The organism is Pseudomonas quebecensis (genome assembly GCF_026410085.1).
GTDB lineage: Bacteria > Pseudomonadota > Gammaproteobacteria > Pseudomonadales > Pseudomonadaceae > Aquipseudomonas > Aquipseudomonas quebecensis.
On sequence record NZ_CP112866.1, the window covers coordinates 4,773,778 to 4,831,448 of the forward strand.

A 57,671-nucleotide genomic window follows, 5' to 3' on the forward strand; every position below is an offset into this window, starting at 1 on the left:
CGGCCTGCGCCTGAATATCCCGATCTATAGCGGCGGCCTGACCAGCTCGCAGGTGCGCGAATCCTATTCGCGCCTGGGCCAGACCGAACAGCAACGCGAGGGCCTGCGCCGCCAGGTGGTGGAAAACACCCGCAACCTGCACCGTGCGGTAAACACCGATGTTGAGCAGGTACAGGCACGCCGCCAGTCGATCATCTCCAACCAGAGCGCGGTGGAAGCTACGGAAATCGGCTATCAGGTGGGCACCCGCAACATCGTCGACGTGCTCGACGCCCAGCGCCAGCTCTATGCTTCGGTGCGTAACTACAACAACAGCCGCTACGACTACATTCTCGACAACCTGCGCTTGAAGCAGGCCGCGGGCACGCTGAACCCAGGGGATTTACAGGACCTGGCGCGCTACCTCAAGGCTGACTACAACCCGGACCGCGACTTCCTGCCACCCGACCTGGCCAAAGCCGCCGCCGAACAGCTCAAGGCCCGCCCGAATAATTAATCACGCTGCTAAATCATGTGTGAGGGGCTTGATCATGTGGGAGGGGGCTTGCCCCTATGCCGGTCAGTTAAGGAGGAACACTGTAACTGTGGTGAGCGGGCTTGCCCCGCGTTGGGCTGCGCAGCAGCCCCAATAGGAGCGTCGCAGTATGCCAGGCAGCTCCGGGACTATGTTTTGGGGCTGCTTCGCAGCCCAACGCGGGGCAAGCCCGCTCGCCACAGGTTACTGGTTGCCCGTTCCGTCTCTTAACTGACTGGCATTGGGGCTTGCCCCCGTTAGCGCAAGACAGCCAACACTAGTTGATCTGGCAGATCGCCATCAAGGGCAAGCCTCCTTCTCACGTTAAATCGCGATCAATCGGCCCAGACCATCGAGCAGTCGCTCAAGCGCGCCCTGGTTGGCCTGCATCACCTTGAGCCCCGCCTGCGCCATCTTGCGCGCATCCTGCGGCAGTTCGAATAACTGTCGCACGGCTTCGGCCAACCCTTGGGCGTCATCCACTTCGCGTAACGCCCCGGCTTCGCGCATCATTGCGGTAATTTCGAGAAAGTTGAATACGTGCGGCCCCATGATCACCGGCAAGGCCAAGGCTGCCGGTTCCAATGGGTTATGACCGCCGGTCGCTACCAGGCTGCCGCCGACGAAGGCGCTGTCCGCCAGGGCATACAGAAACAACAGCTCGCCCATGGTGTCGCCCAGCAGCACCGAGGTCTGCGCCGTGACGGGCTCGCCGCTGGAGCGCCGAACCGTGGTAAAGCCTTGCTGCCGGCACAGATCGAACATCGGCCCGAAGCGTTCCTGATGGCGCGGCACCAGAATCAGCAACGCATTGGGGTAGCTGTCGAGAAGTTGGCGATGGGCCGCCAGCACCACTTCATCTTCGCCGGCGTGGGTGCTGGCGGCGATCCACACCGGCCGTTCAGTGGCGCCCCATTGCGCACGCAGCGCGGCGGCGCGGGCCGATAATTGCGGGTCGACGGTCAGGTCGAACTTGATCGAACCGGTCACCTCGACGGTTTCAGGGCGTGCGCCCAGGCTCAGGAAGCGCTGGGCTTCGGTCTGCGTTTGCACGGCCAACAGGCTCATCTGCGACAGCATCGGCGCGGTTAACTTGGCGAAGCGCCCATAACCTTTGGCCGAGCGCGCCGACAGCCGCGCATTGGCCAGCGCCACCGGAATGCCGCGCCGGGCACAGGCGTGGATATGGTTGGGCCACAGCTCGGTCTCCATGATCACTGCCAGTTTCGGCTGCACGCGATCCAGAAAGCGCTTGGCCGCGCAGGGTAAGTCATACGGCAAATAGCAGTGCTGGATGCGCGGCTCGTTGGCGAACAGGGCCTGGATCCGCTCGGAACCGGTGGGCGTCATGCAGGTGATCGTGATCGGCAGGTGTGGATAACGCGCCAGCAACCCACGGACCATCGGCGCGGCCGCGATGCTTTCGCCCACCGAGACGGCATGCACCCAGATCCCGCCCGGCTGCAACGTCGGCAAGCCATAGGAGAACCGTTCGCCCACGCGCTGGGCGTAAGCCGGCGCCTTGCGCGCGCGCAGCCACAGACGTAAGGCCACCAACGGCAGCGCCAGGTAAAACAGACAGGTGTAGAGAGTTCTATTCATGGCGGCGGAGTTTATCCACTTTTTCAGTCAATCGCCCGCAGACACTCGGCAAAACGCTCAGCGAGAAATCGCGCGGCAGGCCCCAGGGGCTCATCGCGCCGCCAGACCAACTCGACCACCAGCGCCGGTGGGGTCCATTCGCTGTCGAGTTCGACCATCAGGTTCTGGTAGGCGGGGTATTGCACCACGTGCCGAGGCAGCCAGGCCCAGCCCAGGCCACGGATCAGCCATTCGGCCAGCACGTAGAAGCTGTCGGCCCGCCAGACCTGCGGGCTGGCGGCTTCGCTGCCGGGATAGACACTGGTCTGGGTCGACATCAATAACTGGCGATATTGCGCCAGACCCTGGCAATCCACGCGGTTCTGCGCCGCCAGCGGATGCCGGCGCCCGCAGACCGTAACCATCTCCACACTGCCCACCACCCGACGCTCCAATGCTTCGGGAATTTGGTCGTGATAGAACAGCATGCCCAGGTCAGCCCTGCGCTCCACCAATTTGCGCGCGACATCGCCTTGGGCGGCGCTGGAAAGCTGCACTTCCAGATTGGGAAATTTCCCCGCCAGGGCGTCCAGGCTGTCGAGCACCGGCTGATACAGCATCGCCTCGTCCTGAGCCAGGCGCAGACAGGCTTCTTCGCCACGCATCAATGACAGGGCGCGTCCGCTGAGGCGTTCACACTGGCGCAAGACTTCGCGCGCCTCTTCGAGCAACACAGCGCCGGCTTCGGTCAGGCGCGGCTGGCGACCGCTGCTGCGTTCGAACAGGCTCACGCCCAAGTCAGCCTCCAGCATTGCAATGCCGTTGCTGACCGCCGACTGTGCCTTGCGCTGCCCGCGTGCCACCGCCGAAAACGAGCGCTGCTCGGCCACGCTGACAAACAGACGCATCTGCTCCAGATCCCATTGAACGCTCATACGCGACCTATCTCTTATACGGATAGGTAATGACTTTACCCCATCCAGGCAGCGGCTAAAATGCCGGCCTGATTGACCCGCCCTACGCCGAGGATTTCCCCTATGAACGCTGCCTATTGCTACCTGGCCATCGCCATCTGCTCGGAGGTGATCGCCACTGTTTCCATGAAAGCTATCAAGGGCTGGAGCACCCCGATCCCACTGCTGCTGGTGATCGTCGGCTACGGCGTAGCGTTCTGGATGCTCACCCTGGTGGTGCGCACAGTGCCGGTGGGCGTGGCCTATGCCGTGTGGGCCGGGATGGGGATCGTGATGGTCAGCGTTGCGGCACTGTTTATCTACGGGCAGAAGCTCGACCTGCCGGCGATGCTGGGCATGGGCTTGATTGTGCTGGGAGTGGTGGTGATTCAGTTGTTCTCCAAAACCGCAGGGCATTGAGCCGCGGCCAACGTGTCGCACTGATAACGGGGCACTGCGCGCTATACTACGCGCCCATTTCCAACGCAGAGGTCCCGCGCGCATGCCTATTTCCACCGACGTTCTGATTGTCGGCGCCGGGGTTGCCGGCCTCTGGCTCAACGCGCGCCTGCGCGGCCAGGGATTCGCCACGGTGCTGGTGGAGAGCGCCACCCTCGGTGGCGGACAAAGCGTCAAGTCCCAGGGGATCATTCACGGCGGCGCCAAGTATGCGTTGCACGGCGCCCTCACCGGCGCCTCCGAAGCCATCGCCGACATGCCGCGCCGCTGGCGCGAAGCTCTGGCCGGCGACGGCGAGCTGGACCTGTCCGGCGTGCGCGTGCTGTCCCAGGCCCACTACCTGTGGTCCCCCGGCACACTCGCCGGCAACCTCACCAGTTTCTTCGCCAGCAAGGCCGTACGTGGCCGGGTGGATCAGGTCAAGGGCGACGAGTTGCCGCCGGCTTTGCAAGACAAACGCTTCAAGGGCAAGGTCTACCGCCTGGCCGAACTGGTAGTGGACGTACCCAGCGTCATCGAGCGCCTCGCGCAGCTGGCCGGTGACAGCCTGCTCGCCGGGCAGCACATTGAACCGCTGCTGGACGGCGACAGCCTGGTGGGCTTGAAAGTGGACGGCCGCGAGATTCGCGCCCAACGCATCGTGTTGAGCGCCGGCGCCGGCACCGCAGACTTGCTCAGCGCCCTGGGCCTGAGCCAGCCGGCCATGCAGAAGCGGGCGCTGCACATGATCCTCGCCAAAGGCCCCGGCCTGAAGCCGCTGTACGCTCACTGCCTGGGCGGTGGCACCAAGCCGCGCCTGACCATCACCACGCACCCGGCCGCCAATGGCGAATGGGTCTGGTACATGGGCGGCGACATCGCCGAAGCCGATGGCGTGGCGCGCACACCAGAGGCACAGATCGCCACCGCGCAGCAAGAGCTGGCACACCTGCTGCCCTGGATCGACATGAGCCAGACCCGCTGGGCCACCCTGCGTGTCGATCGCGCCGAGCCCCTGCAGTCGGGCCTGAGCCGCCCCGACAACGCCTTCCTCGCCGAGCAGGGCCGCCTGCTGGTGGGCTGGCCAACCAAACTGGCCCTGGCGCCGGACTTCGCCGATCGCGTGCTGCACAGCCTGGAACGCGACGGCATTCAGCCTGGCGCCACGCAACCGCTGCCGGAACTGCCCAAGCCCGCCCTCGGCGTGCCCGTCTGGGAGACCCTGTTGCCATGAGCCTGCCTACCCTGCACGACCTGCATCGCCCGCTGGGCAGCACCGGCCTGCTCGTCTCGCCGCTGGGCCTGGGCACCGTCAAGCTGGGTCGCGACCAAGGGGTGAAATACCCCAATGGTTTCCAGATCCCCGCCGACGACGAGGCGCGCATGCTGCTGCGCCAGGCCCGGGAATTGGGCATCAACCTGATCGACACCGCACCAGCCTACGGCATGAGCGAAGAACGCCTGGGGCCGTTGTTGCGCGGCCAGCGTCAGGAGTGGGTGATCGTCAGCAAGGTGGGCGAAGAATTCGAGTCGGGCGTGTCGCGTCACGATTTCAGCGCCGCCCATACACGCCTGTCGATAGAACGTAGTTTGAAACGACTTGAAACGGATTTTATCGACCTGGTTTTGGTGCATTCGGACGGCAACGACTTGCACATCCTCAACGACTGCGAGGTGTACCAGACGCTGGCGCAGCTCAAGCACGAGGGCAAGATTCGCGGTTTCGGCTTCTCCGGCAAAACCGTCGAAGGCGGCGTGCAGGCTCTGGAACAGGGGGACTGCGCGATGGTTACCTACAATCTGAACGAACAGGCCGAGAAAGCCGTCATTGATTATGCGGCGGCCCACGGCAAAGGCATCCTGGTCAAAAAGGCCCTGGCCAGTGGTCACGTGTGCCTGGCGCCAGGAATGGATCCAATTCGCGCCAGTTTCACCTTGTTGTTTGCGCAACCGGGCGTCGCCAGTGCTATTGTCGGGACCATCAACCCGCTGCACCTGGCCCATAACGTGGCGACCGCTGCCCAGGTCATTCGTCAACTCTGATGCCGCCGACGCGGCGACGCCGTCGCAAGAAGGAGCCGACATGCCGCGCACGCTCATAAGAAAAAACCCCAGCAACTTCAAGACACTGCCGCTTCACGTCGAAGCCACACCCGAAGGTCTGAGCTACCAGAGCGTCGGCATGCCGCTCAACTTCGCCCAGACGCTGCAACGGCGCAAACCGGTGGAAGTGCCGGATGCCGAGCGCTTCGCCGTGGAGCTGGCCAACCTCGGGGTGTCGGTGCGCCTGACCCTCCATTGGCAAAACCGTGAGTACTGGGTGCTGGTGCGCCAACGTCGCCAGGACCGTGGCGACGTGGTGCTCAAGCTGATTTCCGGCTACGTCCCCGCCCACGAATTGAACCTGCCGCTGCACACCGCCATTCAGGAAATCGCCGAGGAATGCCTGCTGGAGACCCCCGAAGGCTGGCTCGGCGGGCGCTTCAACGAGACGTGGCTGCCGGCGCCCTACTCCACCGCCCTGCATTACCGCGAAGCCCTGCCGTTTCGCCTCAGCCCGCTGTCCGGCGCCGCGCGCCCGGTACGCTGCGCGACCACTCAGTTGATCGAGCGGCCGCGAGCCTACGTGCATTTGCCGACGGCCTCGCTGCAATTGATTTACGACCTGCGCCTGGAAGTCCCGAAGGAAGCCAAGTCCTTGAGCCTGTTCCACGTGGACGAGCGTCTGGAAGGCGACCAGTTGGTGGCACGCCTGGATCGCCAGCGCCCGGACCTGTACCTGATGCCGCTCAAGGACGGCCAGCCACTGGCCGAGTTGTATACGGTCAAGAAGGATCAGCTGTACCCGGCGAGCACACGGGGCCTGTACCTGGCGGAAAGCTTCGCCCAGCAGGAAGGCTGGGTGGTGCGTGAAGAGCGGATTCGCTGGAAGGATTGGCTGCGCCAACAGGGGCTGGCTGAGCCTGAGAAAGAATCGAAATTGAAGCGCTTGACCGGCCGAGCGCGGCAGATGCTGCGCAAGATCGTGCCGAAGAAGAAACGAGCCACCTGAACCAGGCGTGAGCCCTGGCAAGCAGGCCTGACAGCGATCAGGCCCGCTTACCAGCGTTACTCATTGTTGCGGATTTTTTCAACAATCGCCGTGGTCGAGCTGTTTTCGACCAGGCCCAGCACTTTGACCGTGCCACCGTAGGCGCTGACGATATCGGCACCTACCACCTGGTCGACCGAGTAGTCTCCGCCTTTGACCAGCACATCCGGCTTGACCTGGGCCAACAGGTTTTCCGGGGTCCCCTCGGGAAAGCTGATCACCCAGTCCACCGCGCCCAGACCCGCCAGGACCGCCATGCGCCGGTCGACGCTGTTGATCGGGCGGCCTGGGCCTTTGAGGCGGCTGACCGAGGCATCGTCGTTGACCGCGACGATCAAGCGATCGCCTTGGGCGCGCGCCTGCTCCAGGTAAGTCACGTGGCCGGCATGCAGGATGTCGAAGCAACCGTTGGTGAACACGATGCTCTCGTTATGGGCACGGGCATCGTCAATCGCCAGCAGCAATTGCTCAAGGCTCAGCACACCACGTTCCGAGCCTTCGGAACGCTGGATGGCGCGGCGCAACTCAGGCGCACTGATCGCAGCGGTACCCAATTTGCCGACTACGATGCCCGCCGCCAGGTTGGCCAGTGCCACCGCGTGCGGCAGCTCTTCGCCGGCAGCAATGGAGGCGGCCAATGTGGAAATCACGGTATCGCCTGCGCCGGTGACATCGAACACTTCACGGGCCCGCGCCGGCAGGTGCATGGCCGGGTGGCCGGGGCGCAATAGCGTCATGCCGTGCTCGCCACGGGTGACCAGCAAGGCCCCCAGGTCCAGGTCAGCCATCAGCGCCGCACCTTTGCTGACCAGTTCGTGCTCATCGGCGCAACCGCCGACGATGGTTTCGAACTCGCTGAGGTTCGGCGTGATCAGGCTGGCGCCCCGGTAAATCGAGAAGTCCTTGCCCTTGGGATCGGCCAGCACCGGAATGCCCCTGGCCTTCGCGGCCTGGATCAGCATCTGATGGTTCTTCAATGCACCTTTGCCGTAGTCGGACAGCACCAGCACCTTGATGCCTTCAAGCAACTCGTCGACCTGGTCGCTGAGAGCCAGTGCATCGGTGGCGAAGGGTTCTTCGAAATCGATCCGCAGCAATTGCTGATGACGACTCATCACTCGCAATTTGACGATGGTGGGCTGATGGGCGATGCGCTGAAACAACGCGCGCACGCCGGCGCCGCGCAGGCTGTTGGCCAGGCTGTCGGCGGCTTCGTCGTCGCCGGTCACGCCGACCAGGGAGGCCGGCGCGCCGAGCGCGGCGATATTGAGGGCGACGTTGGCAGCGCCGCCCGGGCGGTCTTCGATTTGCTCGACCTTGACGACCGGCACCGGCGCCTCAGGGGAAATCCGTGAGGTACCACCATGCCAGTAACGGTCGAGCATGACATCGCCGACCACCAAGACGGGGGCTTGATCGAATCGCGGCATGGACAACTTCATGGAGCAACCCACATACAAAATGAACAGGGGCGCGATATTAGCACAGGGTTACAGGAGGTTTGCGGGAGGGTTTTGCAATGTGGGAGCCGGTCGCCGGCTCCCACACAAGGTTCAGGTAATGTCGGCGGCAATCGGTGCATCCAGGCCCATGGCATGCAGGCGGGCGTAGTAGCCGTTCTGTGCCAGGAGTTCGCTGTGCGTACCGCGCTCGACAATCCGGCCGTCGTCCATCACCAGGATCAGGTCGGCCTTTTCGATGGTGGACAAGCGATGCGCGATCACCAGGGTGGTGCGGCCCTGCATGACCTTGTCCAGCGCCGCCTGAATGTGACGCTCGGACTCGGTATCCAACGCCGAGGTGGCCTCGTCAAGGATCAGCAACGGCGCATTCTTGAGCAGCGCGCGGGCAATCGCCAGGCGTTGGCGCTGGCCACCGGACAACAGCACACCGTTTTCGCCGACCTGGGTATCGAAACCCTTGGGCAACTGATCGATGAAGTCCTTGGCGTTGGCATCCGCCGCGGCGGCTTCGACGTCCGCGCGGGGGGCGCCGGCCAGGTCGCCGTAGGCGATGTTGTTGGTCACGGTATCGCTGAACAAAGTCACGTGCTGGGTCACCTGGGCAATATGCTTGCGCAGGTTGAGCAGCTTGTAGTGTTCAATCTCGATACCGTCGAGCAGGATTTCGCCACTTTCATGGTGATAGAAACGCGGGATCAGACTGGCCAGGGTCGACTTGCCGCTGCCCGAGCGCCCCACCAGCGCGATCATCTGCCCAGGCTCGGCGGTAAAGCTGATGTCCTTGAGCACATGACGTTCGGTGCCTGGGTAGGTGAAGTTCAGGTTGCGCACGTCGAGGCGCCCGCTGACCTTGTCGCGCTCGATCGTGCCGTGGTCGATTTCGACCTCTTCGTCCAGCTGTTCGAAAATGCTTTCGGCGCCCGCTACACCCTTCTGGATCGTCGAGCTGACTTCCGAGAGCTGGCGGATCGGCTTGGGCAACAGACCGGCCAGCGTGATGTAGGCCACCATGTCACCGGCCGATGCATCGCCACGAAGATAGAGGACCAGGAACATCAGCACCGCCATCGCGGTGTAGATCACCAGTTGCAGCGCCGGCGTGTAGATTGCCCCGGTGCGTGTCATGCGCAACTGTTTGTTGGTGTTGCTCTGGCTGGCCTTGAGGAAGCGTTTTTCTTCATACACCTCGCCGCCGAAGCTGCGCACCACGCGGTAGCCCTGGATGGTTTCCGAAGCCACGTGAGTCACATCGCCCATCGCCACCTGAATCTTCTTGCTCTGCTTGCGAAATTTCTTGCTCGCCGTGCTGACCATCACCGCAATCAACGGCAGGATGGCGATCATCACCAGCGTCAGGCGCCAGTTCATGAACAGCAGCGAGGCAAACAGGAAGATCACCGTCATGCCTTCACGGATCACAACCTTGATCGCATCGGTCGCAGCGCCCGTGACCATGGTCACGTTGAAGGTGATACGTGAAATCAGATGCCCGGAATTGTGATTGTCGAAATAGCGGTTGGGCAGCGTCAGCAGGTTATTGAACAACTGCACGCGCAGGTCGTGGACCAGGCCCAGGGAGACCTTGGCCAGCAGGTAGTTGCCCAGGAACGAACCCAGGCCCTGCCAGGCGGCGATCAGGATGATCAGCAAGGGCACGGCTTGCAGCAACTGCAAGTCGCGCAGGTACGGCACGCTGGGGAAAAGCACGGCCTCAGGGTTGGACAGGCCGTCGACAAAGTATTTGAGGATGTAACCCAGCATCGGCTGGGTCGACGCGAAAATCAGAAATCCGAGGATACTCAGCGCGAACAAGCCCGCGTAGGGCCTCACATAACTGAGCAGACGGAAGTATATTTTCAAGCTCGAAGGGCTTGCGCTCGGACTGGAATCGGTCATATCACGCGGCGTTTTAAAAAAGGAGGCTGACTTTAGCACAGCTTCTCTGTTGTACTTGCACCCGGCATGACCCAATGCCGGGCTGGCCACAACCAGCGACATTATAATGCCACTACCTTAAGATGGTCGGCTTTCTCTTTCTGGAATGGCTTTTTATATGCACTCCAATCGCCTCAGTTATGGCAAAAATCGCGTCTTCGACTTCCTGGTCCTCTGGATTCTGCCCATAGGCTTGTTGTTGCTTCTGAGTGCGCTGTTCTTTGTGACCAACCGCAATGTGCTGCACAAGTTCTACTACGGTCTTTTCAGCGCGCCGACCTTGCTGCTGCTGTGCCTGCGCCCCAGGGAAATCAAGGAGCTGTTGCGCGAGCCGCTGGCGATCGCGTTTCTGCTGTTTTCCGCCTGGGCGCTGATCAGTCTGCTTTGGAGCCCGGAGCACCATCCCGACACCGACTTGTTCAAGCGCCCCCTGCACACGTTCATGCTGTTCGCCGGTTGCGGGTTATTGCTGCATTACCGCCATGAACTGTTCAAGCCGATTTTCTTCAGTGCGGCGGTGATCGCATTGGTGGTGTGCGCATGCAACCTGGTGGTATTCATCCAGGCCTACGAGCCCGGGATGCGCATGATCGGCGGGCGCGGCGCTCTCGACAACCCATTGCTCAGCTCCCACGTATTCGGGTTTTTCTGCGTTTACTGGCTATATGTCTGCGTTACCACCCAACGCCTGCACGTGCTGTGGTTCAGCGTGCCCGCCCTGGCGATCATGACCGCCGCGGTCATCGCCACGGGCTCACGCACACCAATGGTGGCGTTGACCCTGAGCATCCTCTGGATAATCTTCATCAGCCGTAACCGCCGCGCTGCGCTGTTGATCATCGCACTGCTCGCTGGCGCTGCGGCGCTGCTGTTCTACCCCGAGATCATCACCACCCGTGGCAGCTCATTCCGCCTTGTGCTGTGGGACATGTCGCTCAAGCTCATCGCCGAACATCCCTGGATCGGCCACAGCTACGACTCCGAGCTGTACCTGACACTGGCCGACGGTTATCAACTGCGCGAGCCCCACAGCTTTGCCTTGGGCGTGCTGTATTACGTGGGCATCATCGGCTTTATCCCCTGGATCTTCATGCTCGGCTGGGGCCTGTACAAGAGTCTCAAGGAACGGGCGCAGCCGCTGTTCATCCTGGCATCATCGCTGCTCGCCTACGGCATCGGCGCCGGCCTGACCGAAGGCGGTGGGATTTTGTCGCGCCCCAAGGAGCACTGGTTCCTGTTGTGGATTCCATTGGCAATCATCGCCGGCCTGAGCATCGCCCAACGTCGTCGCAGCGTGCTGGACAGGTCGGCTCAGCCGCTCAAGCCAGAAGCGTTCGAGCAACTGTGCAGCGATGCCCATGTCATAGAAGCCGATGGCCTGGGCCCGAAAGTGCTGCGGTTGTCCGACGGGCGCTTCCTCAAGGTTTTCCGCCCGCGCCGCTGGTACACCTCGGGCAGCTTCAACCCCTACTCTGAACGATTTGCGAACAACGCCGAGCGCCTGCGCACCCTGGGTATCCCCACGCCGCAGATCCTTGCCCTGTATGGAATGCGTGATGGCAGCAGCGCGGTCGTTTACTCGCCGCTGCCTGGCCTGACCCTGCGCCAGGCCCTGCAAAGCCTGGACAGCAGCCTGCGCGAGTCCCTGATCGAACGCTTTGGCCAGTTCATGGCCCAGCTGCATGAACGCGGTGTGTACTTCCGGTCGCTGCACCTGGGCAATGTGCTGCTGATGGATGACGGTGAGTTCGGCCTGATTGATATCGCCGACCTGCGCATCTTTCCGTCGCCGCTGCGCAACACCTTGCGCCAACGCAACCTGCGCCATATGCAGCGCTACCCGCAGGATCGCGCCTGGTTGTTCGAGACCCACTTCGAACAGTTGGCCAAAGGTTATGCCTGCATTGCCAGCCAGGGCGCCACCAATAAGATCCGCGAGCAGGTCCTGGCGCTGGCCCATCCCGCCACCTGATAAAAAAGGCGACTATCACTGCTGATAGTCGCCTTTTTCACCGCCTGCCCGCTCAGTGCTTGAGCGGCAGCAGATACAACCTCACCAGGCCGCGCAAAGTCTTGCGCCCCCAGAACTTCAGCGGGATCTGCCTGAGGATTTCCTTCGCCAGTGGCCGATCACGGTCGGCTGTCTTGAGGAACATCGAGTTCAGGAAGTTGTAGCGCACCGCGTCATAGGCCGGGTGTTCGCTGAACTTGGCATAGGTCTTGAGAATGTTCTGAATCATGTAGCGGTGGTTTTTGTAGGTATTGCTCGCGTGCTGCCGATAGCGCGCCATCACCTGGTCGAGGGCGTCGATGGTGTAGCCCGCCGCTGTTATTTTCAATTGGATCAGCAGGTCTTCCAGAGGAATCTGCGGGTCAAAACCTCCGACCTGCTCCAGCACTTCACGGCGAATCAGCATGGTCGGCGCCGGTGGGAAAGGCTTGCGATCCATGAAGATGTCATCGAAGTCGAGACAGCGAAATGGCACGTCGCGACGTTGTTTCTTCTCAGGGTGCAGATTACCGTCGCCGTCGATCAGCTCGATGTTGCCGGCGCACATCCCCACCGTTGGCTTGCCCTCCATGTACGCTACCTGGGTCGCGATACGATCGGGCAGCATGATGTCATCCGAACCGAACGGTGCGATCAGGCTCCCTTTCGCGCGCGCGATCGCACCATTGAGGGTGGCACTGAGCCCCTGATTCTGTTGCACCTGAAAGTCAAAACCGTGCTCGGCCTGCAAACGCCGGATACGCTCGACGCTGTCATCCTTGGAGCCGTCGTCCACCACCAGTAATTCGATATTGGGGTACGTTTGCCCCAGTACGCTGAGAATGCTTTCTTCGATATACCGGCCGTGGTTGTAGGACGCGATGATCACCGAGACCAGGGGTTGTGGCTGATTCATGCTCTACCTACTTCACGCAAACCGGTTTCAATCAGAGTCAGGTACTTGTGCTTGAATTCATCAAGCGTGTGGTTGGCTTGCAGGTAGCGGAACACCTCTTCACCCTTGGCACGCAACTGCTCATCGCTCAGCGCCAGATAGGTATCCAGGGCCGCGGCCAACTGTTCGACATTGCCGGGGTCATGGGACAGGCCACCCGCGCCCTGTACCAGGGGCAGCATCGCAGGGCCATTGGAGGCAATCACCGGCAAATGGCCGCTCATGCCTTCCAGCAGCGCCAGGCCCAGGCCTTCGAACAGCGATGGCATGGTCCAGATGTCGAAGCCGCGCACGTATTTCATGCCGTCTTCGCGAAAGCCCAGCAAGTGCGCGCGGCCGGTCAGACCCAGGCGCTCGATGTCCGCACGCAGATCGGCTTCGGCACGACCGGAGCCGATGATTCCGACCTGCGCTTGAGGGTATTTGTCCTTGAGCGTGGCGAACGCTTGCAGCAAATGGGTGTGGCCTTTGATCGGCACCAGGCGGCCCAATGCGCCGATCATCCGCGCATCCATTGGCAGGCCCAAGGCCTTGCGGGCGTCCTCGCGGGACAACTGCAACGCTTCTGCCTGAGGAATGTCGATGGCGTTGGTCACGTAGGTGGTGTTTTCCCGCGTGAACCCGCAGTCGAGGCCGACCAGGTAGTCCTTCACCGCCTCCGACACACCGACAAAGCGCCAGGCCGGGCTGACCCAGCGCCGAGTCTGACGTCGACGATAACCGCGCGCGTATTCGCCAAAACCATGGGAGATGCCGATACACAGCGGGATCTTCAACCAGCGGTTGAGCGATAGCATCATGTTCACCGATTTAAAGCGGTTACAGATGACCACATCGAATTTCTGCTCGCGGCAGTACTTGTAGATCTGCCACATGGCGCCAAAGCGAATGCCCTTGAGGGACTTTTCCGGCAGCTCGAAATAATGTGAGTGCTCGGCGACGCTGAGGGGTTGGCCGGGCAGCGGGCGCCCGCTGAGAAAGCCGGATGTCACCTCGAAACGCTCAACCGGCAGCGATTTGACGATCTGCTCACCCAGGTCGGCGAAGTCATGGGTCTTGACGTTGTAGTCCGGCTGTAACTGCAAAACCTTGAAACGCGGCTTCATAACTCTCCATGCAGCGATCTGGCTACGGGCACACGGCCCGGTAAAAAGGAGCGACAGGCCCGGCCTGCCTTCAATGGGATTTCAGTCCTGCCTCAGGACCCACAACAGCTCGTGACGACGCACGGCCTTGCGAAAGAATTCATTTTCGCCATAGGGCGATGGACCACGGCCCGCCAGAACCTGCTGCAACCACTTGCGCACGCGGCGCTTGAACGGTGCTCGCGGCTGCAGGTCGTGCATCATGCCCAACGCCATGGCCTTGTCCCGCTGCTGACTCAAGGTCAGCGCAACACAGCAGGGCACAAGCTCAGCTGCCGAATCAAAATGCGGCGGCAGTGCGACTCCGGTGCCGGAGTCCCCCATGGGCCAGCGGTCGTTATCATGCAGGTGATTGGCGTAGCCGAGCAATGTGTCGGGTCGCCATTCCAGCCCTTGCAAGGCTTCAAGTACCGCGGCATGGGCACAGATATGATCGGCGTGGGGATCGAGCAAGGGCGTCGGCAGCACGATCACCTGTGGCCGCGCCTTGAGCAGCAGCGCGCGCAGATCGGCAACCAGGTTGTGCCAGGTCGGCGCGCCGTCCACATCGCCGGGCAGCGCGAAACCGTTGAACTGGCGAAACAGCCGCGTATCGCTCAACTCGGCCTCGCGCGAGGCCTGGGGTCGGTCCGGCGCGGCCTGCATTGCCTGCAGCTGCATACAGAAGTAACCCAGCTGCACACACTGCGCCTCCGGCACGCCAGCCCAGCGTGGCACGGCAATGCTGTCCCAGGCGCGCAAGCGCCCTTTGAGGCGCGCAGCCTCAGCCTTGGGCAGGCCCATGCGTTGATAATGTTCGGCTTCGATCTCACCTGCGGTCAGGGTCACGATCCAGCTTTCGGCCGCCTGACTGTAAAGACTGAACGCCGCCAGCTCAGCATCGTCGGCGTGCGGCGCGATCACCATGACCCGTTGCTGGCGATAGTCCGGCTGGCGCAAGCGCCACAGCACAGGCTGCCCTTTGATCCGACAAAACCGGCCGCGCAATTTTACCCTGCCCGCGGCCAATGCTTCGGCGGCGCCGGTCAGATTCAGATAACGACGCCCACCGACCCCACGCTCGAAGGCTTGGCGATCCGGCGCATCCAGGCCCAGCAGCTCCACCGCCGGATCGCAGAAACGCCCAAGCCATGAGCTTCGCAGTTCAATACCGACAATCAGCGTGTCGTCCGCGTCCAGCGGTGTATCCAGCAGCAAGCGTCCCGCCTCCAGGCGCAAGCCAGGCTGTTCGCTGCCGGCGGGAAACGCGTATTCATAGTTGTCTTTGGGCGAGTAAAACAGGTGGTCGGAAAACCAGGCCTCATGAGCCATCCACAGCAGCACTGCGAGGATCAACGGCAACCACCAGGCCACCAGTAAGCCGGTCGCGACCAGTATCAGCAAACTGACCAGCAGCGCGATGCGCTTGTTGCGCCGATGGCGCTTGAGCAGTTGCTGCTTGCGAGTCATAGGCTGAACACCGGCACCGGATTGCACCAGCGCTCCTTGTATTCACGGTCGGCGCGACCGAAGGAAAAGCGCAGTGACTTATCCGCCGCACGCGCCTGCTCCCAGGCACTCTGGGTATTGAGAAAACTCAGCACGCTGCCGGGGCTGAACGCACGGGTTTGCGGGTCGACGCCGCCGTTGACGTACTCGGCGCTGAACCACTCGCGAGACTGCACCTGATACACCAATTGCACGGCGATCGGGGCGTCATTGAGAAACAGCACCGAGCCGAACAGGAACTCCTTGAGCAACTCCAGCACCTCAGCCAAGCGCGCCGCGCCTGCCGCCGGAAACCCCCAGCGGCGCTGGAACAGGTCGCAATAAATCGCCGCCAGCTCCACGCTGGAGAACTCGCTGACCGCGCGCACCACACCGCCCGCTTCTTCCAGCAGGCGCAATTCGCGACGCTGGTTGTAGCGAAACTTTTTCGACAAGTCTTCAGGGGTGCGCGCCATGGCCAATTGTTCGGCCTGGGGCTTGAGGGTACCCACCCGCCCTTCATTCAAGGCCGACAGATAGCGCCCGCGATGGCGCACCGGCAACTGGGCATCGGCGGCAATCGGCAGGATGATCTCGGCATTGCCCAGGTCGAACAAGGCCTTCTTGCCGTTGCGCTTGAGCACGTCCTTGGACAGCGCCAGGTCGCGCCCCCACGTGGCAATCGCCCCCTTGAGTTCGCCGTCCTGTTCCCACCCCAGGTAGCGCACCGGAATCCGCGCCAGGCCGGCCAGACGCTCGACCACCTGCGGGTGAGTCGCCACGCTGCCACCGAAGCGCTGCCAGGCCTGGGCGTAAACCTCAGCCTCTACAGGCTGCCAGCCGCCACGTTCACGCCATGCCTGGAAGCGATTCAGCATTTAGACCACAGCGTCATAAGGGTCCACGCCATCCTTGACCACCAGGATGTCTTCCATGATCAGGTACTGCAGGTCGGAGCCGAAGAACATGTTCAGCGCGTCGGTGGGCGAGCAGATCATCGCTTCGCCACGGCGGTTGAGCGAGGTGTTCAACGACACACCGTTACCGGTGAGGACTTCCAGCTCTTTCATCATGTCGTAGTAGCGCGGGTTGTACTCACGCTTGAGCACTTGGGCGCGCGAGGTGCCATCTTCATGGACCACTTCCGGCACCCGGGTTTTCCATTCTTCGGCCACTTCAAAAGTGAAGGTCATGAACGGCGCCGGGTGATCGACCTTGATCATCTGCGGGGCTACGGTGTCGAGCATCGACGGGCAGAAAGGCCTCCAGCGCTCGCGGAACTTGATCTGGTGGTTGATGCGGTCGGCCACGCCGGTGGCGCTCGGGCAACCGATGATCGAACGACCGCCCAGCGCACGCGGGCCAAACTCCATGCGGCCCTGGAACCAGGCCACCGGGTTGCCGTCGACCATGATTCTGGCGATGCGCTGCGGCATGTTCTCGATCTTGCGCCAGTTCGGCTTGCTCTCGTGCTTGGCGCACGCGGCAATCACGTCTTCGTTGCTGTAGGACGGGCCGAGGTAGACGTGTTCCATCTTCTCCACCGGCACACCACGGGCGTGGGACACATAGGCGGCCGCACCGACAGCGGTGCCGGCATCGCCGGACGCCGGCTGCACGAACAGCTCTTTGACGTCGTCACGGGCGATGATTTTCTGGTTCAGCTTGACGTTCAGCGCACAGCCACCGGCGAAGGCCAGCTTGCCGGTGTTCTTCAGAATGTCGCCCAGATAGTGGTCGATCATCTGCAAGGCCAGCTTTTCAAACAGCGCCTGCATGCTGGCGGCGTAGTGGATGTAGGGTTCGTCGGCGATATCGCCTTCGCGTTTGGGGCCCAGCCACTCGATCAGTTTCGGCGAGAAGTAGAAGCCCTTGCCCTTCTCTTTGTAGCGACGCAGGCCGATGACGTTGGCGTAGTCGGTGTTGATCACCAGCTCGCCGTTTTCAAACGAGGCCAGGCGCGAGAAGTCGTACTTGCTGGCATCGCCATACGGCGCCATGCCCATGACCTTGAACTCGCCGTCGAGCATTTCGAAACCGAGGAACTCGGTGATCGCGCCGTACAGGCCGCCGAGGGAGTCCGGGTCGTAGAATTCTTTGATTTTGTGGATCTTGCCGTTCTCGCCGTAGCCGAAGAACGTGGTGGCGTACTCGCCTTTACCGTCGATACCGAGGATCGCGGTTTTTTCCTGGAAGCCGGAGCAGTGGTAGGCACTGGAGGCGTGGGCAAGGTGATGCTCGACCGGCTCGATCTTGATCTTCTTGGGATCGAAGCCCAGTTGCTCCAGGCACCATACGATCTTGTTGCGATAGCGCTTGTAGCGACGATTGCCCATCAGGATCGCGTCGAGCGCGCGGTCCGGGGCGTACCAGTAACGCTTGGCATAGTGCCAGCGCGCCTCGCCGAACAGGCTGATCGGGGCGAACGGGATCGCCACCACGTCAACGTCCGAAGGCTTGATGCCGGCCTGCTCCAGGCAGAACTTCGCCGACTCGTAGGGCATGCGGTTCTTTGCATGTTTGTCGCGTACGAAGCGCTCTTCTTCGGCGGCCGCGATCAGCTTGCCGTCGATATACAGGGCTGCGGAAGGATCATGGCTAAGGGCGCCGGACAGGCCAAGAATCGTCAATGCCACAGGGGTCTAGCCTCTTTTAGTCTGCATGCAGGCGGGTTGCGCCTGAAAAAAGTGCGCTTCCCGCCCAGGCGGGAAACAGCTAAAGGGCGGGATTATAGCTTAAAAGCAGTGGGAAGCTGTTAGCGGCAAGCGGCAAGTGGGCCTAGCGGTAGATCTCGATGCTGCCATCCTTGTTCTGGCGATAGATCGTATAAGGCAGTGCCAATGTGTCCAGTACGCCGGACGCCACGAACTCGACCGCGATGGCCGGTATCGAATCGCGCCCCAGCCCAATCTGGCCGCTGTCCTGCAGGTTCTTATCAGGGGCAGGCTCGCCATTGAGCGTACAGAACCCATAGATCACACCGCTGTAGATGCGCGGTACGTTGTCGCAGTGGCTGCGCGAATCCTTGAGATTCTGGCTGGTCACGGCGTCGGGGCGGAACACGGTGTTGATCGTGCCGCAACCGGCCAGCACCAGCAGCACAGGCAACCATAAGACGCAGGACAGAGTCTTCACAAACCGCTCCTTTTGCTTGCCATTAACGAAGCGTGCCACGCTAACATCGACGCCCCTGGAGGCCCAGCGTGGGAATGCCGATTTGCAGCGTAGGCTGATTCCGAAATGATAAAAGCTGCGCGAGCCACTAAACTCGCGCCTTTTTGCGCGTTTACACCCTAAGCGCCACGGAATTCGGCCGATTGATGAACCACCTCACCCGCCTCACCCTCTTGCTGCCCGGCCTGTTGGCCCTATGTGACACCGCAGGCGCGGAAGACGCGCCCCTGATACTCGACCCCAGCGTCGTCACCGGTTCACGCAGCGCCAGCCCGACCTTCGACCTGCCTTACTCAGTGGACGCAATCGACCGCGACCAGATCAGCGACGGCCAACTGGGCATCAACGCCTCCGAAGCCTTGGCGCGCGTGCCCGGACTGGTGGTCCAGAACCGTCAGAATTACGCGCAGGACCTGCAGATTTCCTCCCGTGGCTTTGGCGCCCGTTCGGCGTTTGGCGTACGCGGGATCAAGTTGTTTGCCGACGGCATCCCCGCCAGCACCCCGGACGGCCAGGGCCAGGCCGCCACGTTCAACCTGGATACCGCCGAACGCATTGAAGTGCTGCGCGGACCGGCCGCGACCTTGTACGGCAGCAACGCCGGGGGTGTGATTCAGATGTTCTCGCGTGAAGGCGAAGGCGCGCCGCGTATCGGCGCCGAAACCCTGGTGGGCAGCGACGGCCTGAACAAGAACCACCTCACCGCAGAAGGCGCCACCCATGGCGCCGGCTTCGTGCTGGATGCCTCGCGCATGGACACCGACGGCTACCGCGACCACAGCAGCGCCCGTCGCGACCAGACCTTCGCCAAGCTCAACCTTCACCCGGACGATGACAGCAAGCTGGCACTGATCTACAGCAGCCTGGAGCAGAACGGCACCCAGGACCCGCTGGGGCAGACGTGGGCCGCCTACAAAGCCGATCCACGCTCAGTGAGCGCCAACGCCCTGACGTACAACACGCGAAAAAGCATCGACCACCAGCAAGTGGGGATGAACTACGAGCGGTATGTGGGTGACGCGACGCTGCAGGTGAATGCGTATACGGGGCGGCGCAGCGTCATTCAGTACCTGTCGATCCCCAAAGGCACGCCCGCCAATGAGCGGGGCGGCGGCGTCGTGCAATTCGATCGCCAGTTCTACGGCGCCGGCGCGCGCTGGATGCAGCCCATTGACAGCGCGCCGGGGGAGTTGATGATTATCGGCGGGCTGGATTTCGACCAGAGCCAGGACAGCCGCCACGGCTACCAGAACTACAGCGGCAACACGCTGGGCGTAAAAGGCCAGTTACGTCGTGACGAAGTCGACACGGCGCGCAGCCTTGATCCCTACCTGCAAGCCAATTGGGCCCTTGATCGCTGGACCCTGCAAGCAGGTGTGCGCCATAGCAGCATGGAGATGGACGTCGACGATCAATTCCTCAGCAATGGCAACGCCAGCGGACGCAAGATCTATCGAAAAACGACGCCTTCCATGAGCGTGATGTACGCCTTCACCCCCGACCTGCACGGCTACGTCAGCGCAGGCAAGGGCTTCGAAACGCCCACCCAGGCCGAATTGGCCTACGCACCGGGTAACGCCGAAGGCTTCAACTTTGGCCTCAAGCCGTCAGACAGCACCCAGTATGAAGTGGGCTTGAAGGCGCAGGTGGGGAGCACGCGGGTCAACGCCGCCGTGTTCCAGATCACCACCGAGGATGAACTGGTGGTCAATCAATCCCTGGGCGGGCGCACCAGCTATCAAAACGCCGGCCGCACCCTGCGTCGCGGCTTCGAACTTGGCCTGCAAAGCCAGCTGGCGGAACAATGGAGCACCCACCTCGCCTACACCCGCCTGCAAGCCACCTACGACAGCGCCTTCATGGGCGGCGGCAACCCGGTGGATAAAGGCAATTACCTCCCCGGCGTACCGCAGACCACGCTATTTGCCGAGCTGAACTGGAAACCGCGGGACTGGGTCAGCAGCGCCATTGAAGGCCTGTACCGCAGCAAGGTCTATGTCGAAGACACCAACCAGCAGCACGCCGCGCCGGGGTACAGCGTATTCAACTGGCGGGCGCGCTTGGAGCAGAAGGTCGAGCACTGGACTTTCCACCAGACCTTGCGCCTGGATAACGTGCTGGACCGGCAGTATGTGGGCTCGGTCATTGTCGGCGATGGCAACGGCCGCTACTACGAAGCCGCGCCCGGCCGTTCGTGGTACGCCGGCGCCGGGGCCGAGTATCAATTCTGAGCGTCGAAGCGATCAGGTGGGCTGCTTGGGCAAACGCTCATCGATCAGCTGATACAGCGCGCTGTCCTGCGGCCAGTTACGCATAAATCGCGCACGGTCCTTGGCATAGGCCGGGGCGAAGCTGGCCAGGCTGCGGTGTTGGCACATCGCGTCAAGGTCAATCAGCGCCCAGCGGTCTTCGTGCCAGAACAGGTTGTGGCCCTTGAAATCGCCATGACTGATGCGCTCGCGGATCAACTCGGCGAACAGACGATCCAGCGCCTGCAGTTCGTTTTCCGGTGCGTCGCCGTGTTCAACGTAGGGCGCGAAGCGCTCGATGATGTCCGGCCCCGGCAGGTATTCGGTGATCAGGTACGCGCGGCTGCGCAGCCAGAGGAAACGCTTTTCCAGCACGGCCAGCGGCTTGGGCGTGCTGATGCCGAGGAACGCCAGACGGTTGCCTTCGCGCCAGGAATGCCAGGCGCGGCTTGGGCGCCAGAAGCGCTTGAGCCAATGGGCGAAACCCTTGATGTTGTAGCGCTTGATCACCAGCGGCCGACCGGCCACCTCGACCCTGGCTACGCTGGCGGCGCCGCCGGTCTTGTACAAGTGGCCCTGCTCGAGCAGGGCGTCGGCCTGTTCCAGTACCGGCAGCATCGCCGGCACCTCCTCGCGACGGATCGCGCGCAACCCAAAGGCACCGCGCTCCACGCTGAACAGCGTGCACTCACGGCCGACCTTGTCCAGATAGTCTTTCAAGCGCCACGCACTGACCTTACGCACCTGTTTTTCCAAGGCCTCCAGGGGCAAGGCGTGTTCACCATTGCCCAGCAGGTAGTACACCAGCAACTCTTCGGTGAACGGCTCAAGATTCTTGGGCAACTGGGCGAAAAATACGCCCAGGTTTTCCAGCACACGGTTGCGCGACAGTGGCTTGCCAGGCTCTTCGGCGCGAATCCCGGCACCGTCGATCAGGTACAGTTTGCCGTTCTGGCGCAGCAGGTTGTCCAGGTGCAGGTCTTCCTGCCACAGCCCTTTGGTGTGCATCTGTGCGATCGCGCCCAGCGCCTCAGCGAGCACGGCGGTTTGTTCGTCGGCCAACGGCGGCAAACCTTCGACCGTCTGCCAGGCGTCGGCCAGGCTTTGTGCGCCCTCTATGAATTCGAACAGCAACCAGCCTCCCTCGCCTTCCTGCAGGCCGTCCGCCAGCAGCAACGGCGTGGTCAGGCCCTGTTCGGCCAGCAGACGAACGCCGCTGAGCTCACGCTGGAAATGCCGCGCGGCCTTGCTGCCTACCAGCAGCTTGGCCAGCACGGCACGCCCGCGCCACACCGCCGCGCCAACGTAGCGCTGGCCTGGCAACACGCGCAGCAGGCTCAAAAGTTGCAACTGCCCAGGGCCGGCGGCGTCCGCCAGCTCCAGCGTCAACGGCAGGCTCGGCGCGCGGCCGACGTTTTTCAGCTCCGACAGGCGCATCAGCGCTTCTCCTTATGGCTGCGCCGGGCCGTGAGGCGCTGCAGCCAGGTCGAGACCAACGCGCTGTCCTCGGGCTGCTCGAGATAGGCCGCCAACAGTTGACGCACCTGCACCTCGGACCACTGCGGGGACCGGCGCAGCAAAGGCTCCAGATCCTTGACGCGATCACGCCAGCCGAACAGCAATGGACGGGTTTTCTCCAGGTCGATCAGTTGCGCGGCGTAACCGTCGCCGGTGGCCTGCAGAAAAATATGCTTGGGGTAGAAACAGCCATGCACCTGGCCGACGCCGTGCAGCCGGCGCGCCAATTCACCGCAGGCCCGCAGGATCGCGCGGTGCTGGACATCGCTGAGCGAGGACCACTGCTCGAGCAACGACTCCAGGTCGTTCCAGCCGTCGAGGGCACGAGTCAACAGCATGGCGCGATACTCGCCGGCCACCTTGCGCTCGCCGTAGAACGCCGCCTGCAAGGCCGGGATCCCCAGGGCGCGGTAACGACTGATATTGCGAAACTCGCGGGAGAAACTCGGCTCGCCGAATGGCCGGTGCAGGCTGCGCGTCAGGTAGTTGCTCTGGCGCTTGAGGTAGTAACCCTGCCCCTCCAGCTCCAGGCGAAACACGCTGCTCCAGCCGCCACGGCTGGTGTTCGGCTCGTCCACCGCGTCGAGCTGCTTGGCCCACAACGCGTCGAACGTGGCCAGGCCGTTGCGCTCCAGCAAGGCCCGGTCGGCAGCCGCCAGGAAGTCACTCATTCACGTCCCTCGAAAAACTTCACCACATGGCGAATTCGTTGTTTGTCGGACGCCGTCAGGTGGGTGCGTTGTCGATATTTCATATAGAAACGCAGGCGCTGGGTGGCCGACAGATGATATTTGGCGACCTTGTCCAGGCAGGCCAGGTCCTTGGTGATGCGGTACTTGAGCCAGAAACCGCGCCAGAAATCGCCGTTGGGGCAATCGATCAGGTAGAGGGTGCACTGATCGTCCACCAGCAGGTTGCGCCACTTCAAGTCGTTATGGGTGAAGCGGTGATCGTGCATGGTGCGCGTATATTCGGCGAGCTGCCGGCTGATGGCATCGACCCAGCGGGGGTCCTTGAGCCGCGCATCATTGCGTTCGGCCAGAACCGACAGGTCTTCGGTCTTGGGCAATTCGCGGGTAATCATCGCCCCACGGTTGTAGGCCAGCCCGTTGCGATCCAGGCCCCAGGCGACTACATCAGCGGTAGGGATGCCCCACTTGGCGAAACGCTTGAGGTTCTGCCATTCGGATTTCACTCGCGGCTTGCCCAGGTAACGGCGCAAGCCCTTGCCCGCCCCGGAGTAACGCTTGACGTAGTAATTGACCCCGCCACGCTCAACCCGGATCACTTCCGACAACGGGTCTCGAGTCAACCGTTCGCCTTGCAGCGCGAACACCGCCTCCAGGCTGCCGAAGTCGTCCGCCAGGGCGGCGTAGGCCGGTTCCAGGTTCCAGCCCGCCATCAGAGCGCATCCCCGTAACGTTGCTTGCGCGCATAGAGTTTGGCGGCCATGCGCTCCAACTCGGCCAGCAGCGGCGCTTGCTCGGCCAGGATCCGGCGCAACGGTTGCTGAAAGTAATGTTTGAGAAAGCGCAGTTTGTCGCGCCGGGTCAGGCCGATGTCCAGGGCGGAGTAATACAGCCCGGCCAGGTCCTTGTTGCGCCAGCGCATGGGGATCGTCGCGCGCACCTGGGCGCGGTGCAGGTCGATCACGGACAGTTTGAGAGTATCCACGGCGATCGGTCGGTCGGTGTGCAACAGGAAGTGGCAGAGGTAACAATCACGGTGATTGACGCCGCCACGATGCATCGCGCCGACCGTACGCGCCAGCTCGGCGGTCAAGGCGTGCTTGATCGCCGGCACCGGCGGCTGCTTGAGCCAGTCGAGGGTCAAATCCTCCAGGCTGATAATCGGGGTCAGCTCGCGCGTAACGATGAACGAGTGCTGATCAGCCGGATTACTGCCCTTCTCACCAAAAGCCACGGCGGTCATGGTGGGCACGCCCAGCTCATGCAAGCGCTGGATCGCCAGCCACTCCTGGCCCGCGCCCAGGACCGGCAACTTGGCGGTGACCAGGTTTTTGAGGATCTCGCCCCAGCCGATACCGCGATGGATTTTCACGAAATAGGGTTGACCCTCCACCACCGTACGCAACGTACGACGGGCGGCCAGCTCGCGGAACACCTGGCCTTGCAGTTTCTCGACCTCGGCGAACGCATCGCGTCCGGCCCACAGGGTCTTGAAGGGTTCGGCAAGAATCAACTTCATCGGTTTGGCTCCGCCAGAATCAAGTCCGCAGCGTACTGCGGCATGCTAAACAGGTCGGCCGTCTCGGCGAAAGCCAGGCCATTGCGACTCCAGGTCGCGCGCGCCTGCGGATCGTCGAGCATATCCACCAGGTATTGATTGAGCTGGGCCTGCTCGAACGGCTCGTCCAACACGCGGCCACTCTGGGCCTTATCGATATAAAACGCGTAGCCGCAGACCTGGCTCACCAGCACGGGCAGGCCGGCGACTATCGCTTCGACCAGCACCATGCCGGCCGCTTCGTTGTAAGCAGGGTGAATCAGCAAGTCCGCGCCCAACAGGAAACGCGGAATATCGTTGCGCCCCTTGAAGAACTGCACCTGGTCACCCAGGCCGAGTGCGGCACTCTGCAGTTGGAATACTTTGGGGTCGTCCTGGCCGATTACAAACAGCCGGGTGCGTTTCTTCAGCTTTGCAGGCAACGCAGCCACAGCCTTCAGGCTACGGTCGACGCCCTTGGTCTTGAAGCCAGAACCGATCTGCACCAGCAGTAAATCTTCCTCGGCCAGGCCGAATTCGGCGCGAAACTCGGCGCGGATCTCGCCGGCGTTCGGCGGCGCGCGTCGGTCTCGGGAAATGCCCGGCGGCAGCAGGTGAAAACGCTCGGGCTGGGTGCCGTAATACTGCGTGAACAGCTGCTGCTGACGCTCGGACAGCACCATGATCCGGGTCGTGGCGTTTTTATCGAACACCGCGCGCTCGTATTCGGCAAAGTGCTTGTAGCGCCCGAACCAGCGGTACATCGGGTTGCGCAGGGTCTGGGCCTTGTCTTCGAATACGCCGTCGGCGGCGAAGTACAGGTCCAGCCCCGGCATTTTGTTGAAACCCACCACGCGGTCCACCGGGCGCTTGGCCAGGTCGGCCTGGATCCAGGCATGCAGCTTTTCATTGCGACGGTGGTTGACCAGCGCCTTCACGGGCGCCACCAGCACTTCGAAACCTTGCGGAATATCGCCTTCCCAGATCAGCGTATAGACACGAATCCTGTGGCCGCGCTGCTGGCACTCCAGGGCAATGCGCATGAAGTCACGCTGCAGGCCGCCGAAGGGGAAATATTTGTACAGGACAAAAGCCAGTTGCATCAGTGCAGCTCCTCAGCCAGTAACAACGTGCTCAGTCGGCTTGCCACACGCTCAGGGTTCAGGCGCGTGAAGCACAGGGGCGACTCGCGCGTGATGTCGAACCGACGCAGGTCGTCGGCCGTCGGTTGATAGGTACAGTGTTTCTGCAGGCATGGCGCGCACGGCCAATCGCTGGCCAGGTGAATCTGCGCCTTGCCATAGGCGCCGGTAAGCCCCGGATTGGTAGGACCGAACAGCGAAATGGTCGGCACATCCAACGCTGCAGCCAAGTGCCCCAGGCCGGTGTCTACCGCCACGCAGGCGCGGGCGCCGGCCAGCACGCGGGCCACGCCGGCCAGGTTCAGCTTGGGCAGCACTTCGGCGTTCGGCAGGCCTTGGGCCAGCCTTTCGGCGCGCGCCTTTTCGGCGGCGTTGCCCCATGGCAACTTTACGTCCACGCCCAGACGGCCCATGCGCTCGGCCAGCTCGCGCCAGTAGGCTTCGGGCCAGTGCTTGGTGTCCCAGGTGGTGCCGTGCAGGAGCAGCACGAACGGTTTTTTCGGCGGCAGGCCCAGCAGTTTGTCGACCCTCAGGCCGTAGTCGCCCAAGCCTTTGGGCAAGTCATAACCGAGGGCCACGGCGAACAACTGGCGCAAACGTTCGACGGCATGCTGCCCGCGGGCCACCGCCAGGCGCCGGGAATAAAAGCGCGCCGCGATCGGCTCGCGTGCGGACTGCTTGTCGAAGCCGGCCACCGGCGCACGCACGTAACGGGTCAGCCAGGCGCTTTTGAACAGGCCTTGAGCGTCAATGACCAGGTCGTACTTGGTCGACTGGATGCGCTGTTTGAAGCGCCGCCATTCGCCGCTCTTGAAGGTCTGCCAGAGGTTTTTGCGCCAGCGGCGGATCGCCACCGGGATCACCTTGTCCACGGCCGGATGCCAGGTGGGAATTTCGGCAAAGCCTTCTTCCACCACCCAGTCGAATTGAATGCCGGGGATCGCACGCGCCGCGTCGGTCAGTGCCGGCAAGGCATGGATCACGTCGCCCAGGGATGAGGTCTTGACTACCAGTACCCGCAACTCAGTGAACCTCGACCACGTCGCCCTGCAACCGCTGCAAGGCTTCGCTGACCGGCTGCGGCAACAACTGGCGCAGGCAATTGTAGTGGCCGAAACGGCAGGTGCGCTCAAAACAGGGGCTGCAATCCAGGCCCAGGCGCACCACTTCAACCTTATCGGCCAACGGCGGGGTAAACCCTGGCGAAGTGGAGCCGTACACCGCCACCAACGGGCGATTCAAGGCGGCCGCCACGTGCATCAGGCCGGAGTCGTTGGACACCACCGCATCGGCGCAGGACAGCAGGTCGATCGCCTCGGCCAGCGAGGTGTCGCCGCTGAGGTTCACCGCCTCTTCGCGCAGGCCCGGAATCAGGCGCTGGCGGATGTCTTCGCCCACCGAGTGATCGTTCTTCGAGCCGAACAGCCACACCTGCCAGCCTTCGCGGATCTTCATCTCGGCGACCTTGGCGTAATGCTCCGAGGGCCAGCGCTTGGACTCGCCAAACTCGGCACCGGGGCACAGCGCCAGCACCGGGCGATCCAGGCTCAGGCCGAACTTGGCCAGCGCCGCGTCGCGGGTGACCGGGTCGATCCGCAGGCTCGGACGCGGATACGGCGTGGGCAACTCGGCACCGGGCGCATAGGCCAGGGCCATGAAGCGTTCGATCATCAGCGGGTAGCGTGCCTTGTCCAACGTACGCACATCATTGAGCAGCACATAGCGAAATTCGCCACGCCAGCCGGTGCGCTTGGGGATGCCGGCAAAGTACGGCACCAGCGCGGACTTGAGCGAGTTGGGCAGCAGGATCGCCTGGTCGTACTGGCCGGCCAGGGATTTGCCGATGCGACGACGGGTCGCAAGCTCCAGAGCGCCGTGGCCGAGCGGAAAGCTCAAGGCCTTGCGCACTTCGGGCATGCGTTCCAGGATCGGCCGACTCCACTCAGGGGCGAGCACGTCGATCTGGCAATCTGGATGGCGAAGGCGCAGGCACTGGAACAGTGTCTGTGCCATCACCATGTCACCGACCCAACTGGGCCCAACGATCAGAATATTCATGTAGTTTCCACAAACGATGCGGGGAGGCTTATGCCTCCCCGCCCTAATAATGTGTTCAGCTCAGACCCAGCTCCTGCCAGATCCGCATCACCTGGCGCCGCTCATCGACGAACTGATCGCCGGCCACCGTACCGGCCTCGTTCTGCAAGGCCTGGCGATGCGCGGCGGAACGGTAGGCCTTATAGACCTCGCGCAGCAGGTGGGCATCGGCGGCGGGCATCAACCCCACCTGCTCCAGGCCTTCCAGAATGCGGATATTGTCGGTGTAGCGCAGCAACGATGGATGTTGCGCAGACCATGCCAAAGCCGCGTATTGCACCATAAATTCAATATCGACGATACCTCCAGCGTCCTGCTTGAGGTCGAACAGCGCCGTGGCTTCGAACGCATTGGCGCCCGTGCCGGCCGCGGTGCTCTTGGTGCCCAGGTTGTCACGCATCTTGGCGCGCATCTCGCTGACCTCCTGGCGCAGCTTCGCCAGATCACGTTCGCGCCCCAGCACCCTGGCCCGCACCTGCTCGAAGGCCTGGCCGACGTCCTGGCTGCCCACCAGCACGCGGGCGCGGACCAACGCCTGATGTTCCCAGGTCCAGGCTTCATTGTGTTGATAGCGATCGAACGCGCCCAACGAACTCACCAAAAGCCCGGATGCGCCGGACGGGCGCAGGCGCATGTCCACTTCATACAACTGGCCGGAGTTGGTCTGGGTGGTCAGCAAATGAATGATGCGCTGGCCCAGGCGCGTAAAGAACTGCGCACCGTCAATCGGCTTGGCGCCATCGGTTTCGGCATGCGGGTCGCCGTCATGGATGAACACCAGGTCCAGGTCGGAACCATGCCCCAGTTCGATGCCGCCGACTTTTCCATAACCGACAATGATGAACCCAGGATCGCACAAGGTGCCATCCAGCCGCTGCGGCGAACCATGCCGCGCCACGGTCTGGCGCCAGGCCAGGGCCAGTACTTGCTCCAGGATCGCCTCGGCGAGCCAGGTCAGGTAGTCGCTGACTTTCATCAAGGGCAGGCTGCCGGCAATTTCCGAAGCGGCCACGCGCAGGCGGTGCGCAAGCTTGAAGTGGCGCAGGGCCTCCATCTGTTGCTCAAGGTCGTCTTCGGGGATACGTGTAAGGCGTTCACGCAGCTCGGCGGCCAGTTCCGGCGCCAACGGCGGCTTGAACAGCCGACCTTCGTTGAGCAATTCGTCGAGCAACAACGGGAAACGCGTGATCTGCTCGGCGATCCACGGGCTGGCAGCGCACAGGGTCAACAGGCGACGCAAGGCGTCGGGGTTTTCCGTAAGCAGCACCAGGTAGGCCGAACGCCGCGCAACCGCTTCAACCAGCGGCAACACGCGCTCCAGCACCAGGTCCGGATTGGCGTGTTCAACGGCCTGCGCCAGCAGGCGCGGGATAAATGCATCCAGGCGCTCGCGCCCCAGGCGCTGCATGGCGCGCAGTTGCGGGCTGCCGCGCAGGCTGGCCAGAGCCTTGAGCGCCTTGGGCGCGTCGGTGAAGCCGCCGTCGGCCAACTGACGGCAGGCCGCGTCGTCATCTTGTGACTCTTCCCACAGCGGCAACCATTCCCCGCCTACGACCAGCTCGCTTTCTTCGCCATCTTCTTCGTCCGGATCGGCAATCACTTGGCGGAAATGCCAGTCGACCCGACCTCGCCAGTACATCAGGCGCTCATGAAACGCCGCCCAATCGGGGAAGCCGAGCATAAAGGCGATACGGGCCTGGTCCTGCGGGCTGTCCGGGAGCATTTGGGTCTGCCGGTCGGCAATCGCCTGGATCGCGTGTTCGGTGTAACGCAGAAATTCATAACCGTTGCGCAACTCGGCGATCACCGCCGGCGGCAGGTAGCCCTGGCCTTCCAGCGTGCCCAGCACCTTGAGCAACGGCCGCTGCTGCAGGCTCAGGTCGCGGCCGCCATGGATCAACTGGAACGCCTGGGCGATGAATTCCACTTCACGAATGCCGCCCGAGCCCAGCTTGATATTGTCGGCCATACCTTTGCGCCGCACTTCCTGCTGGATCAGCTGCTTCATGGTGCGCAGCGCTTCGATGGCGGAAAAATCCAGGTAACGTCGGTAGACGAACGGCCGCAGCATATCGAGCAATTGCGCGCCCGCCACCTGATCGCCGGCCACCACCCGCGCCTTGATCATGGCGTAGCGTTCCCAGTCGCGTCCCTGATCCTGGTAGTACTGCTCCAGCGCATTGAAACTGAGCACCAGCGCCCCGGCCGAACCGTAGGGGCGCAAACGCATATCGACGCGGAATACGAATCCGTCGACGGTCATCGGATCGAGGGCCTTGATCAGTTTTTGACCAAGACGAATGAAGAATTCCTGGTTATCCAGGGCGCGCTTCACGCCCACTGTTTCGCCGCCCTCGGGGTAAGCGAAGATCAGGTCGATGTCCGATGACAGGTTCAGCTCCACCGCGCCGAGCTTGCCCATGCCGAGGATCACCATGTGCTGGGCCTCGCCGCTGCGCCGCCCGGTGGGCGTGCCGAATTGTGCGCAGTGGCGCTGGTAGAGCCATTGGTAGGCCTGGTCGATGCTGGCGTCGGCCATGTCGGACAAATCGCGACAGGTTTGCACCAGGTCGGCCTGACGGGTCAGATCGCGCCAGATAATGCGCACCTGCTGGCGCGTACGCTGACGACGCAGGACCCGGCCCAACTCATCTTCTGTTTCGGCTTGTTGCACCGCTGCCGCGATCTGCCCGCACAACTCACCAGGCGCAAAGCCGCGATCCAGCTCGCCCCAGGCGGCCAGTTCGAGCAACATCAAAGGGTCACGAATGCTCTGTTCAATGACGAAATCACTGGCGGCGCACACCCGGGCGAAGTCGGCCCAGCGTTGCGGCGCCCACCCGGAAAGGCCATGATCGGCATCCAGCGCGGCCACGGCGTCACGAAATGACTGCTCGGCCCGCTGGGCAGCCGGAAGCAGAATGGCTGGCAATTCGGCCAGCGTTGGAAGGCTCATGGTCTATCCTTGATCGGCGCGTGGAAGGCTTGTAGCGACAAGCGCGAGCACCGCGCCAAATGAAGGACTGTCGAACAAAAGTTAGAAATAGCTGAAAATTCTTTAATTTTGGCAGGCAACATTAAACTTCTACCTTTTCTTGTTCGCAAAAGATCAACAATAACGATTATGCTCACCAGCCAGACCGAGTCATACGCTCAGTCTTGTGTAGTTTTACTACTCGTATATACATTCGAAAGGCTGAAATGGCCGACGATTTGTAGTAAAACTACAGGACGCCGAAGCAACCTTCGGCCATCCAAGAATTTATGTCGTCTGCCCACAAGGCCAGTCGCAAACTTCAGGCAACCGATTCTGGTAGCCTTTCCGCCCTGGAGCAAGCCATGCAAGACCTCGATCCCGTCGAAACCCAGGAATGGCTGGACGCCCTGGAATCGGTTCTCGACAAAGAAGGCGAAGACCGTGCTCACTACCTGATGACCCGTATGGGCGAACTCGCGACCCGCAGCGGCTCGCAACTGCCCTACGCCATCACCACGCCATACCGCAACACCATCCCCGTTACCCACGAAGCACGCATGCCTGGCGACCTGTTCATGGAACGCCGCATTCGCTCGCTGGTACGCTGGAACGCCATGGCGATGGTAATGCGCACGAACTTGAAAGATTCGGACCTGGGCGGTCACATCTCCAGCTTCGCTTCCAGCGCAACCCTGTATGACATCGGCTTCAACTACTTCTTCCAGGCCCCGACCGACGAACACGGCGGCGACCTGATTTACTTCCAGGGCCACACGTCTCCAGGCGTTTACGCCCGTGCGTTCATGGAAGGCCGCATCAGCGAAGAACAGATGAACAACTTCCGCCAGGAAGTCGACGGTCAGGGCCTGTCGTCCTACCCGCACCCTTGGTTGATGCCTGATTTCTGGCAGTTCCCGACCGTATCCATGGGCCTTGGCCCGATCCAGGCGATCTACCAGGCACGTTTCATGAAGTACCTGGAAGCCCGTGGCTTCATCCCTGAAGGCAAGCAAAAGGTCTGGTGCTTCCTGGGCGACGGCGAGTGCGACGAGCCGGAATCCCTGGGCGCCATATCCCTGGCCGGCCGCGAAAAACTGGACAACCTGATCTTCGTCATCAACTGCAACCTGCAGCGCCTCGACGGCCCGGTTCGCGGCAACGGCAAGATCATCCAGGAACTCGAAGGCGTGTTCCGCGGTGCTCACTGGAACGTGACCAAAGTCATCTGGGGCCGTTTCTGGGACCCGCTGCTGGCCAAGGACGTCGACGGCATCCTGCAACGCCGCATGGACGAAGTCATCGACGGCGAGTACCAGAACTACAAAGCCAAAGACGGCGCATTCGTACGTGAACACTTCTTCAACACGCCTGAACTCAAGGCGATGGTTGCCGACCTGTCCGACGACGAGATCTGGAAGCTCAATCGTGGCGGCCACGACCCGTACAAGGTCTATGCGGCGTACCACGAAGCGGTCAACCACAAAGAACAGCCGACCGTCATCCTGGCCAAGACCATCAAGGGTTATGGCACCGGTGCCGGCGAAGCGAAGAACACCGCGCACAACACCAAGAAAGTCGATGTCGACAGCCTGAAGTTGTTCCGCGACCGCTTCGACATCCCGGTCAAGGACGAAGAGCTGGAGAACCTGCCGTTCTTCAAGCCGGAGCCGAACAGCGCCGAAGCCCGTTACCTGGCCGAGCGTCGCTCCGCGCTGGGCGGTTTCGTGCCACAGCGCCGCGCCAACAGCTTCAGCGTGCCGACGCCGGACCTCAGCACCCTCAAGGCTATCCTTGACGGCTCGGGCGACCGTGAAATCTCCACCACCATGGCCTTCGTGCGGATTCTCGCGCAGTTGGTCAAGGACAAGGACATCGGCCCGCGCATCGTTCCGATCATTCCGGACGAAGCCCGTACCTTCGGTATGGAAGGCATGTTCCGTCAGTTGGGCATCTACTCCTCCGTCGGCCAGCTCTACGAGCCAGTCGATAAAGACCAGGTGATGTTCTACAAGGAAGACAAGAAGGGCCAGATCCTCGAAGAAGGCATCAACGAAGCGGGCGCCATGAGCTCCTTCATCGCCGCCGGTACTTCGTACTCCAGCCACAACCAGCCGATGCTGCCGTTCTACATCTTCTACTCGATGTTCGGTTTCCAGCGCATCGGCGACCTGGCCTGGGCGGCGGGCGACAGCCGTACCCGTGGCTTCCTGATCGGCGGCACCGCCGGGCGCACCACGCTGAACGGCGAAGGCCTGCAACACGAGGACGGTCACAGTCATATCCTGGCTGCCACCATCCCGAACTGCCGCACCTTTGATCCAACCTACGGCTACGAGCTGGCGGTGATCATCCAGGACGGCATGAAGAAAATGACCGAAGAACAGCAGGACGTTTTCTACTACATCACCGTGATGAACGAGTCCTACCAGCAGCCAGCCATGCCGGCCGGTGTCGAGGAAGGCATCATCAAGGGCATGTACCTGCTCGAAGAAGACACCAAGGAAGCGGCGCACCACGTTCAACTGATGGGCTCCGGCACCATCCTGCGCGAAGTGCGTGAAGCGGCGAAGATTCTGCGTGACGAGTTCAACGTCGGCGCCGACGTGTGGAGCGTGACCAGCTTCAACGAACTGCGTCGCGACGGCCTGGCCGTAGAGCGCAGCAACCGTCTGCATCCTGGCCAGAAACCAGCAACCAGCTACGTCGAAGAATGCCTGGCCGGCCGCAAGGGCCCGGTCATCGCCTCCACCGACTACATGAAGCTGTTTGCCGAACAAATTCGCCAGTGGGTCCCGTCCAAGGAGTTCAAAGTCCTGGGCACCGACGGTTTCGGCCGCAGTGACAGCCGCAAGAAGCTGCGTCACTTCTTCGAAGTCGACCGTCACTTCGTGGTGTTGGCAGCCCTGGAAGCCTTGGCTGACCGTGGTGAGATCGAACCCAAGGTGGTGGCTGACGCCATCGTCAAGTTCGGTATCAACCCGGAAAAACGCAACCCACTGGACTGCTGAGGAGACTTTTTGTGAGCGAACTCATTCGCGTACCTGACATCGGCAGCGGTGAAGGTGAAGTAATCGAGCTGTTTGTGAAGGTCGGCGACACCGTCGAAGCCGACCAGAGCATCCTGACCCTGGAATCGGACAAGGCGAGCATGGAAATTCCTGCTCCCAAGGCCGGCGTGGTCAAGAGCCTGAAGGTCAAGCTGGGCGACCGCCTGAAAGAAGGCGACGAACTGCTCGAGCTGGAAATCGAAGGTGCCGCCGATGCGGCGCCTGCGGCGGCCGCTCCTGCAGCCGCTCCCGCGCCGGCTGAAAAGCCTGCCGCTGCCGCCGAGGCCCCAGCGGCCCCGGCCGCTGCACCGGCTGCCGCTACCGTTCAGGACATTCACGTTCCGGACATCGGCTCGTCGGGCAAAGCCAAGATCATCGAGCTGCTGGTCAAGGTCGGCGATACGGTCGAAGCCGACCAGTCGCTGATCACCCTGGAGTCCGACAAGGCCTCCATGGAGATTCCATCGCCGGCTGCCGGCGTGGTGGAAAGCATTGCGGTCAAGCTGGAAGACGAAGTCGGCACCGGTGACTTCATCCTCAAGCTCAAAGTACAAGGCGCCGCGCCTGCCGCTGCTCCAGCACCGGCCGCCGCTCCGGCGGCCAAAGCTGAAGCCGCCCAGGCTCCGGCTGCCGCGCCCGCACCCGCCGCAAAAGCCGAGGCCGCACCGGCCCCAGCTGCTGCCGCGCCTGCACCGAGCGGTGCCAAGGTTCACGCCGGCCCGGCCGTGCGTCAGCTGGCCCGTGAATTCGGCGTCGAGCTCAGCGCCGTCGCCGCCACCGGCCCTCACGGTCGTGTGCTGAAGGAAGACGTGCAGGTTTACGTCAAAGCCATGATGCAAAAGGCCAAGGAAGCGCCGGCTGCCGGCGGCGCTACCGGTGGCTCGGGCATTCCGCCGATCCGCACCGTGGACTTCAGCCGCTTCGGCGAAATCGAAGAAGTGCCGATGACCCGTCTGATGCAAATCGGCGCGGCAGGTCTGCACGCCAGCTGGCTGAACATCCCCCACGTGACGCAGTTCGACCAGGCCGACATCACCGACCTGGAAGCATTCCGCGTTGCGCAGAAAGCCGTGGCCGAAAAGGCCGGCGTCAAGCTGACCGTCCTGCCACTGCTGCTCAAGGCCTGCGCGCACCTGCTCAAGGAACTGCCGGACTTCAACAGTTCGCTGGCGCCGAGCGGCAAGGCGATCATTCGCAAGAAGTACGTGCATATCGGCTTTGCGGTCGACACCCCGGATGGCCTGCTGGTGCCGGTCATCAAGAACGTCGACCAGAAGAGCCTGCTGCAGCTCGCCGCTGAAGCTGCCGCACTGGCGGCCAAGGCCCGTGACAAGAAGCTCACCCCAGACGATATGCAGGGCGCCTGCTTCACCATCTCCAGCCTCGGCCACATTGGCGGTACCGGTTTCACGCCAATCGTCAACGCGCCGGAAGTGGCGATCCTGGGTGTGTCCAAGGCGACAATCCAGCCGGTCTGGGACGGTAAGGCGTTCCAGCCGAAGCTGATGCTGCCACTGTCGCTGTCCTACGATCACCGTGTGATCAACGGCGCCGCCGCTGCACGTTTCACCCAGCGTCTGAGCCAATTGCTGAACGACATCCGCACCATCCTGCTGTAACCCGCGACGGGCCTTCCTTCTTAACCCGGAAGGCCCGTTTGCACCGATTTCCGAGCGCCACGCTCGTACCTCAACCCCGCCACTTGGCGGGGCTTTTTTTGCGTGCTGCATCGCAAAAACTGGACAGAGAGAACAGGTTTGTACACCTTCTGTCACTGCGACTGTAGAAATCCCCCAAGCGGCCGATAACACACATATAGCACTTAGCCTTCATCCTCTCTTGTCAGCCCGCGCCGCATGATGCAACCTTGCCGCAGGCAACAGAAAAGAGGGCGTGAGCCCGGCGCCGTGCGCGTTATTTCAAGTGAGTTTCCCCCATGAAAAGCCAACCCGATGTCGCCCGTACGGCGGCCGAGGTAGTGACGCAGTTACCGGTGCCTTCGCGCCTCGGTATGCTGCGTTTCGAGCGGCTTAATGAGGCAAGCTGGGCTCTGCTCTACCTCGATCCCAACTGCGAGCGCCAATTCGGCCTGCCGGCGGTTGAACTGTGCGCCCTGATCGGCACGCCCTACGCCAGCCTGATGGAACCCCAGGCCCGCTATCAGTTGCACGACGCCATCCAGCAGCAACTGACCCAGAGCCCGCACTATCTGGTGCGTTACACCCTGCACACCAACGATGGCCCGCTAAGCCTGCTGGAAATGGGCGAAGCCTACAAACAACACAATCGTCACTTGCTGCGCGGTTACCTGATGGTAGTCGACGGCCTGTTCAGCGAGGTGCCTTTGCCCCTTCCCTCCTCAGAAGATTTGGAGAGTCAGAACAGTCGTCTGCAGATCGCCCTGGAACTCAACCAACGGGCCCAGCAGGAACAATTGCAGCACCTGGAACGGGTGCGCGCCCAGCAGGAGCTGATCCTGCTGCTGGCCCGCCAGCGTTACACCGCCAACAATTCGCTGCAGGAAGCCGCCGAGCTGATCACCCGCAGCGCCTGCGAAATCTACCAGCTCGATTGCGCCAGTATCTGGAACCTTGAAGGCCAGCGCCTGGTGCCGATTTCCGCCTACCATCGCGCCGATCAACAGCACCATTTGCCTGATCCCATCGACGCCAGTTGTTTCCCGGATTATCTGGAAGCCTTGCACACCAGCCGAGCCATCGATGCCACCAACGCGATGCGCGACCCACGCACTCGCGAAATGGCCGAGAGCCTGCGAGCCAACGATGTGCACGCCATGCTCGACGCCAGCATCCGCGTCGACGGGCAGGTGGTCGGCGTGCTGTGCCTGGAACAGAGCGGCGGTTCGCGCGCGTGGCAGGCCGATGAAATTGCCTTTGCCGGGGAGCTGGCGGATCAGTTTGCACAAGTCATCAACAACCATAACCGTCGCACCGCCACGAGCGCCCTGCACCTGTTCCAGCGGGCCGTAGAGCAAAGCGCCAACGCCTTTCTGCTGGTCAACTGCGACGGCGTGGTGGAGTACGTCAACCCCAGCTTCACCGCGATCACCCAGTACAGCGCAGAAGAGGTCCACGGCCATCGCCTGGCGCAGTTGCCGGCGCTGGAGAACCTCAGTGAGTTGCTGTTCGACGCGCCGTCGAGCCTGGCCAAGAGCAACAGCTGGCAGGGCGAGTTCAAAAGCCGCCGCAAGAACCTGGAACCGTACTGGGGGCAGTTGTCGATTTCCAAGGTCTATGGCGACAACCGTGAGCTGACCCACTACATCGGCATCTACGAAGACATCACCCAGACCAAGCTGGCCCAGCAGCGCATCGAGCGTCTGGCCTACACTGACAACCTGACCAATCTGGGCAACCGCCCGGCGTTCATCCGCAACCTCGATGAACGCTTTGCCCGCGACAGCGACAGCCCGATCAGCCTGCTGCTGGTGGATATCGATAACTTCAAGCGCATCAATGACAGCCTCGGCCACCAGACCGGCGACAAGTTGCTGATCAGCCTGGCCCGACGCCTGCGCAACAGCTTAAGCAGCAGTGGCAGCCTGGCGCGCTTTGCCAGTAACGAGTTCGCGGTGCTGCTGGATGAAACCGATCTGGAAACCGGTCAGCAAGTGGCCAGCCAATTGCTGGCGACCCTCGACAAACCGATGTTCGTCGACAACCAGTTGATCAGCGTCACCGGCTCCGTGGGCCTGGCCTGCGCGCCGCTGCATGGCCGCGACCCGCAAACCCTCATGCGTAACGCCGGCCTGGCACTGCATAAGGCCAAGGCCAACGGCAAGCATCAGGTTCAGGTGTTCACCGAAGCCCTCAATGCCGAAGCCAGCTACAAGCTGTTTGTAGAGAACAACCTGCGCCGCGCCCTGACGCAGAACGAGCTGGACGTGTTCTACCAGCCCAAGCTATGCCTGCGCAGCGGCCGCCTGCTCGGCATGGAGGCGCTGCTGCGCTGGAACCATCCGGAAAAGGGCATGATCCGCCCCGACCAGTTCATCAGCGTGGCCGAAGAGACTGGCTTGATCATCCCCATCGGCAAATGGATTGCCCGCCAGGCGTGCCGCATGAGCCGGCAACTGAGCGCCGCCGGCCTGGGCAACCTGCAGGTGGCGATCAACTTGTCCCCCAAGCAGTTCTCCGACCCGGACCTGGTGGCCTCGATTGCCACGATCCTCAAGGAAGAACAGCTGCCGGCCAACCTGCTGGAGCTGGAGCTGACCGAAGGCCTGCTGCTGGAAGCCACCGAAGACACGCGCCTGCAATTGGACCAGTTAAAGAGCTTCGGCCTGACCCTGGCCATGGACGACTTCGGCACCGGCTACTCATCGCTGAGTTACTTGAAAAAATTCCCCATCGATATCATCAAGATCGATCGCAGCTTTATCCACGAGATCCCGGACAACCAGGACGACATGGAAATCACCTCCGCCGTGATCGCCATGGCGCACAACCTCAAGCTCAAGGTGGTGGCCGAAGGCATCGAGACCGCCGAACAACTGGCCTTCCTGCGGCGGCACCGTTGCGATGTGGGCCAGGGTTACCTGTTCGATCGGCCGATTCCCGGAGCAGAGCTGCCGGCCATGCTTAAACGCTACCCGCGTGGCCCAATCGCCTGACATCGCTGTAACACTCGGGCACACTGACTGTCTGAATTTTTACCATCACTCAACCTGACGAGAGGACTGCTCATGGTCTTGCGCTCGGAAATTCTGGTGAACAAAAACGTGCTGCCTACTCAAGAACAAGCGTTGCCTGGGCGTGAAACGCCGATGACCCTGCCCGAGACGCACTTCGTCAACGGCAACCCTCTGCTGGGCCCATTCCTCGATGACGTAGGCTTTGCGATCTTCGGCCTGGGCTGCTTCTGGGGAGCGGAACGCAAGTTCTGGCAGCGCGACGGCGTGGTCAGCACCGTGGTGGGTTATGCGGGCGGCTTCACGCCCAACCCGACCTACGAAGAAGTGTGTTCCGGACTGACCGGCCACAGCGAAGTGGTGCTGGTGGTGTATGACCAGGCCAAGGTGAAATACGAAGACCTGCTGAAGATGTTCTGGGAATTGCACAACCCAACCCAGGGCATGCGCCAGGGCAACGACATCGGCAGCCAATACCGTTCGGTAATCTACGCGACCACACCGGAACAACTGGAGGCTGCAAAGGCCAGTGCCGAGGCGTATCAGGCCGAACTGAACAAGGCCGGCCTGGGGCAGATCACCACCGAAATCGACCAGGCACCGACCGTGTATTTCGCCGAGGCGTATCACCAGCAATACCTGGCGAAAAACCCACAGGGTTATTGCGGCATTGGCGGAACAGGCGTGGTTTGCCCGATCTGAAGATCGGAGCTACAAGCTACAAGCTGCAAGCTGCAAGTGGTGCTTTCTGCCCTCACTTGAAGCTTGCAGCTTGCACCTTACAACTCACACCTACTCAGCTATAAGCCAATCCATCTGCCACCCGCCCTGGGTCTGGCCCAGTTGCTTGGACAGCCACGGCAACAGCTCACGCAGTTCTTCCTCCAAGCCCCATGGCGGGTTGGCAATCGCCAGGCCCGAACCGGTCAGGGTGTTGGGCGTGTCCAGCGGATGCACCAGCAATTCCACCCGCAACAATTTCGGCGCCCCCGTTCCGGCCAGGTCCTGATAGAAGCGACGCAACATGCGCTGGTCCTTGACCGGGTACCAGATCGCCGCCACGGTCTGGCGCATGCGGCCGACTGCTTCCTTGAGGGACGCGGCGCAGCGTTGCATCTCGTCGAGCTTTTCAAACGGTGGGTCGATCAGCATCAGGGCGCGTTTTTCCGGCACGGGCAGCAACGCTCGCGGCACATGCCAGCCTTCGCCCAGGTGCACCTTGACCCGGCGATCGCCCTTCATGTTGTCCTTGAGCAATACACCGTCTTCAGGATGTTTCTCGTTGAGCAACACACGGTCCTGCGGGCGCGTGAGCCGACGTGCCAGTTCCGGCGAACCGGGGTAGTAGCGCAACTGGCCGTCCGGGTTCATCTCATGCAGCACGCGCATGTAGTCGGCGGTCAGCGGCGGCAAATCGGTCCGGCCCCACAGTCGCGCAATGCCTTCCAGGTATTCGCCGGTGCGGTTGGCCTGATCGCCCTGCAAGTCGTACAGGCCGATGCCCGCGTGGGTATCAAGGTAGGCGAACGGCTGTTCCTTGCGCGACATCAGGGCGATGAGGCGGGTCAAGGTCAGGTGTTTGAAGACATCGGCGTGGTTGCCGGCGTGAAAGGCGTGACGATAATTCATGGTTGCTCCTGCGCAGGGGGCGAAGTTTACCTTCTACACGGACAAAGGTGCAGGGCGGCATGCCGGGCGGTGCTTATGCCCTAAAGGCAGCGGGCGGGCGGAAAAAAATCTAAATACCCGCCTGAGCGCGGATTTATTGTGGCGGGCACCCAATCCAAGGAGGTCAATTGCCATCATGAAAGACGCCACCCTCGCCCTGCACCACGGCTTCAAGTCGGACCCGACCACCAAGGCCGTGGCCGTGCCGATCTACCAGAACGTCGCTTTCGAATTCGACAACGCCCAGCACGGCGCCGACCTGTTCAACCTGGACGTACCCGGCAATATCTACACGCGCATCATGAACCCCACCAACGATGTCCTGGAGCAACGTATCGCCGCCCTCGAAGGCGGCATCGCGGCGCTGGCGGTGTCAGCCGGTAGCGCGGCGATCCATTATGCGATCCAGACCCTGACCCGCGCCGGAGACAATATCGTCACCACGCCGCAACTGTACGGCGGCACCTATACCTTGTTCGCCCATTTGCTGCCCAGCTTTGGTGTGGACGTGCGGTTCGCCCGGGACGATAGCGCCGAGGCCATCGCCGAGCTGATCGATGACCAGACCAAGCTGGTGTACTGCGAGAGCATCGGCAATCCGGCGGGCAATATCATCGATCTGGAGGCCCTGGCCAAAGTGGCACACGCCCGAGGTGTGCCGTTGATGGTGGACAACACCGTCGCCACGCCGATCCTGTGCAAACCCATTCAGTTCGGCGCCGATATCGTCGTGCATTCGGTAACCAAATACATCGGCGGCCATGGCAATTCGCTCGGCGGAGTGATCGTCGACAGTGGCACCTTCCCCTGGATGCAGTACCCGGAAAAATTCCCCGGCCTCAACCGGCCCGAGCCGGCTTATCACGGCGTGGTCTACACCGAAAAATTCGGCCCCGCCGCGTTCATCGCCCGCGCGCGTACCGTGCCCTTGCGCAACACCGGTGCGGCCCTGGCGCCGATGAATGCCTTTCTGTTGCTGCAAGGCTTGGAAACCCTGGCGCTGCGCATGGAACGCCACACCGAGAACGCGCTCAAGGTTGCGCAGTTTCTACAAGGGCATGCCGACGTGGAATGGGTCAGCTACGCGGGCCTGCCGGAGCACCCGCACCATCGACTGGCGCAGAAATACATGCAAGGCAAGCCATCGGCGATCCTGTCTTTCGGCCTGAAGGGCGGCTATGACGCCGGCGTGCGTTTCTACGATGCACTGCAGATCTTCAAACGCTTGGTGAACATCGGCGACGCCAAATCCCTGGCCTGCCATCCGGCGTCCACCACCCATCGGCAGATGAACGAACAGGAGCAGGCCAAGGCCGGCGTGAAGCCGGAGATGATTCGCCTGTCGGTCGGCATCGAAGCCATTGAAGACCTGATCGACGATTTGCAGCAGGCACTGGGCTCAACTCGCCTCTGAGTCGAGATAGTCCGTCAGCGCCGCATAGGTGACCACGGGCCCACGGGCGAAATACGCGACCTTGTGCTGCAGGGTCGGGGGCGTGAAGGCGGCGCAAAGGTCCGGGCGCTGTTCCTCAAGCCATTGCAGCAGGTTGTCGATCCGGGTCTGCGGCGATTGTTCGGCCAGATGCTCCAGCAACGTGGCAGGCACTTGCCACCAGGGGCTGGTCTTGGCGGCGCCGACCGGGCCCGTCGCAACGGCCAGCGGTTGGCCATTGATCAAGTAGCGCTGGAACACCGGCAGCACCTGCCCCGCGCCACTGCCCAGGTGCTGCAGCAGCGGCAGCACCTGCGTGCCGTCCCAGAAGCGCAGGAACACTGCCTGCCCCTCGGGCAGGTTCACTTGGGTCAAGCCCTGCAGATGGGCGAGTACCACCTCCAACGGGCTGGATGACACCGCCAGCCAGCCCCAGTCCTCGGCCTGGGTGTGCGTCACCCAATCGAGAAACGCGCTGCCGGGCTCGACCCGTGCAAGGTAAGGCATGACCTGCGTCCAGTCCGCGTAGGCGGTGCCTGCCCAGATGGCGCGCGGCGAGGCTCCCGCGGCCATGCCTTGCCAGGCGTCGAACGGCTTGGCATCGCTGGCACCGCCCAGCACCGCGAAAAGTTGCTCATGGGGTTGCAGGGGCCATTGGGCCAGCCAGGCACCGGGTGACAGAGGTTGCTCCATTGGGGATAAGTTCCTTGGGTTCAAAGTTGACTGATGGGGCGATCAGCGACATCACACTGCCCGTTCTTGCAGCGCTCACACTCTTCACAGAACGGCGCGCTGCGTTTCAGGCTGGCTATCTGCACACGGCTCAACGGGGCCGGGAGCACCGCCAGCACTTTATCCCTCAGCCCGGGCAGTAACGGCGCCGGTGCAGGCGCGGGAGCACCGCCCAACTGGATCTCCACGCTGCTGAAGATGCCGGCGGCGGACACCGTGATCGACTGCCCACCGGCCTGAATCGTGACACTGGCACCCGCATCGATGACGACGCTCTGGCCGGCGCCGATCCGGATCACCTGCTCCGCGCGTACCTGCTGTGAACCACCGATCACGAGGTGGTCGTCCTGCTTGAGTTGCGTCAGGCGGTTGCCATGGGTGATGCGCTGCTCTTCACCCTGCAGTTCATGGTGCGACTCGCCGCCCACGGTGATTCGACGCCGGTTGTCCACCCGCACCTGCTGGTCATGCAGCACATGCTGGGTCCAATCGCGCTGAGCGCGCAGGTAGATTTCCTCGGCGCCCTTGCGGTCCTCGATGCGCAGTTCGTTGTATCCGCCGCCGCCAGGGCTGCTTTGGCTGCGCAGGATGCTGCGGGTCTTGTCCGCCGGCAGGTCGAGGGGCAACGGCGTCGCGGCGTTGGCCAGGCAGCCGACCACCACAGGCATGTCCATGTCGCCATTCAAAAAGCCCACCAGCACTTCCATGCCCACCCGTGGGATCAGTACCGCGCCGTAGCGATCATGGGCCCAGCCGCTGGCGACCCGCAGCCAGCAACTGGAATGCTCGTCATGCGTGCCGTGGCGGTCCCAGGCCAGTTGCACTTTGACGCGACCGTATTCGTCGCAATGGATTTCACTGTCGGTGGGGCCGGTCACCACCGCGTTCTGGTAACCCGTCAGCGGCCTGCGCGATGGCAAGGGTGGGCGAAAAACCACCTCCCAGGGCGCTGCGACGAAGTGGTTGGAGTAGCCCTGACGCATTTCCCCACCGGCGACCTCGGTCACCGCCTCTTCGAGTACCTGGGGCTGGCTGCCCTCGTGAGTCACGTCGGTCATGAGCCACAAGTCGTTCCACTCCTGGCGCGGATGCCCGGCCAGCTTGAGGAAGCGTCCGCAGGCGAGCGCCGGCTCATCCCCGCTGCCGACGGCTAAGCAATGCTCGCTGCGGTGACGCTCCAGGCCCCGCTGCGCCAGGTGCTTACCCTCTACACGGTCGGTGAAATGGCCGGGGTAGCCCTGCGCTTCAAGGCGCGGATTCTGCTCGTCGGACACCGTGCTTTCCAGCGTCAGGCGTGGCTTGCTCCAATCGTAATCGCGCAGGCTCAGAGCCGTCGTACAGGTGCGCAGTTGCACCGCGAAACGCTTGATAGCCGGCGTGTCCGCCACCATCCCGGACCCTGCGGCGTAGGGCGTGGCGTGCTCGGCCTGGGCGAACACGGTCTGGTCATCGCCAAATACCAGCAAATGGCCTTCGGGCGAATGCCGAAAGTGGTAGTGAATGCCCAGCTCGGCACACAGGCGCTGGATGAATGCCAGGTCGGTCTCAGCGAACTGCACGCAATACTCGCGTTCGGGGTAGGTGCCACTTAAGCGAAACTCGAATCGATCGGCCTGGATGCCCTGCTCTTTAAGAACCTGGGCAACGATCTGCGGCACGGTCTTATGCTGGAAAATGCGTGGGTGGCTGCTGTGGGCCAGATAGGCCAACTGAGGTACCAGACGAACGCTGTAACGGGTCAGCCGCCGCCCGGAGTCGCCCTGCGCCACATGGTCCACTACGCCATGCACACCGTGCCCATGCGCATCAAACCCCAGATAAGCCTGGCGATGCAGCAGACCTTCCAGGTCAAGGTCAGGCTGCTCGCCGACCAGTTCCAAATCAAACTGATAGGGCTGGCTGAGTACTTCACGACCTTTGAAACGGTAGACCTTTAGGTCGCTGGGCACCCCATCCAGGGTCAGGGTAAAGGCACTTTGATTGGCAGGCGCGAACATCCGATGTTTCTCTGCGAAGGCTGGGGGGGCGATTCTGCAACAGTGTCGAGTCCTGCTGAGCACTGCTCGCACAAATCAGTAAAGCCCTACGCACGAGTGTGCGAATCGTCAGCTTGCATGCGCCAAATCATTCGCAAAAAAAGGCCCGCTATCCGTAGGATGCGGGCCTTTCGTTTAACTCATCAGACGCTGGGCGCCCGTCGAATTACTTGTTGAGGTTGTAGTCTTTTTCCGCAGCATCAAAACGCTCGACCATACCCGCAGTCGGCGCGCCCAGTTTACTTACGATGTAGATCGCCAGGCTGGCAAAGATGAAGCCAGGGATGATTTCGTACAGCCCCAGCAGAGCGAAGTGTTTCCACACAATCACGGTAATCGCGCCGACCAGGATGCCGGCCAGAGCGCCATTGCGGGTCATGTTTTTCCAGATTACCGAAATCAGCACCACAGGACCGAACGCGGCGCCGAAACCGGCCCAGGCGTAGCTCACCAGGCCCAGGACGCGGTTGTTCGGGTTGGCGGCCATGGCGATGGCGATCAAGGCCACCAGCAGCACCATCAGGCGGCCGACCCAGACCAATTCAACCTGGGACGCGCTCTTGCGCAGGAAGGTCTTGTAGAAGTCTTCGGTCAGGGCGCTGGAGCACACCAGCAGCTGGCAGCTCAAGGTGCTCATTACCGCCGCCAGGATGGCCGACAGCAGCACGCCAGCGATCCATGGGTTGAACAGCAGCTTGGCCAGTTCGATAAACACACGTTCATGGTTCTCGGTCACCGGCCCGGCCACTTCCGGGTGCGCCGAGAAGTAGGCGATGCCGAAAAAGCCCACGGCCACGGTGCCACCCAGGCACAGGATCATCCAGGTCATGGAGATGCGGCGCGCGTTGGCGATCGACTTCACCGAATCGGCCGCCATGAAGCGCGCGAGGATGTGCGGCTGGCCGAAGTAACCCAGGCCCCAGCCCATCAGCGAGATGATGCCGATGAAGGTGGTGTTCTTGAGCATGTTGAAGTTGTCGGGGTTCTTGGCTTCGATCGCCAGGAACGTGGTGTCGACGCCGCCGGTGGCCAGCAGCACGATGATCGGCGTGAGAATCAGCGCAAAGATCATCAGCGTGGCCTGTACGGTGTCCGTCCAGCTCACCGCCAGGAAACCGCCAACGAAGGTGTAGGCAATGGTCGCCGCCGCACCGGCCCACAGCGCAGTCTCGTAGGACATGCCGAAGGTGCTTTCGAACAGACGCGCGCCGGCGACGATACCCGAGGCGCAGTAGATGGTGAAGAACACCAGGATTACCACTGCGGAGATGATCCGCAGCAGGCCGCTTTTATCTTCGAAGCGGCTGGAAAAATAGTCCGGCAGCGTCAGGGCGTCGCCGTTGTGTTCGGTCTGTACCCGCAGGCGACCGGCCACGAACAGCCAGTTGAGGTAGGCACCGACGATCAGGCCGATGGCGATCCAGCTTTCCGACAGACCGGACATGTAGATGGCGCCCGGCAGGCCCATCAACAACCAGCCGCTCATATCGGAAGCGCCGGCCGACAAAGCCGTTACCACACTACCGAGGCTGCGACCGCCCAGGATGTAATCGGAAAGGTTGTTGGTGGAGCGATAGGCCATGAAACCGATCAGCACCATTGCTGCGATATAGATCACGAATGTGATCAGGGTTGGATTGCTAACGCTCATAAGAAGTGACGCCCTGGCTTTGTTTTTATGTAGCGGCGACCTGTCAGACGCCTCCCGTTTAAGGGCTGGACGAACCTGCACGCCGCGCATTTATGACTGGCGTTTCCCCAGGAAAGCCGCCAGCCGATGAACCGAGCCCGTAAGCTGGTTGCACCTTGGCCGCGAATGCTATTCAACAAAGCAAATAAGGTGCAACCAGTTTCTCGAGAATAAGTTGCACCCTGACGCAATTTGCAGAAAAGGCCTCGTTTTTGCTCCTTTTCGGAGCAAGGAGCGCCGATCTCAGAAGTAAATGCACCAAGAGACAGCGGATTGTGCAGCCGCCAAATTATTTCCGACGAAGCCACTCACATTTCACAAATAAAAAGGGTTGCACCCGGTTGCACCTCTTGATGGGCAAAGCTAATCTTGCCGCCAGCTAATGCCACGCGGTAGTGGCACCCATGAGGATAAGAAAATGGCGACGACCACCCTTGGGGTCAAACTCGACGACCCGACCCGCGAACGCTTGAAGGCGGCCGCGACCTCCATTGATCGCACGCCGCACTGGCTGATCAAGCAGGCGATTTTCAATTACCTGGAGAAACTCGAGGGTGGTGCAACCCTGACCGAACTCAACGGCTCGGGCACCAAGGACGCCGACGACGCAGGCGACATCCAAACCGACCACGCCCACCAGTGCTTCCTCGAGTTTGCCGAAAGCATCCTGCCGCAGTCCGTATTGCGTGCCTCGATCACCGCCGCTTACCGCCGCCCTGAGCCGGAAGTGGTGCCGATGCTGATCGAGCAGGCCCGCCTCCCGGCGCCAATGGCCGAGGCCACCAATAAACTGGCTGCCACCATTGCCGAGAAACTGCGCAATCAGAAGAGTGCCGGCGGCCGTGCCGGGATTGTTCAGGGCCTGCTGCAGGAATTTTCCCTGTCGTCCCAGGAGGGCGTGGCGCTGATGTGCCTGGCCGAAGCGCTGCTGCGCATTCCGGACAAGGGCACCCGCGACGCACTGATCCGCGACAAGATCAGCACCGGCAACTGGCAGCCGCACCTGGGCAACAGCCCGTCGCTGTTCGTCAACGCCGCCACCTGGGGCCTGTTGCTGACTGGCAAGCTGGTCGCCACCCATAACGAAGCCGGCCTCACCTCATCCCTGAGCCGCATCATCGGCAAGAGCGGCGAACCGATGATCCGCAAGGGCGTCGACATGGCCATGCGCTTGATGGGCGAGCAGTTCGTGACCGGCGAAACCATCGCCGAAGCGTTGGCCAACGCGAGCAAGTTCGAAGCCAAGGGCTTCCGTTACTCCTACGACATGCTCGGTGAAGCCGCCCTGACCGAACACGACGCCCAGAAGTACCTGGCCTCGTACGAGCAAGCTATTCACTCCATCGGTAAAGCCTCCCACGGCCGTGGGATTTATGAAGGCCCCGGTATCTCCATCAAGCTGTCGGCGCTGCACCCGCGCTACAGCCGTGCGCAATACGAGCGCGTGATGGATGAGCTGTACCCGCGCCTGCTGTCCCTGACCCTGCTGGCCAAGCAATACGACATCGGCTTGAACATCGACGCCGAAGAAGCCGACCGCCTGGAGCTGTCACTGGATCTGCTGGAGCGCCTGTGCTTCGAGCCGCAACTGACCGGCTGGAACGGCATCGGTTTCGTAATCCAGGCTTACCAGAAGCGTTGCCCATACGTGATCGACTACGTCATCGACCTGGCGCGCCGCAGCCGCCATCGCCTGATGATCCGCCTGGTGAAAGGCGCGTACTGGGACAGCGAGATCAAGCGCGCCCAGGTCGAAGGCCTGGAAGGCTATCCGGTGTACACGCGCAAGGTATACACCGACGTTTCCTACATTGCCTGCGCGCGCAAACTGCTGTCGGTGCCGGAAGTCATCTATCCGCAGTTCGCTACGCACAACGCCCACACCTTGTCGGCCATTTACCATATTGCCGGTCAGAACTATTACCCCGGCCAGTACGAGTTCCAGTGCCTGCACGGCATGGGCGAACCGCTGTACGAGCAGGTGGTAGGCAAAGTGGCCGACGGCAAGCTGAACCGTCCGTGCCGCGTGTACGCCCCGGTCGGCACTCACGAAACACTGCTGGCTTACCTGGTGCGTCGCCTGCTTGAAAACGGCGCCAACACCTCGTTCGTCAACCGCATCGCCGACCAGTCGATTTCGATCCAGGAGCTGGTGGCCGACCCGGTGGCCAGCATCGAGCAGATGGCCACCGTGGAAGGCGGCTTCGGCCTGCCGCACCCGCGCATTCCGCTGCCGCGTGACCTGTATGGCAGCGACCGTGCCAACTCGGCCGGTATCGACCTGGCCAACGAACACCGCCTGGCATCGCTGTCCTGCGCCCTGCTGGCCACCGCCCACAACAACTGGAAAGCCGCACCGATGCTCGGTTGCGCCTCCAGCGAGCAAGCGCCGACAGCGGTGTTGAACCCGTCCGACCTGCGCGATGTGGTCGGCCAGGTACAGGAAGCCACCGTCGAAGACGTCGACAACGCCATCCAATGCGCGATCAACGCCGGTCCGATCTGGCAGGCCACCCCGCCGGCAGAGCGCGCCGCCATCCTGGAACGCGCCGCCGACCTGATGGAAGGCGAGATCCAGCCGCTGATGGGCCTGCTGGCCCGCGAAGCCGGCAAGACCTTTGCCAACGCCATCGCCGAAGTGCGCGAGGCCGTGGATTTCCTGCGCTACTACGCGGTGCAGGCGCGCAACGACTTTACCAACGACGCCCACCGCCCGCTGGGCCCGGTGGTATGTATCAGCCCATGGAACTTCCCGCTGGCAATTTTCAGTGGCCAGGTCGCCGCAGCGCTGGCTGCCGGTAACCCGGTGCTCGCCAAGCCTGCCGAGCAAACCCCGCTGGTGGCGGCCCAGGCTGTGCGCCTCCTGCTGGAGGCCGGTATCCCGGAAGGCGTGCTGCAACTGCTGCCGGGCCAGGGCGAAACCGTCGGCGCGCGTCTGGTGGGTGACGATCGCGTCAAAGGCGTGATGTTCACCGGTTCCACCGAAGTGGCGCGCCTGCTGCAACGCAATGTGGCCGGTCGCCTGGATGCCCAGGGCCGTCCGATCCCGTTGATCGCCGAAACCGGCGGCCAGAACGCGATGATCGTCGACTCCTCTGCGCTGACCGAACAAGTGGTCATCGACGTGGTGTCGTCGGCCTTCGACAGCGCCGGCCAGCGTTGCTCGGCCCTGCGCGTGTTGTGCCTGCAGGAAGATTCAGCGGACCGCGTCATCGAAATGCTCAAGGGCGCCATGGCCGAATGTCGCCTCGGCAACCCGGAGCGCCTGTCGGTGGACATCGGCCCGGTGATCGACGCCGAAGCCAAGGCCGGCATCGAGAAACACATCCAGGCCATGCGCGATAAAGGCCGCACTGTGTACCAGGTGGCGATTGCCGACGGCGAAGAAATCAAGCGCGGCACCTTCGTGATGCCAACCCTGATCGAACTGGAAAGCTTCGACGAACTGCAGCGCGAGATCTTCGGCCCGGTGCTGCACGTAGTGCGCTACAAGCGCAAAGAGATCGACCAGTTGATCGGTCAGATCAACGCGTCCGGCTATGGCCTGACCCTGGGCGTGCACACGCGTATCGACGAAACCATCGCCAAAGTGATCGACAACGTTCATGCCGGTAACGTCTACGTTAACCGCAACATCGTAGGTGCCGTGGTCGGCGTGCAGCCGTTCGGCGGCGAAGGCCTGTCGGGCACCGGCCCGAAAGCCGGTGGTCCGCTGTACCTGTACCGTTTGCTGTCGACTCGTCCTACCGATGCGATCGAGCAATCCTTCGTTCGCGCCGACAAAGTGGCCGCACCGGACATGCGCCTGCGCGACGCCATGAGCCAACCGCTGACCGCCCTGAAAAGCTGGGCAGACAGCAATAAGTTCAGCGAACTGAGCGCCCTGTGCACTCAATTCGCCGCGCAATCGCAAAGCGGTATCACCCGCCAACTGGCCGGCCCGACCGGTGAACGCAACAGCTACGCCATCCTCCCTCGCGAGCACGCTCTGTGCCTGGCAGACGTGGAAGGCGACCTGTTGACTCAATTGGCAGCGGTATTGGCGGTGGGTGGCTCGGCGGTATGGCCGGAAACCGACCTGACCAAAGCCTTGTTCCCACGCCTGCCGAAGGATATTCAGGCGAAGATCAAGCGCGTAGCCGATTGGACCAAGGACGGCGTGGTGTTCGACGCCGTTCTGCACCACGGCGACTCCGATCAATTGCGCGCGGTATGCCAGCAAGTGGCACAGCGTGGCGGGGCGATTGTCGGGGTGCATGGGTTGTCCCAGGGCGAGACCTCCATTGCGTTGGAGCGCCTGGTGATCGAGCGGGCATTGAGCGTCAACACCGCTGCGGCGGGCGGTAACGCCAGCCTGATGACCATCGGCTAACCCTGAAAGAAATACAGCTGGACAATGTGGGAGGGGCCCCCCCCTCCCACATTCGACTGCATTGCAAATGATCATCTGTGTTTTGCCGTTCCATCACTTAGATCAATCTTGCTATTCACCCTTAATTCGCGCCCTTAGACTCAGGCCAATTCCTACAAAGGTAATCCGCCATGTCCGAGACGCTGCTCAGTTCCCGCAATCTGGCTTTCGAGCTGTACGAAGTCCTCGATGCCGAGGGCCTGACCCAGCGCGAGCGGTTTGCCGAGCACAACCGTGAAACCTTCGATGCGGCCATCAGCACCGCACGCAGCATCGCCGAAAAGTATTTCGCGCCCCATAACCGCAAAAACGACGAAAACGAACCGCGCTATGAAGACGGCAAGGCCATCCTCATCCCGGAGGTCAAGCCGGCCGTGGACGCGTTTCTGGAGGCTGGCTTTCTCAATGCCGCGCGCAGTTTCGAGGCTGGCGGCATGCAGTTGCCGACCCTGCTGTCCCAAGCCTGCTTCGCGCACTTCCAATCGGCCAACGCGGCGTCCACCTCGTACCCGTTCCTGACCATGGGCGCGGCCAACCTGATTGAAAGCTTCGGCACCGAGGAGCAGAAACAGCGCTTCCTGCAGCCGATGATCGAAGGACGCTTCTTCGGCACCATGGCGTTGACCGAGCCCCATGCCGGCTCGTCGTTGTCGGATATTCGTACACGCGCAGAACCTGCGGATGACGGCACCTATCGCCTCAAAGGCAACAAGATCTTTATTTCCGGCGGTGATCACCCCTTGTCGGAAAACATCGTGCACATGGTGCTGGCCAAGTTGCCGGATGCGCCGCCTGGGGTGAAGGGCATTTCGCTGTTTATCGTGCCTAAATTCCTGGTCAACAACGACGGCAGCCTGGGCGCACGCAACGACGTGCTGCTGGCAGGGCTGTTTCACAAGATGGGCTGGCGTGGCACCACGTCCACAGCGCTGAATTTCGGTGACAACGGCAACTGCGTGGGCTACCTGGTAGGCAAGCCGCACCAGGGCCTGAGCTGCATGTTCCAGATGATGAACGAGGCGCGTATTGGCGTGGGCATGGGCGCGGTGATGCTCGGCTACGCCGGTTACCTGTACTCGCTGGAATACGCCCGCGAACGCCCGCAAGGCCGCTTGCCGGACAGTAAGGACCCCACGACCGCACCGGTCTCGATCATCCAGCACGCGGACATCAAGCGCATGCTGCTGACGCAAAAAGCCTACGTGGAAGGTGCCTTCGATCTGGGCCTGTATGCGGCGCGCCTGTTCGACGACACCACTACGCTGGTCAGCGAGGCAGAGCGCAAGCAGGCCCACGAATTGCTGGACCTGCTCACCCCCATCGTTAAATCCTGGCCGTCGGAGTTCTGCCTCAAGGCCAACGAGCTGGCGATCCAGATTCTCGGCGGCCACGGCTACACCCGCGAATACCCGGTGGAGCAGTACTACCGTGATAACCGCCTCAATCCGATCCATGAAGGCACCCATGGCATCCAGTCCCTGGACTTGCTGGGTCGCAAGCTGGCGCAGAACGGCGGCGCGGGGCTCAAGCAACTGATCCGCCTGATCGCTGACACCGGCGCGCGCGCCCAGCAGTACCCGTCACTCACCGCATTGCGTGAACCGCTGGAGCACCTGCTCAACAGACTGCAAAGCGTCACACTCGGCCTGTTGACGGACCTCGCGCAAGGCAAGGTCAACAGCAGCCTGGCGAACTCGGCGCTGTACCTGAAGGTGTTCGGGCACACGGTGATTGGCTGGCGCTGGCTGGAACAGGCGATTCGCGCCGAGGAAGGACTGGCCAAGGGCAATGCAGCGGACGCTGCGTTTTATAAAGGCAAGCTCCAGGCTGCCCGGTACTTCCTGACCTGGGAAGTACCGAGCTGCCATCATGAACTGGCGATTCTGGAGGCACGGGACGATACGTGCCTCGCGATGCAGGATGAGTGGTTCTAAGGCTGGATCGCCTTGGAAATCACCTCGACCGTGGCGCTGACTTGCTCTTGGTAACGGTCGAGTTCCTGTTGATGGGCCTGCTGCATTTCGATCTGCTCGGCGCATAGATTCAGCGCCGCCAGCACCAGTAATTTGTCACCGATCAACGTCGGATACTTCTTCTTGGTGGTGGCCAGGGAGGCCTTGAGCATGGTCACGGCGTGCATCAGGGTCGTGTCTTCCCCGGCCGGCGCCTTGATCGAGTAATCCTCGCCGAGGATCGAAACGACCTTTATCCCTTCATTCATGCGCTCACAGGACCTGCGCTCACGCGCTCAACCAGCGCTTGGATACGGGCAGCGGTAGCACCGTGCTTTTCTTCCTGTTCCATCAGGTTCAGTTGCAGGCTGTCGTTTTCATCCTTGGCACGAGCGAGTTCTGCCTTAAGGGCTTCATTGCTGCCCAGCAAGTCCTGGTTTTGCTGTACCAAGTCGCTGACCAGTTGTTCCAGTTGGCTGAGGGATGCTTCTAACATTTTGATTTCTCGAGCTTTTTAAAAGGGCGGTGACGATAAAGAAAATTCACCTCGGATGCCAGGCTTATCCCGGCGCGCAGCCCGGTTTTTCAAGGGGCAGGCCACGCTTTCGAGCCTTAGTGACTGCATTTCCCCCATCTGGTTCCTGAATCCGTCCAACCCCTCGTCAGGTGCGACAAAAACGCACAGCACCCTTTAGACTTTAGTCTTACGACCGATAGCCATGCACATCCCGTCTCACGGCCGCACGGATCGCGCTTTTCCCCCTTCAGGATTTCAGCATGTCGCTTCGTAATATGAATATCGCGCCGAGGGCTTTCCTCGGTTTCGCGTTGATTGGTGCACTGATGTTGTTTCTCGGTGTGTTTGCCCTGAACCAGATGAGTAAGATCCGAGCCGCCGCGCAAGACATCACCCTGTCCAGTGTGCCGAGCATCCGCGCACTGGATGAATTCACCCAACTGACCCTGCGCCTGCGGGTACTGTCGTACCGCCTGCTGACCAATCGCGAACCGGACGTGCAGCAAAAAACCCTGGAAGCGTTCGAACTGCGCAACCAACAGATCCGCACCGCCCAGGCTACCTACGAAAAGCTGATTGAAAGCCGCGAGGAGCGCGCTGCCTACGATGAGTACGTGCGGCTGCTCGGCCAGTACCACCAGATCGAAGCGCGCATGAAGAGCCTGTCCCAGGCCAATCAGATGGATCAGCTGCGGACCCTGCTCAACACCGAGCTGTTGAGTAACTCGGAGCAGGTCAACGCAGTGCTGACACGCCTGCTGGATATCAACAACAGCATGGCGCTGGCGACCAATCAGGAAGCCAAGGATCAATACACCCTGGCCTTTGACCTGGTGGTGGGCCTGCTGGTGCTCGCCACCGCGTTGACGATGCTGTTCGCCTGGCTATTGACCCGCAGCATCACGCTGCCGATTTCCCAGGCATTGAGCGCCGCCGAGACCATCGCCGAGGGTAACCTGACGCAGCCGGTCCAGGTCGAAGGCAACGACGAAGCCGGTCGCCTGCTCGCCGCCATGGCGAAGATGCAGACCAAATTGCGCGACACCCTGCAGCGTATCGCCGGCTCGGCCACTCAGTTGGCCTCGGCGGCGGAAGAACTGAACGCAGTCACCGACGAAAGCGCGCGCGGCCTGACCCGACAGAACAACGAAATCGAACAGGCCGCCACGGCGGTCAACGAGATGACCAGCGCCGTCGAAGAAGTCGCGCGCAATGCCGTGAGCACGTCCGAAGCCTCACGCAATGCCACCGCTTCAGCCGGCGACGGCCGCGATCTGGTGCAGGAGACCGTCAGCGCCATCGAGCGCATGAGCGGCGACGTGCAGGCCACCGCCACCTTGATCGGTGACCTGGCCACTGAGTCGCGGGACATCGGCAAAGTGCTGGACGTGATTCGCGGCCTGGCCGACCAGACCAACCTGCTGGCCCTGAACGCCGCCATCGAAGCGGCTCGTGCCGGTGAAGCCGGGCGTGGATTTGCGGTGGTCGCCGACGAAGTCCGCGCCCTGGCCCATCGCACGCAGCAGTCCACCAGCGAAATCGAGCGGATGATCGGCAGCATCCAGGCCGGCACCGAACACGCGGTGAACTCGATGCGCAACAGCACCGAGCGCGCGGAATCGACGCTGAACATCGCCAAAGGCGCAGGGATGTCCCTGGAGACTATCAACAGCGCAATCGTCGAGATCAACGAACGTAACCTGGTGATCGCCAGCGCGGCGGAAGAGCAGGCGCAGGTGGCGCGAGAAGTGGATCGCAACCTGGTGAATATTCGTGATTTGTCGGTGCAATCGGCTACGGGCGCCAGCCAGACCAGCGCCGCGAGCAGCGAATTGTCACGCCTGGCGGTAGACCTGAATGGGATGGTAGGCCGCTTCCGCCTATAACTGCCTGCACGGGCTTGAAAAATCTGGGAGAGGCTTGCCCCTCCCCCATTTGGATCCAGGTGAATCACAAAAGCTTTTTGACAGGGCGGCAATTCAACAGGTTAGAATCCCTGGCACGCAGACTGCATGGTCAGTTTGCGCCTCGTCTTATGTATCTGCTTATGGAGTACTGCCTTTGAATGCGACGACCATCAACAGCCTGTTCTTGATCGGCGCGTTGCTGGTAAGTGCGAGCATTCTGGTCAGTTCTCTTTCTTCACGCCTGGGCATCCCGATCCTGGTGATCATCCTGGCCGTGGGCATGGTCGCCGGCGTCGACGGCGGCGGCATCATCTTCGACAACTACCCGACCGCCTACCTGGTGGGCAACCTCGCACTGGCCGTGATCCTGCTCGACGGCGGCCTGCGAACCCGAGTGGCGAGTTTCCGCGTGGCGCTCTGGCCGGCTTTATCGCTGGCCACGGTCGGGGTGTTGATCACCACCGGCCTTACCGGCATGGCGGCGGCCTGGCTGTTCAACCTCAACATTATCCAAGGCTTGCTGATCGGCGCGATTGTCGGTTCCACGGACGCCGCAGCGGTGTTCTCACTGCTGGGCGGCAAGGGCCTGAATGAGCGGGTCAGCGCCAGCCTGGAAATCGAATCCGGCAGCAACGACCCGATGGCGGTGTTCCTCACCGTCACCCTGATCGACATGCTCGCCAGCGGCCAGACCGGCCTGCACTGGAGCCTGCTGACACATTTGGTGCGCGAATTCGGCATCGGTGGCCTGGTCGGCCTGGGTGGCGGTTGGCTGATGCTGCAATTGGTCAATCGTATCAACCTGGCCACCGGCCTCTATCCGATCCTGGTGATCGCCGGCGGCCTGTTCGTTTTCGCCTTGACCAACGCCTTCCACGGCAGCGGCTTCCTCGCCGTGTACCTCTGCGGCCTCGTCATCGGTAACCGCCCGGTGCGCAGCCGGCATGGCATCTTGCATATGCTCGATGGCATGGCCTGGCTGGCGCAGATCGGCATGTTCCTGGTGCTGGGCCTGCTGGTCACGCCCCATGACCTGCTGCCGATCGCCCTGCCGGCCCTGGGCCTGGCGCTGTGGATGATCCTGTTCGCGCGGCCGCTGTCGGTGATGGTTGGCCTGTTGCCGTTCAAGGCCTTCCACGGCCGCGAAAAAGCCTTCATCGCCTGGGTCGGCCTGCGCGGCGCGGTGCCGATCATCCTGGCGGTGTTCCCGCTGATGGCCGGCCTGCCCCATGCGCAGCTGTACTTCAACCTGGCGTTCTTTATCGTGCTGGTGTCGCTGCTGGTGCAGGGCACGAGCCTGCCGTGGGTGGCCAAGCTGCTCAAGGTCACCGTTCCGCCGGACCCGGCGCCGATCTCCCGCGCGGCACTCGAGGTCCACGTCACCAGCGAGTGGGAGTTGTTCGTCTACCGCCTGGGCGCGGAAAAATGGTGCATCGGCGCGGCCCTGCGTGAGCTGAAAATGCCCGAAGGCACGCGCATCGCTGCGCTGTTTCGTGGCCAACAACTGCTCCATCCGTCGGGTAGTACGGTGCTGGAAGTCGGCGATCTGCTCTGTGTCATCGGCCACGAACACAACCTGCCGGCCCTGGGCAAACTGTTCAGCCAGGCGCCGCAACGTGGCCTGGACCTGCGCTTCTTCGGCGACTTCGTCCTCGAAGGCGACGCCCAACTGGGTGCGGTATCGGCGCTGTACGGCCTCAAACTCGACGGCATCGATCCGGACATGCCGCTGAGCCGATTCATCACCCAGAAAGTCGGCGGCGCCCCGGTGGTGGGCGACCAGGTGGAGTGGAACAACACCATCTGGACCGTCGCGGTCATGGACGGGAACAAGATCGGCAAAGTCGGCGTCAGATTCCCCGAAGGAAGTCGCCCGGGCCCCGGGCTCTTCCTCTAAACTGCGGGGCGACAATGCCCCCGATTCTTCACTTGCTCGACCGGTCTCTATGCCAATCCTGCGCACTTTTCTCGCCACTGCCCTGCTGGGCCTGACTCTTTGTGTCGGCAGCGTCTACGCCGCCGACCCTCCCAGCGCCGACGCCATCCAGCAATCCCTGGACAAACTGCCCGACCGCAAGCTGCCCGACGCCGACATGAAGGCGTTGCAGGCGATCCTGCAGCAGACGCTGACTTACCTGAGCAACAAGCAGGATTACGAGCAGCGCCTGGCCGACCTCAAGCGCCAGCTGGAAAACGCGCCACGCGAGACCGCCGATAACCAGCGCGAGCTGGCCCGACTCAAGGCCACCAAAATCGTGCCCGTGGCCCAGCGCTACGCCACGTTGCCGGTGCCGCAGCTCGAACAACTGCTGGTGCAGCGCAGCACCCAGCAAGGCGACCTGCAAAAAGAGCTGGCCGACGCCAATAGCCTGACCATCGCCGCCCAGACCCGCCCCGAGCGGGCGCAGACCGAAATCAGCAGCAGCCAGACGCGCATCCAGCAGATCAATACAATCCTCAAGACCGGCAAGGACAATGGCAAAGCCCTCAGTGGCGACCAGCGCAACCAGCTGAACGCTGAACTCGCCGCCTTGAACGCATTGATCCCGTTGCGCCGCCAGGAACTGGCCGGCAACAGCCAATTGCAAGACCTGGGCAACAGCCAGCACGACCTGATCCAGGAAAAAACCGCGCGCCTGGAGCAGGAAATCCAGGACCTGCAAACCCTGATCAACCAGAAGCGCCTGGCCCAATCGCAGCAAACCGTTACCCA

At 62.2% G+C, this 57,671-nt stretch carries 41 protein-coding genes and 1 pseudogene (2 of these 42 only partly in view); 18 read left to right on the forward strand and 24 right to left on the reverse strand.

Going from position 1 to position 57,671, the window contains the following annotated elements; genetic code table 11:
• Positions 1 to 496, forward strand: the final stretch of a protein-coding gene (locus OSC50_RS22285; RefSeq protein WP_181080492.1) for a TolC family outer membrane protein. It extends 944 nt beyond the left edge of the window; 496 of the gene's 1,440 nt are visible here — the last part of the coding sequence; its start codon lies off the left edge, out of view; its stop codon occupies positions 494 to 496.
• Between the two features lie 342 nt (positions 497 to 838).
• On the opposite strand, the gene waaA is transcribed toward OSC50_RS22285, so the two are convergent.
• A complete protein-coding gene (gene waaA, locus OSC50_RS22290) occupies positions 839 to 2,116 on the reverse strand; it encodes a lipid IV(A) 3-deoxy-D-manno-octulosonic acid transferase (RefSeq protein ID WP_266245621.1) in 1,278 nt (425 codons plus the stop codon).
• Positions 2,117 to 2,139: 23 nt separating this feature from the next.
• The gene (locus tag OSC50_RS22295) at positions 2,140 to 3,030 is read right to left on the reverse strand and encodes a LysR family transcriptional regulator (RefSeq protein ID WP_266245619.1); all 891 of its coding nucleotides are present in this window, start codon (positions 3,028 to 3,030) and stop codon (positions 2,140 to 2,142) included.
• 102 nt (positions 3,031 to 3,132) lie between these two features.
• Between OSC50_RS22295 and OSC50_RS22300 the strand changes: the two genes are divergently transcribed.
• The 4 genes from OSC50_RS22300 (at position 3,133) to OSC50_RS22315 (ending at position 6,538) form a co-directional block, all read left to right on the forward strand.
• On the forward strand, positions 3,133 to 3,468 hold the full coding sequence (locus OSC50_RS22300) for a DMT family transporter (RefSeq protein WP_034095574.1): 336 nt from the start codon (positions 3,133 to 3,135) through the stop codon (positions 3,466 to 3,468).
• Between the two features lie 82 nt (positions 3,469 to 3,550).
• Entirely contained in the window at positions 3,551 to 4,720 is a 1,170-nt protein-coding gene (locus OSC50_RS22305) for an NAD(P)/FAD-dependent oxidoreductase (protein ID WP_266245616.1), read from the forward strand.
• Positions 4,717 to 5,529, forward strand: a complete 813-nt coding sequence (locus tag OSC50_RS22310) for an aldo/keto reductase (RefSeq protein ID WP_253510142.1) — start codon at positions 4,717 to 4,719, stop codon at positions 5,527 to 5,529. The genes OSC50_RS22305 and OSC50_RS22310 overlap by 4 nt, the downstream gene beginning before the upstream one ends.
• Before the next feature lie 40 nt (positions 5,530 to 5,569).
• The gene (locus OSC50_RS22315; protein WP_266245614.1) at positions 5,570 to 6,538 is read left to right on the forward strand and encodes a metal ABC transporter ATPase; all 969 of its coding nucleotides are present in this window, start codon (positions 5,570 to 5,572) and stop codon (positions 6,536 to 6,538) included.
• Between the two features lie 56 nt (positions 6,539 to 6,594).
• Here OSC50_RS22315 and hldE read toward each other — a convergent pair whose 3' ends face one another.
• Positions 6,595 to 8,019 (reverse strand): bifunctional D-glycero-beta-D-manno-heptose-7-phosphate kinase/D-glycero-beta-D-manno-heptose 1-phosphate adenylyltransferase HldE, encoded by a 1,425-nt coding sequence (hldE, locus tag OSC50_RS22320; protein WP_266245612.1) that lies wholly within the window; start codon positions 8,017 to 8,019, stop codon positions 6,595 to 6,597.
• 111 nt (positions 8,020 to 8,130) lie between these two features.
• Complete coding sequence (gene msbA / locus OSC50_RS22325; protein WP_181080411.1) at positions 8,131 to 9,936, reverse strand: lipid A export permease/ATP-binding protein MsbA; 1,806 nt, start codon at positions 9,934 to 9,936, stop codon at positions 8,131 to 8,133.
• 157 nt (positions 9,937 to 10,093) lie between these two features.
• On the opposite strand from msbA, the gene OSC50_RS22330 reads away from it, so the two are divergent.
• Positions 10,094 to 11,947 carry a bifunctional O-antigen ligase/aminoglycoside phosphotransferase family protein gene (locus OSC50_RS22330; protein ID WP_266245610.1) on the forward strand — a complete coding sequence of 618 codons (1,854 nt, stop codon included), beginning with the start codon at positions 10,094 to 10,096 and terminating at the stop codon, positions 11,945 to 11,947.
• A gap of 52 nt (positions 11,948 to 11,999) precedes the next feature.
• On the opposite strand, the gene OSC50_RS22335 is transcribed toward OSC50_RS22330, so the two are convergent.
• The 6 genes from OSC50_RS22335 to OSC50_RS22360 all read right to left on the reverse strand — a co-directional run bounded on the left by OSC50_RS22335 (position 12,000) and on the right by OSC50_RS22360 (position 18,667).
• Entirely contained in the window at positions 12,000 to 12,881 is an 882-nt protein-coding gene (locus OSC50_RS22335) for a glycosyltransferase (RefSeq protein WP_253510135.1), read from the reverse strand.
• On the reverse strand, positions 12,878 to 14,026 hold the full coding sequence (locus tag OSC50_RS22340) for a glycosyltransferase (protein WP_181080408.1): 1,149 nt from the start codon (positions 14,024 to 14,026) through the stop codon (positions 12,878 to 12,880). The genes OSC50_RS22335 and OSC50_RS22340 overlap by 4 nt, the downstream gene beginning before the upstream one ends.
• A gap of 81 nt (positions 14,027 to 14,107) precedes the next feature.
• Complete coding sequence (locus OSC50_RS22345) at positions 14,108 to 15,514, reverse strand: PIG-L deacetylase family protein (protein ID WP_266245609.1); 1,407 nt, start codon at positions 15,512 to 15,514, stop codon at positions 14,108 to 14,110.
• Positions 15,511 to 16,410 carry a GNAT family N-acetyltransferase gene (locus OSC50_RS22350; RefSeq protein WP_181080406.1) on the reverse strand — a complete coding sequence of 300 codons (900 nt, stop codon included), beginning with the start codon at positions 16,408 to 16,410 and terminating at the stop codon, positions 15,511 to 15,513. Before OSC50_RS22350 ends, OSC50_RS22345 begins: the two co-directional genes overlap by 4 nt.
• Positions 16,411 to 18,168 carry a carbamoyltransferase family protein gene (locus OSC50_RS22355; RefSeq protein WP_253510128.1) on the reverse strand — a complete coding sequence of 586 codons (1,758 nt, stop codon included), beginning with the start codon at positions 18,166 to 18,168 and terminating at the stop codon, positions 16,411 to 16,413. It abuts the gene before it with no gap.
• A 142-nt stretch (positions 18,169 to 18,310) separates the two neighbouring features.
• Positions 18,311 to 18,667: a YceK/YidQ family lipoprotein gene (locus OSC50_RS22360; RefSeq protein WP_253510126.1), complete on the reverse strand. Its 357-nt coding sequence runs from the start codon at positions 18,665 to 18,667 to the stop codon at positions 18,311 to 18,313.
• A gap of 185 nt (positions 18,668 to 18,852) precedes the next feature.
• Here OSC50_RS22360 and OSC50_RS22365 point away from each other — a divergent pair, with 185 nt between their 5' ends.
• Entirely contained in the window at positions 18,853 to 20,937 is a 2,085-nt protein-coding gene (locus tag OSC50_RS22365) for a TonB-dependent receptor family protein (RefSeq protein ID WP_253510125.1), read from the forward strand.
• A gap of 12 nt (positions 20,938 to 20,949) precedes the next feature.
• Here OSC50_RS22365 and OSC50_RS22370 read toward each other — a convergent pair whose 3' ends face one another.
• From OSC50_RS22370 to glnE, 8 genes are read right to left on the reverse strand one after another with little or no spacing between them, the layout of a single operon-like run.
• Complete coding sequence (locus OSC50_RS22370; protein WP_253510123.1) at positions 20,950 to 22,392, reverse strand: lipopolysaccharide kinase InaA family protein; 1,443 nt, start codon at positions 22,390 to 22,392, stop codon at positions 20,950 to 20,952.
• The gene (locus OSC50_RS22375) at positions 22,392 to 23,144 is read right to left on the reverse strand and encodes a lipopolysaccharide kinase InaA family protein (RefSeq protein ID WP_181080401.1); all 753 of its coding nucleotides are present in this window, start codon (positions 23,142 to 23,144) and stop codon (positions 22,392 to 22,394) included. The genes OSC50_RS22370 and OSC50_RS22375 overlap by 1 nt, the downstream gene beginning before the upstream one ends.
• Complete coding sequence (locus OSC50_RS22380) at positions 23,141 to 23,875, reverse strand: lipopolysaccharide kinase InaA family protein (protein ID WP_253510121.1); 735 nt, start codon at positions 23,873 to 23,875, stop codon at positions 23,141 to 23,143. Before OSC50_RS22380 ends, OSC50_RS22375 begins: the two co-directional genes overlap by 4 nt.
• Complete coding sequence (rfaP, locus tag OSC50_RS22385; RefSeq protein WP_253510119.1) at positions 23,875 to 24,681, reverse strand: lipopolysaccharide core heptose(I) kinase RfaP; 807 nt, start codon at positions 24,679 to 24,681, stop codon at positions 23,875 to 23,877. Before rfaP ends, OSC50_RS22380 begins: the two co-directional genes overlap by 1 nt.
• Entirely contained in the window at positions 24,678 to 25,802 is a 1,125-nt protein-coding gene (locus OSC50_RS22390; RefSeq protein ID WP_266245604.1) for a glycosyltransferase family 4 protein, read from the reverse strand. The genes rfaP and OSC50_RS22390 overlap by 4 nt, the downstream gene beginning before the upstream one ends.
• Positions 25,802 to 26,863, reverse strand: a complete 1,062-nt coding sequence (waaC, locus tag OSC50_RS22395) for a lipopolysaccharide heptosyltransferase I (RefSeq protein ID WP_253510117.1) — start codon at positions 26,861 to 26,863, stop codon at positions 25,802 to 25,804. The genes OSC50_RS22390 and waaC overlap by 1 nt, the downstream gene beginning before the upstream one ends.
• Before the next feature lies 1 nt (position 26,864).
• Positions 26,865 to 27,899 carry a lipopolysaccharide heptosyltransferase II gene (waaF, locus tag OSC50_RS22400; protein WP_253510114.1) on the reverse strand — a complete coding sequence of 345 codons (1,035 nt, stop codon included), beginning with the start codon at positions 27,897 to 27,899 and terminating at the stop codon, positions 26,865 to 26,867.
• Between the two features lie 55 nt (positions 27,900 to 27,954).
• Complete coding sequence (gene glnE, locus OSC50_RS22405) at positions 27,955 to 30,894, reverse strand: bifunctional [glutamate--ammonia ligase]-adenylyl-L-tyrosine phosphorylase/[glutamate--ammonia-ligase] adenylyltransferase (RefSeq protein WP_181080395.1); 2,940 nt, start codon at positions 30,892 to 30,894, stop codon at positions 27,955 to 27,957.
• Between the two features lie 383 nt (positions 30,895 to 31,277).
• Here glnE and aceE point away from each other — a divergent pair, with 383 nt between their 5' ends.
• The 4 genes from aceE to msrA all read left to right on the forward strand — a co-directional run bounded on the left by aceE (position 31,278) and on the right by msrA (position 39,315).
• Positions 31,278 to 33,923 carry a pyruvate dehydrogenase (acetyl-transferring), homodimeric type gene (gene aceE, locus OSC50_RS22410; RefSeq protein ID WP_181080394.1) on the forward strand — a complete coding sequence of 882 codons (2,646 nt, stop codon included), beginning with the start codon at positions 31,278 to 31,280 and terminating at the stop codon, positions 33,921 to 33,923.
• A gap of 11 nt (positions 33,924 to 33,934) precedes the next feature.
• Positions 33,935 to 35,581, forward strand: coding sequence for a dihydrolipoyllysine-residue acetyltransferase (gene aceF, locus OSC50_RS22415; protein ID WP_253510112.1), 1,647 nt, complete (start codon positions 33,935 to 33,937; stop codon positions 35,579 to 35,581).
• A gap of 317 nt (positions 35,582 to 35,898) precedes the next feature.
• On the forward strand, positions 35,899 to 38,595 hold the full coding sequence (locus OSC50_RS22420) for a putative bifunctional diguanylate cyclase/phosphodiesterase (protein ID WP_181080392.1): 2,697 nt from the start codon (positions 35,899 to 35,901) through the stop codon (positions 38,593 to 38,595).
• Between the two features lie 72 nt (positions 38,596 to 38,667).
• Positions 38,668 to 39,315: a peptide-methionine (S)-S-oxide reductase MsrA gene (msrA, locus tag OSC50_RS22425; protein WP_253510110.1), complete on the forward strand. Its 648-nt coding sequence runs from the start codon at positions 38,668 to 38,670 to the stop codon at positions 39,313 to 39,315.
• 90 nt (positions 39,316 to 39,405) lie between these two features.
• Here msrA and OSC50_RS22430 read toward each other — a convergent pair whose 3' ends face one another.
• Positions 39,406 to 40,242, reverse strand: coding sequence for a 23S rRNA (adenine(2030)-N(6))-methyltransferase RlmJ (locus OSC50_RS22430; RefSeq protein ID WP_181080390.1), 837 nt, complete (start codon positions 40,240 to 40,242; stop codon positions 39,406 to 39,408).
• Between the two features lie 175 nt (positions 40,243 to 40,417).
• Between OSC50_RS22430 and OSC50_RS22435 the strand changes: the two genes are divergently transcribed.
• Positions 40,418 to 41,695 carry an O-acetylhomoserine aminocarboxypropyltransferase/cysteine synthase family protein gene (locus OSC50_RS22435; protein ID WP_266245598.1) on the forward strand — a complete coding sequence of 426 codons (1,278 nt, stop codon included), beginning with the start codon at positions 40,418 to 40,420 and terminating at the stop codon, positions 41,693 to 41,695.
• Here OSC50_RS22435 and OSC50_RS22440 read toward each other — a convergent pair.
• The 3 genes from OSC50_RS22440 to putP form a co-directional block, all read right to left on the reverse strand.
• Positions 41,681 to 42,406: a DUF4123 domain-containing protein gene (locus OSC50_RS22440; RefSeq protein ID WP_266245596.1), complete on the reverse strand. Its 726-nt coding sequence runs from the start codon at positions 42,404 to 42,406 to the stop codon at positions 41,681 to 41,683. The genes OSC50_RS22435 and OSC50_RS22440 overlap by 15 nt on opposite strands.
• Before the next feature lie 20 nt (positions 42,407 to 42,426).
• On the reverse strand, positions 42,427 to 44,442 hold the full coding sequence (locus tag OSC50_RS22445) for a type VI secretion system Vgr family protein (protein WP_266245594.1): 2,016 nt from the start codon (positions 44,440 to 44,442) through the stop codon (positions 42,427 to 42,429).
• A gap of 205 nt (positions 44,443 to 44,647) precedes the next feature.
• On the reverse strand, positions 44,648 to 46,132 hold the full coding sequence (putP, locus tag OSC50_RS22450) for a sodium/proline symporter PutP (protein WP_181080386.1): 1,485 nt from the start codon (positions 46,130 to 46,132) through the stop codon (positions 44,648 to 44,650).
• 457 nt (positions 46,133 to 46,589) lie between these two features.
• On the opposite strand from putP, the gene putA reads away from it, so the two are divergent.
• Both putA and OSC50_RS22460 read left to right on the forward strand, forming a co-directional pair.
• A complete protein-coding gene (gene putA, locus OSC50_RS22455) occupies positions 46,590 to 50,543 on the forward strand; it encodes a trifunctional transcriptional regulator/proline dehydrogenase/L-glutamate gamma-semialdehyde dehydrogenase (RefSeq protein ID WP_266245592.1) in 3,954 nt (1,317 codons plus the stop codon).
• Between the two features lie 170 nt (positions 50,544 to 50,713).
• Positions 50,714 to 52,516 carry an acyl-CoA dehydrogenase gene (locus OSC50_RS22460; protein WP_266245590.1) on the forward strand — a complete coding sequence of 601 codons (1,803 nt, stop codon included), beginning with the start codon at positions 50,714 to 50,716 and terminating at the stop codon, positions 52,514 to 52,516.
• Here OSC50_RS22460 and OSC50_RS22465 read toward each other — a convergent pair.
• Positions 52,513 to 52,803 carry a cell division protein ZapA gene (locus OSC50_RS22465; RefSeq protein ID WP_181080383.1) on the reverse strand — a complete coding sequence of 97 codons (291 nt, stop codon included), beginning with the start codon at positions 52,801 to 52,803 and terminating at the stop codon, positions 52,513 to 52,515. The genes OSC50_RS22460 and OSC50_RS22465 overlap by 4 nt on opposite strands.
• On the reverse strand, positions 52,800 to 53,030 hold the full coding sequence (locus OSC50_RS22470; RefSeq protein WP_024073014.1) for a hypothetical protein: 231 nt from the start codon (positions 53,028 to 53,030) through the stop codon (positions 52,800 to 52,802). Before OSC50_RS22470 ends, OSC50_RS22465 begins: the two co-directional genes overlap by 4 nt.
• Before the next feature lie 296 nt (positions 53,031 to 53,326).
• Here OSC50_RS22470 and OSC50_RS26305 point away from each other — a divergent pair.
• The 4 genes and pseudogenes from OSC50_RS26305 to mscK form a co-directional block, all read left to right on the forward strand.
• Positions 53,327 to 54,082: pseudogene (locus tag OSC50_RS26305) on the forward strand (MCP four helix bundle domain-containing protein); the annotation flags it as partial.
• Positions 54,074 to 54,937: a methyl-accepting chemotaxis protein gene (locus OSC50_RS26310; protein WP_400814952.1), complete on the forward strand. Its 864-nt coding sequence runs from the start codon at positions 54,074 to 54,076 to the stop codon at positions 54,935 to 54,937. The pseudogene OSC50_RS26305 and the gene OSC50_RS26310, both read left to right, overlap by 9 nt.
• Positions 54,938 to 55,112: 175 nt before the next feature.
• Entirely contained in the window at positions 55,113 to 56,855 is a 1,743-nt protein-coding gene (locus tag OSC50_RS22480; protein ID WP_181080381.1) for a potassium/proton antiporter, read from the forward strand.
• 49 nt (positions 56,856 to 56,904) lie between these two features.
• Positions 56,905 to 57,671 carry the 5' portion of a mechanosensitive channel MscK gene (mscK, locus tag OSC50_RS22485; RefSeq protein WP_181080380.1) on the forward strand. It continues 2,617 nt past the right edge of the window, so only the first 767 of its 3,384 coding nucleotides appear in the window; it begins with the start codon at positions 56,905 to 56,907; its stop codon lies beyond the right edge, outside the window.

Excerpts from the sequence above, each read along its gene's own strand:
- waaA (WP_266245621.1), bottom strand. The coding sequence starts at position 2,116 with ATGAATAGAACTCTCTACACCTGTCTGTTTTACCTGGCGCTGCCGTTG.
- OSC50_RS22295 (WP_266245619.1), bottom strand. The coding sequence starts at position 3,030 with ATGAGCGTTCAATGGGATCTGGAGCAGATGCGTCTGTTTGTCAGCGTG.
- OSC50_RS22300 (WP_034095574.1), top strand. The coding sequence starts at position 3,133 with ATGAACGCTGCCTATTGCTACCTGGCCATCGCCATCTGCTCGGAGGTG.
- OSC50_RS22305 (WP_266245616.1), top strand. The coding sequence starts at position 3,551 with ATGCCTATTTCCACCGACGTTCTGATTGTCGGCGCCGGGGTTGCCGGC.
- OSC50_RS22310 (WP_253510142.1), top strand. The coding sequence starts at position 4,717 with ATGAGCCTGCCTACCCTGCACGACCTGCATCGCCCGCTGGGCAGCACC.
- OSC50_RS22315 (WP_266245614.1), top strand. The coding sequence starts at position 5,570 with ATGCCGCGCACGCTCATAAGAAAAAACCCCAGCAACTTCAAGACACTG.
- hldE (WP_266245612.1), bottom strand. The coding sequence starts at position 8,019 with ATGAAGTTGTCCATGCCGCGATTCGATCAAGCCCCCGTCTTGGTGGTC.
- msbA (WP_181080411.1), bottom strand. The coding sequence starts at position 9,936 with ATGACCGATTCCAGTCCGAGCGCAAGCCCTTCGAGCTTGAAAATATAC.
- OSC50_RS22330 (WP_266245610.1), top strand. The coding sequence starts at position 10,094 with ATGCACTCCAATCGCCTCAGTTATGGCAAAAATCGCGTCTTCGACTTC.
- OSC50_RS22335 (WP_253510135.1), bottom strand. The coding sequence starts at position 12,881 with ATGAATCAGCCACAACCCCTGGTCTCGGTGATCATCGCGTCCTACAAC.
- OSC50_RS22340 (WP_181080408.1), bottom strand. The coding sequence starts at position 14,026 with ATGAAGCCGCGTTTCAAGGTTTTGCAGTTACAGCCGGACTACAACGTC.
- OSC50_RS22345 (WP_266245609.1), bottom strand. The coding sequence starts at position 15,514 with ATGACTCGCAAGCAGCAACTGCTCAAGCGCCATCGGCGCAACAAGCGC.
- OSC50_RS22350 (WP_181080406.1), bottom strand. The coding sequence starts at position 16,410 with ATGCTGAATCGCTTCCAGGCATGGCGTGAACGTGGCGGCTGGCAGCCT.
- OSC50_RS22365 (WP_253510125.1), top strand. The coding sequence starts at position 18,853 with ATGAACCACCTCACCCGCCTCACCCTCTTGCTGCCCGGCCTGTTGGCC.
- OSC50_RS22370 (WP_253510123.1), bottom strand. The coding sequence starts at position 22,392 with ATGCGCCTGTCGGAGCTGAAAAACGTCGGCCGCGCGCCGAGCCTGCCG.
- OSC50_RS22375 (WP_181080401.1), bottom strand. The coding sequence starts at position 23,144 with ATGAGTGACTTCCTGGCGGCTGCCGACCGGGCCTTGCTGGAGCGCAAC.
- OSC50_RS22380 (WP_253510121.1), bottom strand. The coding sequence starts at position 23,875 with ATGGCGGGCTGGAACCTGGAACCGGCCTACGCCGCCCTGGCGGACGAC.
- rfaP (WP_253510119.1), bottom strand. The coding sequence starts at position 24,681 with ATGAAGTTGATTCTTGCCGAACCCTTCAAGACCCTGTGGGCCGGACGC.
- OSC50_RS22390 (WP_266245604.1), bottom strand. The coding sequence starts at position 25,802 with ATGCAACTGGCTTTTGTCCTGTACAAATATTTCCCCTTCGGCGGCCTG.
- waaF (WP_253510114.1), bottom strand. The coding sequence starts at position 27,899 with ATGAATATTCTGATCGTTGGGCCCAGTTGGGTCGGTGACATGGTGATG.
- glnE (WP_181080395.1), bottom strand. The coding sequence starts at position 30,894 with ATGAGCCTTCCAACGCTGGCCGAATTGCCAGCCATTCTGCTTCCGGCT.
- aceE (WP_181080394.1), top strand. The coding sequence starts at position 31,278 with ATGCAAGACCTCGATCCCGTCGAAACCCAGGAATGGCTGGACGCCCTG.
- OSC50_RS22420 (WP_181080392.1), top strand. The coding sequence starts at position 35,899 with ATGAAAAGCCAACCCGATGTCGCCCGTACGGCGGCCGAGGTAGTGACG.
- msrA (WP_253510110.1), top strand. The coding sequence starts at position 38,668 with ATGGTCTTGCGCTCGGAAATTCTGGTGAACAAAAACGTGCTGCCTACT.
- OSC50_RS22430 (WP_181080390.1), bottom strand. The coding sequence starts at position 40,242 with ATGAATTATCGTCACGCCTTTCACGCCGGCAACCACGCCGATGTCTTC.
- OSC50_RS22435 (WP_266245598.1), top strand. The coding sequence starts at position 40,418 with ATGAAAGACGCCACCCTCGCCCTGCACCACGGCTTCAAGTCGGACCCG.
- OSC50_RS22440 (WP_266245596.1), bottom strand. The coding sequence starts at position 42,406 with ATGGAGCAACCTCTGTCACCCGGTGCCTGGCTGGCCCAATGGCCCCTG.
- OSC50_RS22445 (WP_266245594.1), bottom strand. The coding sequence starts at position 44,442 with ATGTTCGCGCCTGCCAATCAAAGTGCCTTTACCCTGACCCTGGATGGG.
- putP (WP_181080386.1), bottom strand. The coding sequence starts at position 46,132 with ATGAGCGTTAGCAATCCAACCCTGATCACATTCGTGATCTATATCGCA.
- putA (WP_266245592.1), top strand. The coding sequence starts at position 46,590 with ATGGCGACGACCACCCTTGGGGTCAAACTCGACGACCCGACCCGCGAA.
- OSC50_RS22460 (WP_266245590.1), top strand. The coding sequence starts at position 50,714 with ATGTCCGAGACGCTGCTCAGTTCCCGCAATCTGGCTTTCGAGCTGTAC.
- OSC50_RS22465 (WP_181080383.1), bottom strand. The coding sequence starts at position 52,803 with ATGAATGAAGGGATAAAGGTCGTTTCGATCCTCGGCGAGGATTACTCG.
- OSC50_RS22470 (WP_024073014.1), bottom strand. The coding sequence starts at position 53,030 with ATGTTAGAAGCATCCCTCAGCCAACTGGAACAACTGGTCAGCGACTTG.
- OSC50_RS26310 (WP_400814952.1), top strand. The coding sequence starts at position 54,074 with ATGCAGACCAAATTGCGCGACACCCTGCAGCGTATCGCCGGCTCGGCC.